The organism is Pseudomonas lini, assembly GCF_030812475.1.
GTDB lineage: Bacteria > Pseudomonadota > Gammaproteobacteria > Pseudomonadales > Pseudomonadaceae > Aquipseudomonas > Aquipseudomonas lini_A.
This window is the reverse complement of sequence record NZ_JAUSSR010000002.1, coordinates 115343-173013: the sequence shown is the minus strand read 5'-3', so window position 1 is coordinate 173013 and position 57671 is coordinate 115343. Positions and strand designations below refer to the sequence as shown.

At 60.0% G+C, this 57671-nt stretch carries 50 protein-coding genes and 2 pseudogenes (2 of these 52 running past the window's edge); 23 read left to right on the top strand and 29 right to left on the bottom strand.

Going from position 1 to position 57671, the window contains the following annotated elements:
- From dmpE to J2W17_RS04585, 11 genes are all read right to left on the bottom strand, one after another.
- On the bottom strand, positions 1-637 hold the 5' portion of the coding sequence (gene dmpE / locus J2W17_RS04635) for a 2-oxopent-4-enoate hydratase (protein WP_307329963.1). It extends 149 nt beyond the left edge of the window; only the first 637 of its 786 coding nucleotides appear in the window; it begins with the start codon at positions 635-637; the stop codon falls past the left edge of the window.
- A 2-nt stretch (positions 638-639) separates the two neighbouring features.
- Positions 640-1500 (bottom strand): alpha/beta fold hydrolase, encoded by an 861-nt coding sequence (locus J2W17_RS04630; protein WP_307329960.1) that lies wholly within the window; start codon positions 1498-1500, stop codon positions 640-642.
- 7 nt (positions 1501-1507) lie between these two features.
- The gene (locus J2W17_RS04625; RefSeq protein ID WP_307329958.1) at positions 1508-2968 is read right to left on the bottom strand and encodes a 2-hydroxymuconic semialdehyde dehydrogenase; all 1461 of its coding nucleotides are present in this window, start codon (positions 2966-2968) and stop codon (positions 1508-1510) included.
- Positions 2969-3002: 34 nt separating this feature from the next.
- Positions 3003-3926: a catechol 2,3-dioxygenase gene (locus tag J2W17_RS04620; RefSeq protein ID WP_307329956.1), complete on the bottom strand. Its 924-nt coding sequence runs from the start codon at positions 3924-3926 to the stop codon at positions 3003-3005.
- Positions 3923-4261 (bottom strand): 2Fe-2S iron-sulfur cluster binding domain-containing protein, encoded by a 339-nt coding sequence (locus J2W17_RS04615; RefSeq protein ID WP_307329951.1) that lies wholly within the window; start codon positions 4259-4261, stop codon positions 3923-3925. Before J2W17_RS04615 ends, J2W17_RS04620 begins: the two co-directional genes overlap by 4 nt.
- Before the next feature lie 8 nt (positions 4262-4269).
- Positions 4270-5331 carry a phenol 2-monooxygenase reductase component DmpP gene (gene dmpP / locus J2W17_RS04610; protein ID WP_307329948.1) on the bottom strand — a complete coding sequence of 354 codons (1062 nt, stop codon included), beginning with the start codon at positions 5329-5331 and terminating at the stop codon, positions 4270-4272.
- A gap of 10 nt (positions 5332-5341) precedes the next feature.
- A complete protein-coding gene (locus J2W17_RS04605; RefSeq protein ID WP_307329945.1) occupies positions 5342-5701 on the bottom strand; it encodes a phenol hydroxylase subunit P4 in 360 nt (119 codons plus the stop codon).
- 70 nt (positions 5702-5771) lie between these two features.
- Positions 5772-7325 carry an aromatic/alkene/methane monooxygenase hydroxylase/oxygenase subunit alpha gene (locus J2W17_RS04600; protein WP_307329942.1) on the bottom strand — a complete coding sequence of 518 codons (1554 nt, stop codon included), beginning with the start codon at positions 7323-7325 and terminating at the stop codon, positions 5772-5774.
- A gap of 10 nt (positions 7326-7335) precedes the next feature.
- Positions 7336-7608 carry an MmoB/DmpM family protein gene (locus J2W17_RS04595; protein WP_307329940.1) on the bottom strand — a complete coding sequence of 91 codons (273 nt, stop codon included), beginning with the start codon at positions 7606-7608 and terminating at the stop codon, positions 7336-7338.
- Positions 7605-8606: an aromatic/alkene monooxygenase hydroxylase subunit beta gene (locus J2W17_RS04590; RefSeq protein ID WP_307329937.1), complete on the bottom strand. Its 1002-nt coding sequence runs from the start codon at positions 8604-8606 to the stop codon at positions 7605-7607. Before J2W17_RS04590 ends, J2W17_RS04595 begins: the two co-directional genes overlap by 4 nt.
- Positions 8607-8652: 46 nt before the next feature.
- Positions 8653-8922, bottom strand: coding sequence for a phenol hydroxylase subunit (locus tag J2W17_RS04585; RefSeq protein WP_307329934.1), 270 nt, complete (start codon positions 8920-8922; stop codon positions 8653-8655).
- A gap of 408 nt (positions 8923-9330) precedes the next feature.
- Between J2W17_RS04585 and J2W17_RS04580 the strand changes: the two genes are divergently transcribed.
- Complete coding sequence (locus J2W17_RS04580; RefSeq protein ID WP_307329931.1) at positions 9331-11022, top strand: sigma-54-dependent Fis family transcriptional regulator; 1692 nt, start codon at positions 9331-9333, stop codon at positions 11020-11022.
- A 107-nt stretch (positions 11023-11129) separates the two neighbouring features.
- Here the strand turns inward: J2W17_RS04580 and J2W17_RS04575 are convergent, their stop codons facing one another.
- Complete coding sequence (locus J2W17_RS04575; protein WP_307329928.1) at positions 11130-12467, bottom strand: MFS transporter; 1338 nt, start codon at positions 12465-12467, stop codon at positions 11130-11132.
- Between the two features lie 363 nt (positions 12468-12830).
- On the opposite strand from J2W17_RS04575, the gene J2W17_RS04570 reads away from it, so the two are divergent.
- The 10 genes and pseudogenes from J2W17_RS04570 to J2W17_RS04525 all read left to right on the top strand — a co-directional run bounded on the left by J2W17_RS04570 (position 12831) and on the right by J2W17_RS04525 (position 22398).
- Positions 12831-13733 (top strand): LysR family transcriptional regulator, encoded by a 903-nt coding sequence (locus tag J2W17_RS04570; protein ID WP_307329925.1) that lies wholly within the window; start codon positions 12831-12833, stop codon positions 13731-13733.
- A 71-nt stretch (positions 13734-13804) separates the two neighbouring features.
- Positions 13805-13927 (top strand): annotated as a pseudogene (locus J2W17_RS04565) (helix-turn-helix domain-containing protein); the annotation flags it as partial.
- A 180-nt stretch (positions 13928-14107) separates the two neighbouring features.
- Entirely contained in the window at positions 14108-15160 is a 1053-nt protein-coding gene (locus tag J2W17_RS04560; RefSeq protein ID WP_307329919.1) for an ABC transporter substrate-binding protein, read from the top strand.
- A gap of 12 nt (positions 15161-15172) precedes the next feature.
- Complete coding sequence (locus tag J2W17_RS04555; protein ID WP_307329915.1) at positions 15173-16111, top strand: ABC transporter permease; 939 nt, start codon at positions 15173-15175, stop codon at positions 16109-16111.
- Complete coding sequence (locus tag J2W17_RS04550; RefSeq protein WP_307329912.1) at positions 16112-16909, top strand: ABC transporter permease; 798 nt, start codon at positions 16112-16114, stop codon at positions 16907-16909. It abuts the gene before it with no gap.
- A gap of 160 nt (positions 16910-17069) precedes the next feature.
- On the top strand, positions 17070-18530 hold the full coding sequence (locus J2W17_RS04545) for an NAD-dependent succinate-semialdehyde dehydrogenase (RefSeq protein ID WP_307329909.1): 1461 nt from the start codon (positions 17070-17072) through the stop codon (positions 18528-18530).
- A 142-nt stretch (positions 18531-18672) separates the two neighbouring features.
- On the top strand, positions 18673-19761 hold the full coding sequence (locus J2W17_RS04540) for an ABC transporter ATP-binding protein (RefSeq protein WP_307329905.1): 1089 nt from the start codon (positions 18673-18675) through the stop codon (positions 19759-19761).
- A gap of 24 nt (positions 19762-19785) precedes the next feature.
- Positions 19786-21078, top strand: a complete 1293-nt coding sequence (gabT, locus tag J2W17_RS04535) for a 4-aminobutyrate--2-oxoglutarate transaminase (RefSeq protein ID WP_307329903.1) — start codon at positions 19786-19788, stop codon at positions 21076-21078.
- A 102-nt stretch (positions 21079-21180) separates the two neighbouring features.
- Entirely contained in the window at positions 21181-21867 is a 687-nt protein-coding gene (locus J2W17_RS04530; RefSeq protein WP_307329902.1) for a hypothetical protein, read from the top strand.
- A gap of 39 nt (positions 21868-21906) precedes the next feature.
- On the top strand, positions 21907-22398 hold the full coding sequence (locus J2W17_RS04525; RefSeq protein WP_307329899.1) for an Lrp/AsnC family transcriptional regulator: 492 nt from the start codon (positions 21907-21909) through the stop codon (positions 22396-22398).
- A 33-nt stretch (positions 22399-22431) separates the two neighbouring features.
- On the opposite strand, the gene J2W17_RS04520 is transcribed toward J2W17_RS04525, so the two are convergent.
- The 4 genes from J2W17_RS04520 to J2W17_RS04505 form a co-directional block, all read right to left on the bottom strand.
- Entirely contained in the window at positions 22432-23142 is a 711-nt protein-coding gene (locus J2W17_RS04520) for a cupin domain-containing protein (RefSeq protein ID WP_307329897.1), read from the bottom strand.
- A 17-nt stretch (positions 23143-23159) separates the two neighbouring features.
- Complete coding sequence (locus J2W17_RS04515) at positions 23160-24443, bottom strand: NAD(P)/FAD-dependent oxidoreductase (RefSeq protein ID WP_307329893.1); 1284 nt, start codon at positions 24441-24443, stop codon at positions 23160-23162.
- A gap of 61 nt (positions 24444-24504) precedes the next feature.
- Entirely contained in the window at positions 24505-25209 is a 705-nt protein-coding gene (locus J2W17_RS04510; protein WP_307329891.1) for an HAD-IA family hydrolase, read from the bottom strand.
- A 143-nt stretch (positions 25210-25352) separates the two neighbouring features.
- Positions 25353-26312 (bottom strand): LysR family transcriptional regulator, encoded by a 960-nt coding sequence (locus J2W17_RS04505; protein WP_307329889.1) that lies wholly within the window; start codon positions 26310-26312, stop codon positions 25353-25355.
- A 162-nt stretch (positions 26313-26474) separates the two neighbouring features.
- Here J2W17_RS04505 and J2W17_RS04500 point away from each other — a divergent pair, with 162 nt between their 5' ends.
- Positions 26475-27902, top strand: coding sequence for an aldehyde dehydrogenase family protein (locus J2W17_RS04500; RefSeq protein WP_307329886.1), 1428 nt, complete (start codon positions 26475-26477; stop codon positions 27900-27902).
- Positions 27903-27938: 36 nt separating this feature from the next.
- Here the strand turns inward: J2W17_RS04500 and J2W17_RS04495 are convergent, their stop codons facing one another.
- The 3 genes from J2W17_RS04495 to J2W17_RS04485 form a co-directional block, all read right to left on the bottom strand.
- Positions 27939-29636, bottom strand: a complete 1698-nt coding sequence (locus J2W17_RS04495) for a GMC family oxidoreductase (protein WP_307329883.1) — start codon at positions 29634-29636, stop codon at positions 27939-27941.
- Between the two features lie 66 nt (positions 29637-29702).
- Positions 29703-30740 carry an ABC transporter substrate-binding protein gene (locus J2W17_RS04490; protein WP_307329879.1) on the bottom strand — a complete coding sequence of 346 codons (1038 nt, stop codon included), beginning with the start codon at positions 30738-30740 and terminating at the stop codon, positions 29703-29705.
- Between the two features lie 196 nt (positions 30741-30936).
- Positions 30937-31848 carry a LysR family transcriptional regulator gene (locus J2W17_RS04485; protein ID WP_307329876.1) on the bottom strand — a complete coding sequence of 304 codons (912 nt, stop codon included), beginning with the start codon at positions 31846-31848 and terminating at the stop codon, positions 30937-30939.
- Positions 31849-31956: 108 nt separating this feature from the next.
- On the opposite strand from J2W17_RS04485, the gene J2W17_RS04480 reads away from it, so the two are divergent.
- Positions 31957-33036, top strand: coding sequence for a tartrate dehydrogenase (locus tag J2W17_RS04480; protein WP_307329871.1), 1080 nt, complete (start codon positions 31957-31959; stop codon positions 33034-33036).
- A gap of 108 nt (positions 33037-33144) precedes the next feature.
- Positions 33145-34071 carry a 2-hydroxyacid dehydrogenase gene (locus J2W17_RS04475; protein ID WP_307329867.1) on the top strand — a complete coding sequence of 309 codons (927 nt, stop codon included), beginning with the start codon at positions 33145-33147 and terminating at the stop codon, positions 34069-34071.
- Positions 34072-34087: 16 nt separating this feature from the next.
- On the opposite strand, the gene cydB is transcribed toward J2W17_RS04475, so the two are convergent.
- From cydB to J2W17_RS04460, 3 genes and pseudogenes are all read right to left on the bottom strand, one after another.
- The gene (gene cydB / locus J2W17_RS04470; protein ID WP_307329864.1) at positions 34088-35089 is read right to left on the bottom strand and encodes a cytochrome d ubiquinol oxidase subunit II; all 1002 of its coding nucleotides are present in this window, start codon (positions 35087-35089) and stop codon (positions 34088-34090) included.
- A gap of 9 nt (positions 35090-35098) precedes the next feature.
- A complete protein-coding gene (locus J2W17_RS04465) occupies positions 35099-36484 on the bottom strand; it encodes a cytochrome ubiquinol oxidase subunit I (RefSeq protein WP_307329863.1) in 1386 nt (461 codons plus the stop codon).
- A gap of 561 nt (positions 36485-37045) precedes the next feature.
- Positions 37046-37207, bottom strand: a pseudogene (locus tag J2W17_RS04460) (general stress protein); the annotation flags it as partial.
- A gap of 324 nt (positions 37208-37531) precedes the next feature.
- On the opposite strand from J2W17_RS04460, the gene J2W17_RS04455 reads away from it, so the two are divergent.
- Positions 37532-38698: an MFS transporter gene (locus tag J2W17_RS04455; RefSeq protein ID WP_307330948.1), complete on the top strand. Its 1167-nt coding sequence runs from the start codon at positions 37532-37534 to the stop codon at positions 38696-38698.
- Here J2W17_RS04455 and ydiJ read toward each other — a convergent pair.
- Complete coding sequence (ydiJ, locus tag J2W17_RS04450; RefSeq protein ID WP_307329860.1) at positions 38673-41762, bottom strand: D-2-hydroxyglutarate dehydrogenase YdiJ; 3090 nt, start codon at positions 41760-41762, stop codon at positions 38673-38675. The genes J2W17_RS04455 and ydiJ overlap by 26 nt on opposite strands.
- Before the next feature lie 158 nt (positions 41763-41920).
- Between ydiJ and J2W17_RS04445 the strand changes: the two genes are divergently transcribed.
- From J2W17_RS04445 to J2W17_RS04435, 3 genes are all read left to right on the top strand, one after another.
- A complete protein-coding gene (locus J2W17_RS04445; protein WP_307329857.1) occupies positions 41921-42820 on the top strand; it encodes a LysR substrate-binding domain-containing protein in 900 nt (299 codons plus the stop codon).
- Positions 42821-43014: 194 nt separating this feature from the next.
- Positions 43015-43641: a hypothetical protein gene (locus J2W17_RS04440; protein ID WP_307329855.1), complete on the top strand. Its 627-nt coding sequence runs from the start codon at positions 43015-43017 to the stop codon at positions 43639-43641.
- 166 nt (positions 43642-43807) lie between these two features.
- Positions 43808-44473 carry an MliC family protein gene (locus J2W17_RS04435; RefSeq protein ID WP_307329853.1) on the top strand — a complete coding sequence of 222 codons (666 nt, stop codon included), beginning with the start codon at positions 43808-43810 and terminating at the stop codon, positions 44471-44473.
- 194 nt (positions 44474-44667) lie between these two features.
- On the opposite strand, the gene arcD (J2W17_RS04430) is transcribed toward J2W17_RS04435, so the two are convergent.
- On the bottom strand, positions 44668-46095 hold the full coding sequence (gene arcD, locus J2W17_RS04430) for an arginine-ornithine antiporter (protein ID WP_307329850.1): 1428 nt from the start codon (positions 46093-46095) through the stop codon (positions 44668-44670).
- Positions 46096-46499: 404 nt separating this feature from the next.
- On the opposite strand from arcD (J2W17_RS04430), the gene arcD (J2W17_RS04425) reads away from it, so the two are divergent.
- The 5 genes from arcD (J2W17_RS04425) to J2W17_RS04405 all read left to right on the top strand — a co-directional run bounded on the left by arcD (J2W17_RS04425) (position 46500) and on the right by J2W17_RS04405 (position 51702).
- The gene (arcD, locus tag J2W17_RS04425) at positions 46500-47927 is read left to right on the top strand and encodes an arginine-ornithine antiporter (protein WP_307329847.1); all 1428 of its coding nucleotides are present in this window, start codon (positions 46500-46502) and stop codon (positions 47925-47927) included.
- A gap of 24 nt (positions 47928-47951) precedes the next feature.
- A complete protein-coding gene (gene arcA / locus J2W17_RS04420) occupies positions 47952-49208 on the top strand; it encodes an arginine deiminase (RefSeq protein ID WP_307329844.1) in 1257 nt (418 codons plus the stop codon).
- 12 nt (positions 49209-49220) lie between these two features.
- Positions 49221-50231 carry an ornithine carbamoyltransferase gene (locus tag J2W17_RS04415; RefSeq protein WP_307329841.1) on the top strand — a complete coding sequence of 337 codons (1011 nt, stop codon included), beginning with the start codon at positions 49221-49223 and terminating at the stop codon, positions 50229-50231.
- A gap of 166 nt (positions 50232-50397) precedes the next feature.
- Positions 50398-51327 (top strand): carbamate kinase, encoded by a 930-nt coding sequence (arcC, locus tag J2W17_RS04410; RefSeq protein WP_307329838.1) that lies wholly within the window; start codon positions 50398-50400, stop codon positions 51325-51327.
- A 12-nt stretch (positions 51328-51339) separates the two neighbouring features.
- The gene (locus J2W17_RS04405; protein ID WP_307329834.1) at positions 51340-51702 is read left to right on the top strand and encodes a DUF5064 family protein; all 363 of its coding nucleotides are present in this window, start codon (positions 51340-51342) and stop codon (positions 51700-51702) included.
- A 55-nt stretch (positions 51703-51757) separates the two neighbouring features.
- Here J2W17_RS04405 and J2W17_RS04400 read toward each other — a convergent pair whose 3' ends face one another.
- The 5 genes from J2W17_RS04400 to J2W17_RS04380 all read right to left on the bottom strand — a co-directional run.
- Positions 51758-53551 carry a SulP family inorganic anion transporter gene (locus J2W17_RS04400; RefSeq protein ID WP_307329831.1) on the bottom strand — a complete coding sequence of 598 codons (1794 nt, stop codon included), beginning with the start codon at positions 53549-53551 and terminating at the stop codon, positions 51758-51760.
- Between the two features lie 48 nt (positions 53552-53599).
- Positions 53600-54421, bottom strand: a complete 822-nt coding sequence (gene ppk2 / locus J2W17_RS04395; RefSeq protein WP_307329828.1) for a polyphosphate kinase 2 — start codon at positions 54419-54421, stop codon at positions 53600-53602.
- A gap of 269 nt (positions 54422-54690) precedes the next feature.
- Positions 54691-55713, bottom strand: coding sequence for a DUF2955 domain-containing protein (locus tag J2W17_RS04390; RefSeq protein WP_307329825.1), 1023 nt, complete (start codon positions 55711-55713; stop codon positions 54691-54693).
- Entirely contained in the window at positions 55703-56848 is a 1146-nt protein-coding gene (locus tag J2W17_RS04385) for an HlyD family secretion protein (RefSeq protein WP_307329822.1), read from the bottom strand. The genes J2W17_RS04390 and J2W17_RS04385 overlap by 11 nt, the downstream gene beginning before the upstream one ends.
- Positions 56845-57671 carry the 3' portion of an efflux transporter outer membrane subunit gene (locus J2W17_RS04380; RefSeq protein WP_307329819.1) on the bottom strand. The gene runs 727 nt beyond the window's last position, so the window shows 827 of its 1554 coding nt (coding positions 728-1554); its start codon lies off the right edge, out of view; its stop codon occupies positions 56845-56847. Before J2W17_RS04380 ends, J2W17_RS04385 begins: the two co-directional genes overlap by 4 nt.

Genomic DNA, 57671 nt, shown 5'->3' with positions numbered 1-57671 from the left:
CTAGCCAGGCCACACAGTTGACCGGTGATCCGAGTGCCGCCGCACCGGCCCCCGTGCTGATCACGTGGCCATTCTTTTCTACCACCATGCCGCAGGTGACCAGGTCGACCTGGCGCGGCGACACGGCTTGGTCACCAAGTACGAACAGGCCGCAGGAGGCGTTGTCCGCTACCGTGTCCTGAATCTTGATTTTCCAGTCGCGAATACGCGAATCGACGATTTCGAAACAAGGCATTACGCATTCGGTGGCAGCCAGCACATCCGCGTTGGTCACGCCGGGGCCAATCAGATCTTTTTTGAGGATGAAGGCGATCTCGCCCTCGGCCTTGGGCTGCATCAGCAACTGGCTGATAGGCACCGCCTCGCCGCTGTTGAACACCATGCGGTTGGTCAGGTAACCAAAGTCCGGCTGGTGAACATTGAGCATGTTCTGCACCGCCTTGCTGGTAACCCCGATCTTCTTGCCAATGATCTGCTCCCCGGCCGCCAGGCGGCGCTCGAGCATACGCAGCGAGATGTGATAGGCGTCGTCGATGCTGATGTCGAAACCGCGCTCGGTCAGCGGGCTGATCGCTTCGCGGTTAACCATCGCCTGGTATAGCTCGTCGCCGAGCTCGTTGATCAATATCTTGTCCATTCTCATCTCTCTGAGGAAAGGCTAGTGGCGTCTGCCTCGGCGAGGAAGTCACCGACCAGGCGCGCAAAGCGGGCGGCATGTTCAATCTGCGTCCAGTGGCCGCACTGGTTAAATACGTGCAATTGCGCGCGGACGATTAAATCGGCCAGGGTCAGCGACGTGGCCAAGGGGATCACCTGATCCTCGCGTCCATGGATCACCAGGGTCTGATGGGGCAAGGCGCGAATATCCGCCTCGCTGCTGGCCAGACCATCGACCCAACGCTGACGCGGTGCCGGGAACATTTGCGCGAACGACTCCTGAAAACCGGGACGTACGCTGGCCTGGTAGCGCAGTTCGGCCAACTCGTCGGTCACCAGGCCACGGTCGTAGGCAAACGTGTCCATCAGTTTGCGCATGTTGTCGAAGGACGGTTCGTAACCCCAGACTTCATCCAGTCCTGGAGTGATCGGGAAGCTCACGCCGACGCTGCCCATCAATACCAGCCGACGTACACGCTCGGGGTGGCGAATCGCCAAGGCCAGGGCCAACCCGCCGCCGAAGGAGTTACCGATCAGGTCGGCCTGTTCGATGCCCAGCGCATCAAGCACGCCAAGTGCATGCTCGACCCAGCGCTGCTGGTGATATTGACCGTCTGCTGCACGCTCGCTGTAGCCGAAGCCGAGCATGTCCGGAGCGATCACCCGGCGGCTCTTGGCCAGTTCCGGTATCACCAGGCGCCAGTTGGCCCAGGCGGTGACTCCAGGGCCGGAGCCGTGGATCATCATCAGCGGGAAACCTTCGCCGCTGTCATGCAGGTTAGTGCGATAGCCGGCGGCGAGGATTTCGCGACCGATTTCAGGGCTGTTTGCGTGTGCGTTCATGACGGCCTCACAACTTTACGCAGATGTTTTTCAGTTCGGTGTAAAACTCCAGCGAGTGCACACCCCCTTCTCGGCCGATCCCGGATTGCTTGCTGCCACCAAAGGCGGTGCGCAGGTCACGCAGGAACCAGCTATTGACCCAGACGATGCCGGCTTCCAGTTGTGCAGCGACCCGGTGAGCACGGCCGACGTTCTCGCTCCAGAGAGTCGCGGACAGGCCGTAGGGCAGTCTGTTCGCCAAGGCAATGGCTTCGGGTTCACTGTCGAATGGACGGATATGGCAGCACGGCCCGAAGATTTCTTCAGTGACTACCGCTGAGTCGTCGGCCAGCCCAGTCCAGATAGTTGGCTGTATCCAGGCACCGCCGGATAACGCATCCGGCATCTGCGGCACGCCCCCGCCAGTGACCACGGTGGCACCGTCGTCGATTGCTTGTTGGTAGTAGGACAGCACCTTCTCGCGGTGCTTGAGACTCACCAATGGACCGAAGTTGCTCGCCGGGTCGTTCGGCGGACCGATCACCAGGTTCTCGGCACCCGCTTTCAACCGCGCGACGAATTCGTCGAAAATCGAGCGTTCGACGTACAAACGCTCAGTACCGAGACAAACCTGGCCGCAGTTGGCGAATGCCGACCGCAGGGTGCCTTCGATGGCCTTGTCCATATCGCAATCGGCAAAGACGATGCCGGCGTTCTTGCCGCCCAGCTCCAGCGAGACCTGACGCACGCCCTTGGCAGCGGCGCGCATGATCAGCTCGCCGGTACCGGTCTCGCCAGTAAAGGTGAACGCATCGACATCCGGGTGCTCGGTGAGAAAGGCACCGGCGGAGTCACCACCGAAACCATGAACAACGTTGTACACGCCGGGCGGTACGCCGGCCGTCTGCATCACCTCACCCAGCAAAGTCGCGGTCAACGGGGTTTCCTCGGAAGGCTTGACCACCACGGTGTTGCCGCACGCCAGGGCAGGCCCGACTTTCCATGTCATCAACAGCAGCGGCAGATTCCACGGACTGATCACACCGATCACTCCCTTGGGGCGCCGGACCGCGTAGTTGATCGCACCGCTGCCGTCTGGTGTACCCATCTCGAAAGCTTCGCCGGGCACGTTCTTCAGCAGGTCGGCGAACACTTTGAAGTTGGCTGCGCCGCGCGGAATATCGATATGGCGGGCGAGCGACCCGGGTTTGCCAGTGTCCAGACATTCAGCGTCCAGAAACTCGTCGAAGCGCGCTGTAATCCCGTCGGCCACGCGGTGCAGGATGGCCGCCCGCTCGTCCACGCTCATCTTGCCCCACGGCCCGTGCAATGCTGCTCGGGCCGCCTGCACCGCGGCGTCGACCTCGGCCCGGCCGGCCTCGTGCACATGGCCGATGAGCTGGCCGTTGACCGGATTGATGTCTTCAAAGGTGCGGCCGTTGACCGAACCTACGAAGGCACCATTAATGAAATGCTTGATCTCTTTCATTTGCGCATTCTCTGCAATAAGGCGAGCCGGGGTTTCAAGTCAGCACCGTCAGGAAACTCTCGGTCAGCACACGATCGTGATAGAAAATCGCCTTACCCAAGTCCTTGGCCAACCACGTCACCGGTCGATGGTCCTGATAGTTGTAATCCCCACCACAGAACACCTCGTTGCGATTGCCCGAAGGGTCGAAGAAGTAAATGGTTTTGCCATGGGTCAGACCGTGGCGGGTTGGGCCGATGTCGATCGACGTGTCGGTCATGGAAATCAAGTCGGCGGCGCGCAATATGTCCTCCCAGGTTTCCAGGAAGAACGAGACGTGATGGAACTTGCCCTTCTCTGCATGATGAATAAAGGCCACGTCATGCGCCTTGGTCGAAAGGCTGAGGAACTGCGCGATACGCGTACCGTCGTCGTCAATCACCTGCTCGGCCAAGTAGAATCCGAGCACCTCGGTGAACAGGTCGTGGGTCGCCTGAAGTTCGTCGCCATACATCAGGCAGTGATCAAAACGCTGTGCCCGCATACCTTCGAGATTGCGTGGCCAGGCTTCCGGGTTGATCTCTTCGACGCCCCATTTTCCGGTGTATTCCTTGTCGGCGTAGAGCTCGAAAAAATGCCCGGAGGGTGCCTGAAAACGAATGCGCCGGCCGCATCCCTTGAGCTCTCCGGCGGGAATACTTTCGATCATGCACCCGTAATTCAACAGGTCTTCGCTGAGCCTGGTCAGGGTTGCGTCATCGAGCACCTTGAAGCCCATGAAATCCATGCCAGGCTCGTCAGCCTCACGCAGCACCACGGAAAATTTGTCGACCTCGGTCCAGGCCTTCAGATAGATGCGCCCCTGGTCGTCGCGGTCCATCTCGATCAGGCCGAGCAGGTCGCGGTAATGGATCAGAGCGCTCTCCAGATTGAGTACGCGAAGCTGGACGTGGCCAGGTCGCATTACGCCTTTTTTCATGACAACACCTCTTGCTGGTTCTTGTTGTTGTAATCGCCTGGGCCTGGGTGGCGTAGGCATTCGATGCTCAGGTCAGTCTCGGGAAACAATTGGCAGGCCAAGGCCAGACCTTGCAGGGCCGCTTCGGGCGAAATATGTCTACAGCTCATCTTTCGACACTGGTAGGTACCGCTCAGAATGCGCACTTTGCACAGCCCGCAGCCCCCTCCCCGGCAGCCTACGGGCACGCAACGCTTACCCTGTTGCTCCATCGCGTGCAGCACCGACAGACCGGGCGTGCAACGGAACGACTGACCGCTGACGATTTCGCGAATTTCAAAACCACTCGTGTTCATGGCGCACCTCAGATGCGTTTGAACAGGGCCGAACGGGAGCTCTCGGCGCTACCGTCAGCAGCGGTGAAGAACCTCTCCATGAAAATGTCGCGCTCGAACAACCGACCATGCATCAAGGTTGTAATGGCGGCGTCGATCATGGGAGGAGGACCGCACAGGTAGGCCTTCTGCCCACTGAAACGACCGTCGAAATGCGCCTTGACGGCGTCGTGTACGAAGCCCTTGAAACCTTGCCATTCAGGGTCGTCATTGGCCTGGTTGAGCGCTGGCACATAGCTGAAGTGTTCGTGCTGCGCCGCCAACCCCTCGAACAACTCGCGGTTATACAGCTCGGCACGGTTGCGAGCGCCCTGGAACAGGGTCATCTGGCGGCCGTCGCCTCGCTCCAGCAGATCGAGGATCATCGACTGCGGACTGGAAAGCCCGGAACCACCGCAGATGAAGATCAACGCGCCGGCCTGGGAGTCGCGGACGAAGAACTGTCCATAGGGCCCGGACAGCTCCACCTGATCGCCTACTTTCAGTTGGTTGTGGATAAAACCGGTGGCTACCCCGCCCTCGACCAGGCGCACATGCAGCTCTATTTCGTCGGCCTTGCTCGGCGGGTTGGCCAGGGAGAAGGCGCGAGTACCGTCTATGCCCGGAAAGGACAGATTGACGTATTGCCCGGCCTGGAACGGCAGAGGCCGGTCCAGGCGGATGTGCACGCCCTTGATGGTTGGCGAGAGATTGACGATGGCACTGATCACCCCGTTGTAATCCGCTACCGGATGGCCGAGGAAGTCCGGATCCGCATCGACGTCGGCCTCAATCACCAGGTCGGAGAGTGGTATGGCGCAGCAGGCTAAAACCTTGCGTTCGTCACGTTCAATGTCCATCAGTGCGAATGGAGAGGCCGCGCCGATATCCACTTCTCCCTCGACCACTTGCACTTTGCAGGTGGCGCAGGTGCCATGCCCGCAGGCGAACGGCAGCCAGACACCCTGGCGCAGCGCCGCCTGAAGTATGGTCTGGCCCTCCTCCACTTCGATGACTTCACCGGTCGGTTCAATAGTGACGTTGTAACTCATGGCACACCTCTCAGCAGCAAGAACCCTGGATACCGGACAGGCCCGGTGTGTTCAGGCGCAGCAGACTCTTGTGATCGACACCGTTGGCCTCCAGGCTCGCGGCGTGGTCTGGAGTCAGACGTTCGCCATTGAGGGTCCAGACGGCTGCGGAGAAATCGACACTGGCGCTGTCCGGATGGGCTTTGATCGCGTCCTTGAGGATCTGGTCGATGAACTCGGAAAAAGTCATTGTAGGGGCGACGAGAAAGGCAAAGGGCGAACAGAAAATCAGATGCTTTTCCCAATAGACGTAGAGCAGCTGCATCCCATTGAAATTGGCTTGCAGGTCGCGCGGAGTGGCGCTGTATTCGCTGATGGCGTTAACAGTCATGAGTTGACCCTCTTGTTCTTGGAATAGGGGTGTCAGGGGTGGCAGCGCCACCCCGAACCGGGGCAATGCATCAGGCAGCGTCGAGCTTGCTGTCCGCTCCAGCGGGCGCTTGCGGGGTGCCGAGTTTCTTCCAGGCCAGCCAGCGCAGATACTCGGGCGAGCCGACGTACTCGAGATTGTCCACACCGGTTTTCAGGTGGTAGTACTTCTCCACCACGGTTTGTACGTCGCTGCCCTCGCAGTTGCCCTGGTAGATCTGATGCACCGGCAACCAGGCCTGGACGTACTTCTCCGGTTCGAACTGGAAGATGTCCAGGCAGCCATCCGAGCAGAAGTGATAGCGCTCGCCTTCATGCATGATCTGCCGGTGGCTGAGCATGGTTGGGTCGTCCGGCTCGGTGAATAGCGGCGGCACCTGACATACCTGACACAACATCGGCAGGGTATGGTTGTAGAAACGCTCGCCCTTGGCATGCTGTTGCTGCCAGTGATCGAAACGCGGGCGGTAGTATTGATCGAAAGTATCCGGGTATTTCTCCGCGAGCCATTGCTGCTCCTGGTCGCTGGGAATCCAGGTGTGAAAGTTGGTAGCCTGGCTGTACTGGTAGAAGGTCGACCAGATCTGGTGGGTGATGTGCTCCTTGCCGATATTCGCCTGTTCCTGGTACTTGGGCGGACGGATACCGTAGCGCTCGAGATCCTTGAACAATGCGCCGCCGCTTTGCTCGTAATAGACTTCCCAGGCTTCGGCCCAGGACATGACTTTGTTCGGCAACATGTAGTCCATCATCATGCCGACCAGACTGAGCAGGCGATAACCGCGCCAGAACCACTTGTCGATCCAGCGCTGGATGATCGGCACGTTGTCTTCGTGCTGTTCGAGCATGAACTTGATCACTTCCAGGCCCAAGGTCATGTGTCGCGCTTCGTCCGACTGCGCGGAAAAGCCGAAGGTGACCGTGGCCATATCGCCGTTGTAGGCGGCACCGGACATAAAAGGTACAAATAGCAGGTTGGTCAGCACGTACTCGAAAGAGAACGAGATGGCAGTAAGGAACTCAAACGGACCGGCCGAGCGCGCGTCGTCAAAGAACGACTTGGGCACCGAGAGGAACCACACCCGGTCATGCATGTGACCGAAGTCATGCAGTCCGTTGAAGTGCTTGTTGTAATGGCTCATCGCGTGAATCTGTGTTTGTACGTGGCGCAGTTCGTCGATCGCCTGCATCTGACAGGCGACTCGCGCACCTGCACCACTGAACTGCCGACCAGCCCTGGAGTAACCCTGGAACGCGCCGTACTCAAGCGGTGAAACGCCAGAGAGGAAGAGTTTCAGGGCATTCACGTAGCGGGCATCGGAGATGTTCTGGTGGCCGTTGTTCTGGGCGAAGGCGTCGAAGATCGCATAGAGCTTCTTTTCCTTCTCCGCCTGGTATTTCCAGTAGGCATCCATGGTCAGGCGAAATGGATCTTCCCACTTGTCCCAGTCGACGATCTTGATGCCTTCGAAGTCTTCATCCGGGAAGATGTCAGCCTTCTTCTGATAGCTTGGCTCCCAAGCCATGTCACGGGTCAGGTACTGATACTTATCTTTCAGGCTGAGTTTTTTCTTCTGCGTTGTCATGGTCTGCCTCCTAGTTCTTCCACTCGAGAACGAAGCTGTCGTCGTCCTCTGCCACGTTGCCGCCGATGCTGACCACGTCGATCAGCATTTCCTGGACATCCCATTCGCGACCGATTTTTGCTTCCACCGTCGCCCGGCGAATCTCCAGGCGCTTCTCGGCCTGAATCCGGATCATCGCCGGCATGTGCTGGACCTCGGCGTGAGGGTTGTCCTCGGTGATGGCGTCCACCAGATAACGGGCGTTGTCATTGTCCTGAAACACGATAAAGGCGAGCTGTTTCATGCCGGCACTCCCTGGCTGCGCAGACCGAGTTTCTGCAGGCGCACGGCCAGTGCGGCGCGTACCTCATCCAGGGCTGCCTGCCCGGTTGCCGCTTCAGCCAACGGTTGCAGGGCGGCATAGACTCGCGGCTCCCAGACATCTACCCAGGCCTGGATCAGCTCGCGGTTATCGGCGCTTTCGGCCAGCACCACCTTGAGCATGGCGTCGACCCAGCGAACGCTTTCGGCGTACCAGTCGCGCATGAATTCAGTGAGCATCGACACGTCCCCGGCCCCCTCTTCGCCCAATTGCTGGTCGAAGCGCTGGAACATCAGCGGATAGCTCATGCCATCCAGCAGCAGGTTCTGCGCCAGGGTGAGTTCAAACCAATCCTTGATCACCAGGCTGTCTTCGACGTAGCGGCGCAGGCCTTGCCAGATGGGGTCATCCATCCAGTAACCCTTGGCTTGATCCAACGCATCAGCGCTGCCCTCACCGACCAACAGGCCGATACGCGACAGGTATTGGCCAATGCCCAGGCGATCCATGGCCTGATAGATATGCATCTGCGTCATGGTGGCCGCGATACAGTCCCCGGCGATGCCGCTGTTGTTCATGTTGGCACCCATCTCTGCATGCCTCAGTGGCACCAGGTAGCGCAGGATCTTGTTCCTCAGCGCCTCGGGCAGACGGCTCAGAAGGCTGCGTTTCTCACAGAAGCCATAGGCATGCTCGGTGGCTTCCTGCATCCGCGCGCGGGTCTGCACATAGGCACCGTAGTAGTACTGACGCGGGTCGGTGACCGCGTGCCAATCGACCATGCGAATCGCTGTGCGGCCAGGATCATTGAGTTGGCGCTGAGGGTCCCACAGCGGCCGATAATGGAAGTTGGTGGTCGCCTCTATGTCGTAGCTGGCTTCCTGATAACGGCTCGCAGGTTTATCACCAAAGCGCCGTTGCAAGTTGGCATAAGTGTGGCGCAGAGGCTGCGCCGTAGTCGTTTTGATTTCTATGTTCATATCAACCGTACCGTCTTGTTGTTGTGTGTCCGGTTATCGCTTGTGTTTAACGTCGTTCGCTCGCTGAGCGTCGTCCGATATCACCAAAGCGCCACTTGGCCATGTCTTCATCCACTGCCCGGCACATCGCTGCGTCCATCTGCACCACACGGTTGTGTTGGCAGAATGTTTTGAAGGCCTCGTGCGGCAGTACCAGTTCAACGAACAGTTCCGGATGACCGATGGCAAAGTCGAATTCGACGAACCGCGCATCAGGCTCGCTACGAACGCGGATAAAGCGGGTCATCTGATCGAAGGGGATAAGAGAGGCATTCATCTCGGCAGAGTCCTTGGCTGGTTGCTGGCATAGGGTCCAACGCAAAGCCTGTGCCACTTGCCTGAATATTCATGCAAGATGCTGTTTTATATGTATTTTTAATAGTCTTGCGGAGTACTGCAAGGTGAGGATGGGCAAGCGCCTGTTCGGGCCTTCAAGCGCTTTTCTCAGCATTTGAGTGAATCGCTTCGAAGCACTTCAGCAAATGCTGAAGACAGAATGCGACTCAGCACAATCTTCCGGCTCGGGTCAGCATTTGATTGACTTTCATCTGCCGAAAAGCAGAAATGGTGAATGACGTTGTGCCTGTTGCGGTCGCAAAAACCAATGGGCGTCCCCGCTGAATCCACTTGTTGCCTGGATACCTCAGGTGCTTCAGCTTTCTAAAAATAAAATTGGGGCATCCGCATGCCGACTCACCCTAAACCCGAAGTTCAATATGCAGACATCAAGGACCTTTCGGGGCTCATCCATTTCCAGAGTTCAGAAGGCAAAGTTTGGCTGGGTGAGCAACGCATGCTGCTCTTGCAGGTGTCGGCGATGGCCAACTTCCGCCGCGAGATGGTCAACACCCTGGGCACTGAAAGGGCAAAGGGCTTTTTTCTACGCTTGGGTTATCAATCCGGTTTGAAGGACGCTGAACTGGCCCGCAAGCTTCGCCCCGATGCCAGCGAATACACTATATTTCTCGCCGGCCCGCAGTTGCACTCACTCAAAGGGTTGGTCAAGGTGCGCCCCATTGAAGTCGTTATCGACAAGGAAAGCGGACGCTTTTACGTTGAGGTGGAGTGGATCGACTCCTTTGAGGTGGAAGTCTCTCAGGCTGGGGTAGAAGAGATGCAGGCCCCTGCGTGCTGGACTCTGGTCGGTTACGCATGCGCTTATTCCTCGGCGTTTATGGGTCGCGAAATCATCTTCAAGGAAGTCAGCTGTCGCAGCTGCGGCGGTGACAAATGCCGCGTCATTGGCAAGCCAGCCGAAGAGTGGGAAGACGCCGAGAGCTTCAAGCAGTACTTCAAGAGCGACCCGATCATCGAGGAACTCTACGAACTGCAATCTCAATTGATGTCTCTGCGAACCAATCTTGACAAGCAGGAGGGCCAGTACTACGGCATTGGCAAGACCCCGGCTTACCAGAACGTGCGCACCATGATGGAAAAAGCCGCCCAAGGCAAAGTCTCGGTGCTGCTGCTTGGTGAGACTGGCGTGGGTAAGGAAGTCATCGCGCGCAGCGTTCATTTACGCAGCAAGCGCGCCAACGAGCCCTTCATCGCGGTGAACTGCGCCGCGATTCCCCCGGACCTGATCGAAGCAGAGCTTTTCGGCGTGGAAAAAGGTGCCTTCACCGGGGCCAACCAGTCGCGAATGGGCCGCTTCGAGCGGGCCAACAAGGGCACCATTTTCCTTGACGAAGTGATTGAGCTAAGCCCTCGCGCACAGGCCAGCCTCCTACGTGTGCTGCAAGAGGGCGAGCTGGAACGGGTTGGCGACAATCACACACGCCAAATTGATGTGCGGGTCATCGCTGCTACCCACGAAGACCTGGCAGAGGCGGTCAAGGCCGGACGTTTCCGCGCCGACTTGTACTACCGGCTCAATGTTTTTCCGGTGTCGATTCCGGCACTGCGTGAACGTCGTGAGGATATCCCTCTATTGACCGAGCACTTCCTTCGGCGTTTTCACCAGGAGTATGCAAAAAAAACCCTGGGCCTTTCCGACAAGGCCCTGGAGGCTTGCCTGAATTACAACTGGCCGGGCAATATCCGCGAACTGGAGAACGTCATCGAGCGCGGCATCATCCTCACCGAACCCAATGAAAGCATCAGCGTATCGGCACTGTTCCCACGGCCGCCTGACGAGTCACAGATGACCAGCGAAAGGATCTCATCGGAGGGCGTTCTGATCGAGCCGGGAAATAGTGAGGGCAGCTGGATAAGCCAGCTGTTGGCCAGCGGTCTGAGCCTCGATCAGATCGAGGACAGCCTGATACAAGAGGCTATGCGCCAGTCCAAGCAGAACGTCTCCGGGGCCGCACGCCTACTGGGTCTAAGCCGCCCGGCTTTAGACTATCGCCTGAAAAAAATCGGGCCCGGGGGCTAGAGGCAGTTGTCATTCCAGTACAAGCCGTCGTTACCTGAATCTCGATAGCTCAGTCGCCATTGGGAGAGCGCTATTGATGAATAGCGTCACTCCAACACCTGACATTATCAGTGCGAATATTGCCGGGACGCCGTGCCCTGACGGCTCGAAGCGTTCTGCATCAGAAAGACCAGAATAGCGATGGCCCCGACCAATCCCGGAATGGCGAAGATGAGGAAGCTCGCCTGTAACGGCAGCGAAGAGGCATGCAAGGCGCCGCCCAGCAGCGGACCAATGATTGCACCGGTGCGACCCACGCCCATCGCCCAACCGAGGCCGGTGGCCCGTATCTGCGGCGGGTAGTATTGGACGGTACAGGCGTTGGCCAGGATTTGCGTGCCAATGGTGCACGCACCGGCGACGGCAATGAGCAAATAGAGCACAGGTAATGGCGCCTTGAGCGCAAGTAGACTCAGGGCCAACGCCCCGCAACAGAAGAAGACGAACAAGACCTTGCCAATGCCGATTCGATCGCCCAGCCATCCACCGGCTACCGCGCCGATGATCGCCCCCAGATTCAGCGCCACCAGGAACGCCAGGCTCGAGTTCAATCCGTACCCGGCGGCGCTCATGAGTTTTGGCAACCAGGAGCTCAGTGCATAGACCATCAGCAGGCAACAGAAAAACGCCAGCCAGAGCATGAAGGTGCTCAGTTTGCGCCCCTCCCGGAACAGCTGTGAAATCGAGACGTTCGAGCCTTTGGCGGCGATGCGGTTCAGCTGGTCGGTTGCGCCTGGCACATGATCCGGTACGGCCTGCGCCAATAGTGACTGGGCCTTGATCGTCTGCCCGGTGCGCAGCAGGAAATCCATCGACTCGGGCAATTGTCGTATCAGAAATGGCAATGCCAACAGCGGAATCAAGGCCACGTAGAACACCGCTTGCCAGCCCCACAGGGGGATCAGCACCATGCCCAGGCCGGCAGACAACATCCCCCCTAACGAGTAACCACTGAACATGAGTGCAACCAGGGTACTGCGCGACCGCTTGGGCGCGTACTCGTTCATCAACGCGACAACGTTCGGCATGACCCCGCCGATACCCAGGCCGGCCACAAACCGGCACAGCGCAAACGCCTCCGGAGTCTGCGCCAGGCCGTTGAGCGCTGTAACCCCGCTAAACAGGGTGACGCAAATCATGATGGTTTTACGTCGGCCTATCCGGTCAGACACTGATCCGAAAAACAGCGCGCCCAACATCATGCCTACCAGCGCACAGCTACCCAAGGCTCCAGCTTGCAGTGAGCTCAGCCCCCATTCGGCCATGAGTGAGGGCAAGACAACGCCGTAGATGACCAGGTCATAGCCGTCGAAGATGATAATCAGCGCGCACCAGAACAGTACGCGCGCGTGGAAGGCATTGAAACGTGCCCCGTCAATCAGGGCTGATACATCGATCGTACGCATGGCATCGCTCTTTTTGTCATTGTTATAGAGCCGCAGGTTCACAGACCTGCGGAGGTTGCGCGCTGCCCAACGCCTGATCGATAGGCGTGTCGTCTTGAGTGACGTATACCGTTCAGAGTTTGGGCATTGCAGCGATCATGGCCAAGGCGGCAAGCGGGATAAATGCAGTGATCCACATACCTGTTATTTCGAGTGTGAATAAAGATCCGGGACGAGCGCATGCCACGCAGGCATTGCGATGGACGCGACGCTATGGCAATTGATAGGCTTGCGGCTCTTGCAGCGGCCATTTCAGAGCGGTGCAGACCCAACGTCGGGCAACGGGTTTATTGCCCTGGCATGAGCCAACCTGCACGAGGCGTTATGGAATTACGGGAGCTGGATCTCAATCTTCTTTTGGTATTCAACCAACTGCTGATCGACCGCAGGGTCTCGACTGCGGCGGATAATCTTGAACTGACCCAGCCAGCGGTGAGCAACGCGCTCAAGCGGTTGCGCACCACCTTGAACGACGAGCTTTTCGTGCGCACCTACCAGGGAATGGAACCCACCCCTTATGCCCGGCAACTGGCCGAGCCGGTTGCGCTAGCCATTCAGACGTTACGCGATGCCCTCAGTCGACAGGACACGTTTGACCCGCTCAATTGCAATCGCAGATTCACCATGGCAATGACGGACATTGGTGAAATCTACTTCATGCCGCGGCTAATGGATGCTCTGGCTGAACGCGCTCCGGGTTGCTCGATCAGTACGCTGCGCAACAACACCGATACCCTGGCGGAAGGTCTGCAGAACGGCGCGATCGATCTTGCCGTCGGCTTGCTTCCTCACCTGCAAGCCGGTTTTTTTCAACAACGTCTGTTTCATCATCGCTACGTCTGCTTATGCCGCAAGGGCCATCCAGCCACCCGCAAACCTTTGACGCTCGAGCGTTTTTGCAGCTATGACCACGTCCGTGTGGTAGCGGCGAATACCGGGCACGGCATCGTCGATACCTTCCTCGCACGGGAAGGCATCGAGCGAAACATACGCCTGGAGGTTCCGCATTTCGTCGCGATCGGCCACATACTCCAAAGTACGGACTTGCTGGCAACAGTGCCCGAACGCTTTGCCAGAAGTTGCGAACAACCGTTTGGCCTCGCCATCCTGGCGCCGCCTATGGAACTGCCAAAAATAGAGATCAATCTATTCTGGCATGGGCGATACAACAAGGACCCGGCCAATCGCTGGTTGCGTCAACTCATGTTTGAGTTGTTCTCTGATTGAATGGATCAACCACACCATAAGACCTCTTCGGCCGTGTGGCGTGAAGTGTCCGCTGTACCCGAGCCCTCCAGCTGCAGCGCGCCATGGAGCGCGCCAATCAGAACGTCTCAGAGGCTGCCCGCCTGCCTGGAATGACGCGACCGGCGCTGGCCTGCCGGTTGAAAAAACTACCGGACGGCTCGGAATCGCGCTGAGGTGCGCAGGAGATGCTGCCCCGCCTCTCTTATTCGAAATAATCGACTTTCCCCCCACTCATTTGTGCGTTCTTCATTCGCGGGCGACCGGTACATTAGAACTCCATGGCCCGGCAGTGCGCCCCCTAATAAAAACAGCCAGCACACCTCGATAATCTGCCCCTATCAGGAGTCATCCACATGACAGCATCCCAGATTCGCGCGCTTCAAATTGCCGGTTTCGCCTTGCTGACGTCTGGCGCAGGTGTCGCGCTGGCAGAGGACATTACCTTTGTCTCCCAAGGCGGGGCCTACCAGGAAGCGCAAAGCAAGGCGATCCTCGAGCCAGCCGCGAAGAAGCTCGGCCTGACCCTGAAGCAGGACAGTTCACCCAAGGCCTACCCCATCATCAAGACCCAGGTTCAAAGCGGCAAGATCACCTGGGACGTGGTCGATTTGCCCACCGGCGATTGCATTCGTGGCGAGCAGGAAGGCCTGTTCGAGAAACTCGACCTGAAACTGATCCCCAATGCCGCCCAGCTGCCTCCCGAGCTCAAAGACGACTACAGCGTCGGCTATATCAGCTACTCCACGGTATTGGCCTATCGTACCGATGCTTTCAAAGGCAAGGATGTGCCTCAAACCTGGGCGGATTTCTGGGACACCAAAAAATTCCCCGGCCAACGTTCGCTGCGCAACCTGCCGCGCCCGACACTGGAAATCGCCCTGATGGCCGATGGTGTCGCGCCGGACAAACTCTATCCGCTGGATGTGGACCGCGCCTTCAAGAAACTCGAAGAGATCAAACCCCATATCTCGACCTGGTGGACGTCCGGCGGGCAGTCGGCACAGCTGATCAGCGACGGTGAAGTCGACATGATCCAAGCCTGGAACGGGCGGATCACTGCCGTACAGGCCGACGGCGCTCCGGTTGCCTTCGACTATAACGAGGGGGTGCTGGAAACCAACTCGCTGTGCGTGCTCAAAGGCACGCCACACAAGGACGCAGCGATGAAGTTCGTCAACGAAGCCATCGACGCCAAACTGCAGGCGGCCCTGCCCTTGCTCATCGATTACGGTCCGCTGAACCCCGAAGCCTTCAAGACCGGGAGCATTCCCGCCGAGCGCGCGGCAAAACTGCCCTCCTCGCCGGAAAACATTGCTCGCCAGGCGTTGCTCTCGTCCAAGTGGTGGGCCTCCGAGGCTGGCGTGAAGGCAGAAGAGCGTTGGTTGTCATTCGTGCAGAAGCAGTGATGGGAGGCCAACATGTCCAATACCTACTTAGCCAAATCGACCAAAACCCTGCCTGACTCCAGCGAAGGTCCGCGCCAGTCCCCGACCTCTACAGCCCAAGCCCTGGCCCGTGAAGAGCGCAAGGAAAACCGCTCGATGCTGTTGCTGCTGACACCGGCCCTGGTGATGGTGGTCGTGCTGTTGATTCTGCCGATGTGCTGGCTGGCGTTCCAGTCGGTTCAGACCGAAGAAGGTTTTTCCCTGGGCAACTATGCGCGGATCTTCCAGGAACGCATCTACTGGGACACCTTCGTGCTGACGTTCAAGATCAGCTTCATGGTGACCATTCTCTCGATCTTCCTGGGCTTTCCCATCGCCTATGCCGCTTCACGGTTGCAGGGCTTCTGGGCCAACCTGATCCTGATCTGCGTGATCATTCCGTTCTGGACCAGCGTCCTGGTGCGGTCCTACGCCTGGCTGGTACTGCTGCAGCGCCGTGGCCTGGTGAACCAGACATTGATCGACCTGGGAATCATCGACCAGCCGTTGAACCTGATGCACAACACCACCGGCACTGTGATCGGCACCTTGCACGTGATGCTGCCGTTCATGGTGCTGCCGTTGTACTCGGTGATGAAGAAGATTCCCCAGGACCTGATGCAAGCGTCCGAAAGCCTCGGTGCCAAGCCCTTCTACACGTTCCGCCGGGTGTTCCTGCCCATGGCGGCGCCAGGGGTAATGGCCGGTTCCATCCTGGTGTTCGTGATCTGCCTGGGCTTCTTCATCACGCCGGAACTGCTAGGTGGTGGACGCACGATTCTGGTGTCGATGCTGGTGCAGCGAAACGTCGAGTTGTATCACGCCTGGGGTGCTGCAAGCGCGGTGGGTCTGGTGCTGCTGTTTGTGGTGTTCCTGCTGTTCTGGGGCATCAACCGATTCATTCCGATCGAACGCATTCTGGGAGCGCGCTAAATGAAAATGCTTGCCAACCTGCGTCATATACGCCTGTCCCAGGTGCTCTTCAGTGTCCTGGTCGCGGCGATCCTGCTGTACCTGATTCTGCCGGTCCTGATCGTCGTGCCGATGTCGTTCTCCGAGGCACGCTTCCTGCAATTCCCGCCCAAGGAATGGTCGTTTCGCTGGTACGAAGCGTTTTTTGGCAGCATCGAGTGGATGGCCGCCTCCAAGGTCAGCCTGATCACCGCCCTGGTCACTACGGTGGTCAGCCTGCCCATCGGCATGGCCGCTGCCTATGCGATCAACAGCTCCAGCCTGCGTATCGTGCGCACCCTGCAAATCGTCCTGCTGTTGCCGATGATGGTGCCGATCATTCTGATCGCTGCCGGGGTGTTCTTCGTCTATGCGCGGGTCGGGCTGATCAGCACCCTGACCGGTCTAATCCTGGCGCACATCATGCTGGCCCTGCCCTACGTGATCATTGCGTTGCTGGCCGGGCTGCGCAACTTCGACATGTCCCAGGAAATGGTTGCGCGCAGTCTGGGCATGAATCGCTTCCGCGCCTTCATGGCCGTTACCCTGCCGCAGATCAAGCCAAGCCTGGTGTCGGCGACGCTGTTCGCCTTCATCACCTCGCTGGATGAGACCGTGGTGGCGCTGTTCATTTCCGGCGGTGACAACCAGACGCTGACCAAACGCATGTTCACCGCGCTGCGCGACGAGATCGATCCAACCATAGCCGCGATCAGTTCGATCCTGATCCTCGCTTCGTTGTTGCTGGTGGTGATTGCGGGACGCAACAAGCCGCAGTGACTGACCGCCGACACCGGGGTCGCCACGGTGTCGGCACAGCCTGCCGCCAGGCGCTGCACTTCAGCATCTTTTACTCGTTCAAGCGGCTATCTCGGCATCGGCCACTGGCCAGTCCTTTTTACAATCGGTCACATCGTTCGGACCTTTAAAGGCACTCAATATGTGGAAAGCTAAACTGCGTGATCCTTCCCTCCTCGTCGAGCGCGCCTACGTCAACGGCCAATGGATCGAAGCCGACGATGGCGCCACGATCGCCGTGACCAATCCGGCCGACGGCAGCGAAATTGCCCGGGTACCGGCCCTGCAAGCGGCTGAAACACAGCGTGCGATCAAGGCTGCGCAAGGTCGTTTCGTTACCTGGCGAGAAGTACCGGCAGCCGAGCGTGCGCGCCTGCTTGAAGCCTGGCACCGCCTGATCCTGGACAACCAGGAAGACCTGGCACTGATCATGACCGCCGAACAGGGCAAGCCGCTCAGCGAGTCCCGCGGCGAAATCGCCTACGGCGCGAGTTTCGTCAAATGGTTTGCCGAAGAAGCCCGTCGCATTTACGGCGACACTATTCCATCGCCGACGGCCGACCGGCGCATTCTGGTGATCAAGCAACCGGTCGGGGTGGTCGCCGCGATCACCCCATGGAACTTCCCCAACGCGATGATCACCCGCAAGTGCGCCCCCGCGCTGGCGGCGGGTTGCACGGTACTGATCAAGCCGTCGGAAATGACTCCGCTGTCGGCACTGGCGCTGGCAGTACTGGCTGAGCGAGCAGGCATTCCGGCTGGTGTGTTCAACGTATTGACCGGCATGCCGGCCGGCATCGGCGGCGAAATGACGGCCAGCCCGGTGGTGCGCAAACTGTCGTTCACCGGCTCGACCCGGATCGGACAACTGCTGATGAGCCAGTGTGCCGGGACCATCAAGCGCCTGAGCCTGGAGTTGGGCGGCAATGCACCTTTCATCGTGTTCGATGATGCCGATCTGGACCTGGCGATTGCCGGGGTGATGTCGAGCAAATTCCGCAACGCCGGCCAGACCTGCGTCTGCGCGAACCGCATCCTGGTGCAGGACGGGATTTATGACCTGTTTGCCGAACGTCTGAGCGCCGCCGTCAACCAACTCAAGGTCGGAGACGGCCTGGCCGAGGGCGTCACCATCGGGCCGCTGATCAACGCCGCCGCCGTGGACAAAGTGGCCTTGCACATCAGTGATGCCCTGGAAAAAGGCGCTTCGATCGCCGTCGGCGGCGCCCCGCAAGCCCAAGGCCTGTTCGTCCAGCCGACCGTCCTGCTCGACGCCACCCCGGACATGCTGCTGGCCAGCGAAGAAACCTTCGGCCCCGTCGCTCCGCTGTTTCGCTTCAAGGATGAAGACCAGGCGCTGGACATCGCCAACAACACGCCGTTTGGCCTGGCCGCGTACTACTTCACCCAAGACATGCGTCGCGCCTGGCGGGTCGGCGAGCGCCTGGAGTTCGGCATGGTCGGGCTCAACACGGGCGTGATTTCCATGGAAGTGGCCCCGTTCGGCGGCATGAAACAATCAGGCACGGGGCGCGAAGGCTCCAAGTACGGCCTGGATGAATTCCTCGAGATCAAGGCCTGGCACATCGGTGGCCTGGACTGAAGAACAGCGGATCGAGATGTCGTCGGGCAGCAGCTCCTGTTTGCCCGGCGAGCAAAAACGGCACGAACCGGGCAACGGCCCGAGTTCAGATGACACGCAGACATCCCGGGAATCCCCCGTACTCTGCAAATGGAGGCGCTTGATGAATTTCACTGAAGGTTTCGAGTCGGTCAGCGTCAATCAGGTCTGCAAGCATTACGGCAACCTCAAGGCGCTTGATAACGTCAGCCTCAAGGTCGAAGCGGGAGAATTCATGTCTGTGCTTGGTCCGTCCGGTTCAGGCAAGACCACCTTGCTGAGCATTCTGGGCGGTTTTATCCGGGTCAGCTCCGGCAACATTTTGTTCGGCGAGCGCGATGTCACCCTCATGCCGCCGCACAAGCGGGAAATCGGCGTGGTGTTCCAGAACTATGCGTTGTTCCCGCATATGACAGTCGGCGAAAACGTCGCCTTTCCGCTGCGGGCTCGCGGTGAAAGCGCCACCAAAAGCCGTGACCGGGTCAAGCAGGCGTTGGCCACTGTCGAGCTGGGCGGTTATGAAGATCGCTCGATCGCCGCACTCTCCGGCGGCCAGCGGCAACGGGTTGCACTGGCCCGGGCGATCGTCTTCGAACCCAAGTTGATCCTGATGGATGAGCCCCTGTCGGCCCTCGACAAACAACTGCGCGAAACCATGCAGATTGAGCTGCGGGCACTGCACAAGCGCCTGGGCGCCACCATGATTTACGTCACCCACGACCAGCGTGAAGCACTGACCATGAGCGATCGCGTGGCGATCATGCGCGGCGGGCAACTGGTTCAGGTCGATACCCCGCGGCGCCTGCACGATCACCCGTCCGACGACTTCGTCGCCAGCTTCATCGGCGAAAGTACCCTGATTCCCCTGCAGCGCAGCAGCAACAACGGACTGACCCTGGGCACTACCCCACTGCGTACCACCCGCGAGATTCCACCTTCGGGGGATCTGTTCCTGGCCCTGCAATCGGAAAAACTGTTGCTCGACAATGACTCCGCCGGCCCTGAATGGAACCGCCTGCGCGGGCGTGTGGCGGACATCGTATTCCAGGGCGAAAGCCTCAAGGTCTTCGTCGATCTGGACGGCGGCCCAACCGTCAGCCTGCGTCAGCCCAGCCACCACGAGGGCAACCTGAACCTGCCACCGATCGGTTCGCCCATGCTGATGCGCCTGCACCCCGAAGACACCATCGTGGTACCGCGGGCCATCGCCTGATCACCTCATCCCATGGAGCACAAGATGAATTCTGCACTGACTGAAAACCAACGCCTTCTCGCCTTGCGTGACCAGCACATTCCCCGGGGCATTGCCACCGCTCACCCGGTGGTGGCCGCCCGCGCCGACGGCGCTGAACTGTGGGACGTGGACGGCAAGCGCTACCTGGACTTCGTCGGAGGCATCGGCGTACTCAACGTCGGCCACAGTCATCCGCGCGTGGTCGAAGCCGTGCGTCGTCAAGTCGGTGAAATTTCACACGCCAGCTTTCAGGTGGTCGCTTACGAGGCCTACATCCAGGTCGCTGCGCGCCTGAACAAAATGATTGGCGGCGACGAGCACTACAAAAGCGTGCTGTTCACTTCCGGTGCCGAGGCCGTGGAAAATGCGATCAAGATTGCTCGCAGCCACACTAATCGTCCGGCAGTCATCTCGTTCCGTGGTGGTTTTCACGGGCGTACGTTGCTCGGCGTCACCCTGACCGGCATGAGCCAGCCTTACAAACAGAACTTCGGTCCCTTCCCTGCCGAGATCTATCACGCGACTTACCCCAACGCCTATCGCGGCATCAGCAGTGAAGATGCCCTGGCTGAGCTGGATGCGCTGTTTGCCACCGACGTTGCGCCCGATCGCGTGGCGGCCATCATCATCGAACCGGTCCAGGGTGATGGCGGTTTCCTCGCGGCCCCCAAAGCGTTTTTGCAGGCGCTGCGCCAGCGTTGCACCGAGCACGGCATCGTGTTGATCCTCGACGAGATCCAGGCAGGTTTCGGTCGCACCGGGACGATGTTCGGCTTCCAGCACGCCGATATCAAACCCGACCTGGTCACCGTGGCCAAGAGCCTGGCCGGCGGCATGCCGTTGTCGGCCGTGGTCGGGCGTGCCGAGATCATGGATGCACCGACGCCGGGCGGACTGGGCGGTACCTATGGCGGCAACGCCGTGGCCTGTGCCGCGGCACTGGCGGTCATGGACCTGTTCGAGGAGCAGGATCTGCTGGCCCAGGGCGAGCAGCTGGCAGCGCAATTGCGTGAAGGACTGCTGACCCTGCAAAAGCGCCATGCCTGCATCGGCGACGTGCGCGGCCTTGGGTTCATGCAAGCCATTGAAATCGTCGCAGCCGACCCCCAGCAAAGCCCGGATGCCGCCCTCGCGCAGAAGATCATCGACGAGGCCCGCATGGCCGGCTTGCTGGTGATCAAGTGTGGCGTCTACCGCAACGTCGTGCGCTTTCTCGCGCCATTGATCACGACCCAGGCGCAAGTGGCAGAAGCCTTGCAGATGCTGGACAAGGCTTTGGCCGCCGTCAGCGCCTGATCGATTGCGCCCTCCAGGGTCATCACCAGTCCCGGCCAGCTGATGCTGTGTCGGGCTGATGGCCTGTCCCGGAGACTGACTAGCGTTACCAAGGAGTCGATCATGAAAGTCACCCAGTACAAAGCGTTGGGGTTCTCCTTCGGCACGCTGGTGGATCGGGAACGGGGCATTCTGGAGGGGCTGCGACCGTTGTCGGTGCAAGCCACGGCACTGGCCAGTGACGAGCAGGTCTTGAGTGCGTATCGGCGTACTGCGCGCGAGTTGGCGGCTACGGGCGCCGGCGACAGCCCTGCGGCGTTCCATGGCCAGCTCTACCAGCGCCTGGCTCATCAATTGCATATTGTTCCCGGTTGGGATGACAGTGTTGCCTTTAGTACCGCCTCCAGTCAGTGGCCGATTTTCGAAGATGCGCCAGGCGCGCTACAGTATTTGAGCAAGTTCTATCGACTGATACTGATCGCACCGCCCTATGGTATGGATATCGGATCGTTGACCAGTCGCTTGCCGGTGGAGTTCGATGCAATCATCGAACCCAAGGCCAATGACTGGCACGCGAGCCTTGAAAGAGAACTGCACCGTTTGGGGCTTGAGCGGTCTGAACTGTTACCTGTGCGCAGTACCGAAACAGACGACCCCTGGAACGAGCGCGTGGATTTTCCCGTTTGCACGTTGCGCCGCGACCACCACCAGCCTTGGAATCATTCGGACCAGGCGCTCGATGGCAAACGATGCGAATATGCAAGCCTGGCCGATCTGGTTCACGCGCATCAAAAGGCACTGCATGCCTGACGACAGCCACCGAGTATTAGACTTTGCGAGGACAGAACATTGGACGCTGCAACGAAGCTCGATCGTATCGACATCAATATCCTGGTCCAGCTGCAAAAAGACGGACGCATGACCAACGTCAGTCTTGCCGAAGCCGTCGGGCTCTCGCCCAGTCCGTGCCTGCAACGCGTCAAGCGCCTGGAGTCGGCCGGTTACATCAGCGGCTATGAAGCCCATGTCAACCTGGCCAAGTTCGCCAACTCCGTGACCGTCTTCACCGAAGTCACGCTCTCGGATCACAAGCGTTCGGACTTCGTGAAGTTCGAGTCAAGCATTCGCAATATCGATGAAGTGCTGGAGTGTCACCTGATCAGCGGCGGTTACGACTATCTGGTGCGTTTCCATACCAGCAGCATCCAGCACTATCAGGAACTGATGGAATCGATCCTGGACAAGAACATCGGCATTGATAAATATTTCAGCTACATCGTGATCAAGTCGCCGGTGATCAAGAGCACCGTGCCGTTGCGCAGCCTGCTTCGATCGGTGTGATACAGGGGCCGGGCGGCCCTGTATATCCGGGGCTCAGGACAGTATGCAGAACACTTTCCGGACTTTTTTTCCGCTGATCCAGGCGTTGCTGGCTCCGGCGGGTACCACGACCGTCTCGCCGGCGCGGACAGTACAGGGCGCACCCTGCTCGGGCGTCAGCGTCACCATCCCTTCGATGATATGCATCAACTCGCAATAGGCGGGTTCGACCCGTTTGCGCTCATAGGCTTCGCACTCCCACAGGCCGATGCGCAGATTGGCGCTGGAGAACAGCGTCTGGCTCCAGGCCTTCGGTGTCGGGGTGAGCAGTACTTGGGCCGCAGGTGGATCACACGGTTGCAACGGCAGGTTCAGGTCGATCTTCAGCGGTCGCGCTGGCATGTCGGCACTGCCAGACAAGCCGGGAAAGGCCATGAACAGCCGGCGTAGTTCGCCCTGATGACGCCAGCGCAGGGCAATCCCCCGCGGCACTACGAAGCAGTCCCCCGCCTCCAGTGTCAGACTGAAGTCCTGCCCCTCCAACGTCAGCACACCGGCCTCGACAATACCGAGTTCGACCCAGGGGAAATCCTCGATCAGCAGATTGGCGCCGGTGCTCTGGCTTTCGCCCACGGCGTAGCCCTGAACGGCATCCTGCACATGCACGCGCCTGCCGGCCGCCAAAGGATCATCGGGCAAGGCAAAAGCCGCAAGCGGCAGGTGTCGATCAGCCAGTGGTTGTGAGTAATGCAGCATGAGAGGCATGGATTCAGACTCACGGCTCATCGGCCAATAATATCCAGAAACTGCTGCCAGCCCGCCGCCAGACGCACGCCTGGCGCACGGAAGGCGTGCAATGGAATGGGGTTGAAATGCTCGGCGCTCAACAGGCCGAGTTCGACGTGCTTGCCGGCAGTCATCGCCGCCAGTTGCGCGCCCATGTAAGTCGACATCGCCACACCTCCTCCGTTATAGCCGATGGCATAGAAGCGCTGGTCATCGAGTTGTCCGGCGTGGGGCAGGTAATCGAGGGTCATGGCCACCAGACCCGACCAGCGAAAGGCGATCGGCTGGTCGCGCAGGACCGGGAACACTACGCCCATGCTGCGCTGCAGCGCGCGAAAAGCCGCCTCCGAGTCATCCTTGCCGAAGGCCCCGCGGCCGCCGAAAATCAGCCGGTCTCCCACCACCCGGAACCAGCGCAGCATGCGCTTGGTGTCGCCGCAGACCTGCCCACCGGGCAGCAGTCCCGCAAGGATGGCTGCCGGTAACGGTTCGGTGGCAATGATGGCGCTGCGAAACGGGATCAGGCGCCGATGCAGGGTATCGGTAGCCTGGGTCAGGTCGGAATAGCCGTTGGTGGCGTAGATCACCTGTTTGGCACTGACCTTACCCTGGGGCGTCTGCACGACGACCCGCTCGCCTTCCCGGCTCACCCGCTCGGCCGGGCTGTTGATGAACATTTTAACCCCGCGATCATTAAGGCTGCGGGCGATGCCCCGGGCATAATTGAGCGGATGGATCCCCCCCGCCTTGGGCGTCAGCAGGCCACCGGCGAAGATCTTGGAACCGGTCAACTCGGCCACTTCGGCAGCGCTGATCATCACCGAAGAACGGCCGCCGGTTTCCCGCTCGATCCAGTTCGCCGTGGCTTGCAGCCCGAGCAGTGCGTGCGGATTATGCGCCGCTGCGATGTGCCCGCCCATGTGCAGGCGGGCTTCGGTCAGACCGAGGGTCTCGATCATTTCCACCAGGCTGTCGACTGCCTGATAACCGGTGCGATACATCTGCAGGGCGGTGTCACGACCAAACCGCGCCATGAGCGTCGGGAAGCCGACTCGAAACTTGGGCGACACCACCCCGCCGTTGCGCCCGCTGGCGCCCCAGGCCAGGGTGTTGGCCTCCAGGATCAACGGCTCGCGCCCGCTCAACGCAATATGATGCGCGGCCGAAAGGCCGGTATAGCCGCCACCGATAATCGCCACATCGCACTGCCGATCGCCTGTCAGCGATTGCAAAGCCGGTGCAGGTTCGGCCGTTGCCGCCCACAAGGTCTGAGGAGTCATTGCCAGCATCCCGACGGAATAATGAAGTGGCGCTGGCGGCCCGGCCGCAGCGCCATGGTACTCAGCCCAATTCTTTCTCTACGGCGTCGGCCAGTTGCGCCAGCGAGGTGAAGTGGTAATGCGGTTCGGTGCGTTCGGATTCCAGTGTGCCGCCGCTGCCTTTCTGGGCATGACGACGTTCGATCCAGCACACCTGATACCCCAGGCGCACCGCGACACCGATGTCGTGATACTGGCTTTGCGCAACATGCAGGATGTCTTCGAACAGGATGCCTTGAGTAGCCAGCACCCCACGGGTGTAAGCAAAGAACTGCGGGTCGGGTTTTTCGAAGCGCACATCGTCGACGCTGACCTTCACGTCGAACGGCTCGTCCAGGGTCTTGGCCATGTGGTCCAGGGCCCATATGCGCGAATTGGTGGTCGCGACCAGTTTGAAGTGTTTGCGCAGGCGCTTGAGGGCTTCCACCGAATCGGGGAACGCCGGAAAGTTCTTCACGGCCAGGCTAAGGCCCTTGGCATATTCTTCGTTGTCCGGCAGCCCGAGCTTGGCGGCGATGAGGTGATAGCAACGCTCCAGATCGTCCGGCCACCAGCCGGAGTCGGAAGCCGAGCGCGCTTCCCGATAGGCCTTGAGGATATCGTCATCGCTGCAGGCTGTTGCGGCGTCGCCCGCGACTTCGCGAACGTGGGCAAGAATGCCCGCTTCAAAATCGATCAGGGTACCGACCACATCGAAAGTCAGGGCTTTGAGTTGCTTGAAAGACATAGGGCGCTCCGCAAATCAGGTCATGAGGATGAAGCAATCTGAGACGATTGATTATCTTCCGCAGCCTCTCGCGAAATGTTCCGTTTTTGCCTTCCGCCGGCGCATAACCTACCGTTTTTTCCAGCAGGCCAATGCACCTGTGCTCAATCCAGGCCACCGACGATTGCAGCCAACCCGAGCTGGGGACAGGCCGTGTCGATCTGCGCGATGTCAGCGCGCATTTCTTCGATGATCCAGTCGCGCACATTTTCCACCACAGGCCGCATGGGACGGTTGTTGGCAAAGATCAGGCAACAGCGACGGGAAGTGACTCGAAGCTGATCGACAGCGGCCAGCAATTGGCCTTTTGCCAGGCAGTGCGAGACCACATTCATCCAGCCCAGCGCCATGCCCTGACCGAGCAATGCAGCCTGGACCACCACGGCGTAGTCGGAGAACACCAGCGCATTGTCGGCGCGTCCAAGGTGCTGCCCGAGGGCGTCGAAATGCGCTGTCCAGTTTCGCTCCTGATTGTCCATGCTGATAAGCGTCTGCACCTGGGCCGGATCTGCACTGTGCAGCACATCCGTGAAGTACTGCCGGTTGCACACGGGAATCAGGATCTCGGGGATCACCAGCCTGTCGTCGCCCCTGATGCTGTTTTCATCGAGGTAACGCATGCCCAGGTCAACATCCACCAGCGGCCCGCCAATTTTCCCGGACATCAGCTGATAGCGCATGTCGACATTCGGAAAGCGCAGGTTGAACCGGCTCATGCGCGGCATCAGCCAATGCGTGGTGAACGCGGTAGACACCGACAGGGTAACGGTTTCCATGCCGGTGGCGCGCGACTCGATCTCGCTGATCGCCGACTCGATGGTGCTGAAGCCTTCCTGAACCCGGCGATACAGGTAGCTGCCACTTTCGGTCAGCCTGGCCCCACCTCGTACCCGCTCGAACAGCTGCACACCCAGGTGTTCCTCCATGCGCGCCAACATCCGGCTGACTGCCGGTTGACTGACACACAGCTCGTCCGCCGCACGGGTGAAACTGCCGCATCGCGCCGCCGCTTCGAAGACGAACAATGAACTGGAACTGGGGAGTTTTCGGCGCAGGTTTGACATGACTTGATATTATGCCTGGCACAACTATTAGTAAATTGTCGAATACTCCAGGCGTTGTTTATTCTTGCGAGCGACAATCAATATCCGATCCGAGGGCCAGTGTTCTTCTGCACGTTCCGTACGGATCACCCTCCCTCACCCAGCCAAGAGACTCTTCCTTATATGGAACATGCCCTGAAGTTCTACATCGATGGCCGCTGGGTGGAACCCTGCGGCACGACACGCCTGCCGGTGGTGAACCCGGCGACCGAGCAGCCTTTCAGCCAGATCGCCATGGGCAACCAGGCGGACGTCGACTCGGCGGTGCTCGCAGCCAAAAAGGCCTTCCCGGCCTTTTCGAACACCTCAACCGCCGAGCGCAAGGAACTGTTGCGCGCGGTGCTCGAAAATTATCTGCAGCGCTACGACGACATTGCCGACATGATCATCCAAGAGGTCGGCGCGCCCCGCGAGCTCTCCCATCAATGGCAGGCGGGCATCGGCAAACGGCATTTGCAACAGCTGATCAGCACCCTGGACACCTTCGCCTTTCAGAAGGCTCGCGGCAAAACCCTGATCAACCTGGAGCCGGTGGGCATCGTTGCACTCATTACTCCATGGAACTGGCCCATCAACCAGATCGTCTGCAAAGTGGCCCCCGCCTTGGCGGCCGGCTGCACCATGGTGCTCAAACCCAGTGAAATCGCGCCGTTGAATGCGATTATTTTTGCCGAGGTCCTGCACAGCGCCGGCGTACCTCCCGGGGTATTCAACCTGATCAATGGCGACGGGCCTACCGTCGGCGCGGCCCTGGCGAGCCATCCCGATGTCGATATGGTTTCGTTCACCGGTTCCACTCGTGCCGGCATAGAGGTTGCGCGCCTGGCGGCGCCGACGGTCAAACGTGTTCACCAGGAGCTCGGCGGAAAATCGGCGAACATCCTGCTCGACGATGTCGATCTGGAAGCCGCGGTAACCTCGGGGGTAAACGCTTGCTTCAACAACAGCGGGCAGTCGTGCAATGCACCCACCCGGATGCTGGTGCCCGCCGCGCTGCATGAAAAAGCCGTCGAAATCGCCGGCCGCGCCGCCCAGGCCCAGCGTGTCGGCCCGCCTTCGGAGCCGCAGTCGTCCCTCGGTCCGGTCATCAGCCAGCGGCAGTTTGACGGCATACAACGCATGATCGGCATTGGCATCCAGGAAGGGGCGCAACTGGTGTGCGGGGGCCTGGGCCGGCCTGAACATCTGGCGTGTGGCTATTACGTAAAACCCACCATATTTGCCGGCGTCACGGGCCAGATGACCATCGCCCGCGAGGAAATCTTCGGACCGGTGCTGGTCATTCAGCCCTACACCAGCGAAGAGCATGCCGTCGCGATGGCCAATGACAGCGTGTTTGGGCTGGCCGCGTACGTGCAATCGGCGGACCTGCACCGTGCCCGGCAAATTGCTTTTCAACTGCGGGCCGGCAGTGTCTACATCAACTATCCGGACTGGGATGCCGGCGCGCCGTTCGGCGGCTATAAACAGTCCGGCAACGGCCGTGAGTATGCGGATTGGGGGCTGGAAGCATTCCTCGAAACCAAAGGTATCGTGGGTTATGAACGCTGATTTTGTTCACGGGTGATCGATGCAAAGACCGCCGGTTCAGGCGGTCTTTTTTTGTGCCCCGGCTTTGATCAGGTCAGCGATACGCTCGGCGATCATGATGGTCGGAACGTTGGTGTTGGCGCAGGGAATCGACGGCATCAACGACGCATCGCACACCCGAAGATTGTCGACGCCGATAACCCGGCCATCCGCGAGAGTGACCGCTTGCCGGTCATCCACCAAGCCCATGCGACAGGTACCCGAAGGGTGCCAGGTGCCACCGACATTGCTGCGCACAAAACGGGTCAGCGCCGCGTCGTCCGCCAGCAACTTTTCCAGGGTCACGCCTTGGGTAACGAGCCGGTGAATCAGCCAGCCACGCAACGGCCCGGCGATATCGAGCAACAGGCTCAACACGCCGCGGAGCATCCCGTTGACCACTCCCGGCATCGCGATCCTGGCCACTCGCGGCGAATAGCTGGAGGGGAACACCACACTGCATTGGGTGACCAGCCCCGGCGCGGACAAAATGCCCGCGCCAAAGCGCAGTGCCTGCTTCAAACGCTCCAGATCCCGTGGATCGGAGAGCATGTTGAAATTGACTTCAGGTTCCTGCGTCGGATCGACAGACCGCAGATGCAACCGGCCCCGCGAGCAGGATTGGTTGACCCAGAAGAAAATAGTGCCCAGGCGATAACCCATGGAGTGCCACCCCGATCGCGAAAGAATGGCGCCGTGCATGTCGCTCTCCACCGTACCGGGTTGCCCCGAAGAAAAACGCACGATGGCCTGCTCGTGATGCTCGTCGGCAAAGGGCGTGCGCCCGCCTTTGGTCAAAAACGCGGACACCGCGATAGACGGATGCTCCATCAGGTTGCCCCCGACACCGGGACGGTCGGCGACCACTGCAATCCCCAGGGCGGCCAATTCTTGCGCAGGCCCGATGCCGCTGCGCATGAGGACCGCCGGGCTGTGAATCGCGCCGGCGCAAATGATCACTTCGCCTGCGTACAGCTCTTCGGCAATGCCGTCCTGCCCGAGGATCCGCGCACCGACTGCCCGACCTGCGGCGAACAGCACACGGTCTACCGTGCAGTGGGTGCGCAGGGTCAGGTTGCTGCGGCGGCGAACCTCATCGGTCAGGTAACAGACGGAGGTGGGGATGCGCTCTCCTTGTTCGCTGACGCCGATCGCGCCGACATACACCCCATTTTCCCAGGCGCCATTTTGATCTGGCTTGCGTGCAAACCCTCGCTCGCCCAACGTGGACATCACCGCCTTGACGAAGGGTGAAAGGAAGGTCTCCGGGGTTCTGCGAATCCTCACCGGGCCCTGGTGGCCGTGAAGCGGCCCCGAGAAATCACTGTCGGTTTCGAGCTTGAGAAAGTACGGGAGGCACGCCTGCCAGTTCCAGCCTTCGGCGCCAAGCCGCTGCCATTCATCGTAATCGGCGGGCGCGCCGCGATTGGTCATCAAGGCATTGATCGCCGAGCCACCGCCGAGAATGCGCGCCTGTTCGTAGCGCCGCTCGGCAGCGGAGTGACTGCTCATCAGGGCGGTCAGACGCTGCCAGATATTGCCGACATCGAGGTAGGCTCGCCCCGGGTAGCGGCTACGAATCTCGGGCGGCATGGTCTTCAGGGAAATATCGCGGCCGGCCTCAACCAGGCACACCTGTTTGTCCGGGTCTTCCGAGAGCCGCGCAGCCAGGACACAGCCGGCTGACCCGCCGCCGAGTATGAGATAGTCGATCATGCCGTTGGTTTGAACCTGTCAGCGCCGAAAAAATGTCTGGCCGGCGTTCGGCCAGACGATCTCACCTTATTGAACAAACTGGAGCCATCTATCCTTGGCCGCGATACCGGCCGGCGATGACCACCACTCCTCCGATAACAACGCCTGTTTCGCGGCATTCTCCGGCGAGCTTGGCAGTTTTCTGGCGTGCTCCGCGGTCAGCTTGCCGGTGTCGAACGCGGCCGGGTTGCCTGGGCCGTAATCAATGTACAACGGCAAGTTGGCCTGCAAATCGGGTGACACCGCTTCATTGATGAACTTGACCGCGGTCGCGTAGTTCGGCGCGTTTTTCAGGATGCACAACTGGGTGTTCTGCAGCAGACCGTCGTTGTAGGTGAAGTCCATTTCCGGCTTCTCCTTGTGCACGGCGCCGACGCGACCGTTCCACATCATCAGCATGTCCACTTCGCCGTCGCTGAGCAGCTGCGCCGACTGCCCGCCGGAGCTCCACCACACGGCGATGTCCGGCTTGATCTGCTTGAGTCGCTTATACGCCCGGTCGACGTCCAGCGGATACAGCTTGTCCCGTGGCACTCCATCGGAGAGCAACGCCGCTTCGAGTGTGCCCATGGGGTCGTTACGCAAGGCTCGCGTGCCCGGGAAGTCCTTGACGTTCCAGAAGTCGGCCCAGCTTTGCGGGACTTTCTTCAGGGCTTTGGTGTTGTAGGCCAACACCGACGAGTAGAACTCGTAGGCCACCGAGTAAGGGGTTCGATACGCCGCCGGCATTTTCTCCGCGTTGGGAATCTTGCTCAGGTCCAGGGGCTCTATCAGCCCTTCACGGCCGCCCCGCAGGCAATTCGATGTAGGGGTGTCGATGACGTCCCAGATGGGTTTTCCGGTTTCACCCTGGGCTTTGACCATGGGCCATGCGTCAGGAACGCTGTCTTGCTTGATGGTGATATTCAACCGCTTGGCGGCAGGGTCCAGGATCGCTTTGGTTTGTGCTTCCTGATAAGCACCGCCTTGGGAAACGAAGGTGATTTGATCCGCCACCGCCGGTGCCACGCAGGCCACCGAAAGACACAACGCAGATAAGACTGAACCAGCAAACAAGGTTTTCATGGCCATCATCCTGGAGGTAGATTTAATTCGGCAGATTCAAAAACCTCGACAGAACACCTTGTAACCGCTGAATTGCTCTGGTCTGTTTTTGTTTTTTTTCTGAGCGAATGGTTGGACGTTACAAGACGTCCGACACCTTCGACAATGCACGATTAGTTGGGTCATGCATGACTTCAGGTTATGCACCCAGGCGCCATTAATGACAGACCGCGAAAGGCAGGCGCCTGGCCAACTCCTGGACCAGGTAATGGCTGAACACGGATATGCGCTGAGGTATGTGTCGCCGATGTTGATACACCGCATAAATATCGCCCGGGGGCGCCTGGTAGTCCTGCAATACTGCCAACAAGCGACCGCTCTCCAGGTGTTCCTGGACATCCCAGCGTGACCGCAAAATCAAGCCATGACCGTCAAGTGCCAGGCTCATTGCCACTTCACCGTCGTTGCTCGACAGGGTGCCGCTGACCTTGTGCGAGAAGTCTTCGCCGTCCTTGTGGAAGCGCCAGATGGCGTAGTCGCTGCCGAACTGGCGCAGCACGATACAGTTATGCCGCGCCAGGTCAGTTACCTGCTGCAGCGGCGCAGCGTGTTCGAGGTACTTGGGCGATGCGCAAAGAATTCGCGGATTCTCCAGCAAACGGATGCCGATCAAGCGCGAGTCGGGTGGTGCGCCCATGCATACGCCGATGTCGAACTGATCGTCCAGCAAGCTCAACGGTAGGCTGGTCAGTTCAAGGGATATTTCCAGTGCCGGATGCAGGCGCGCGAAACTCGATACGACGGGCGCCAGGTGGCGCCTGCCGAACCCCAGGGTGCCATTGATTCGCAGCCGCCCCTGCAGTGTCGGTTGTTGACGGGTCAGTGCACTCTCCAGTTCTTCGAGCTGGCGCAGGATCGGCCGTCCTCCCTCCAGGTAAAGTGTCCCTTCAGGAGTGAGCGACAAGCGCCGTGTGGTGCGCTGCAGTAACTGAACCCCCAGACGCTTCTCAAGCTGACTGAGGCGCTTGCTCACCGCGGGGAGTGACAAGCCCAGCTGGCGTGCTACCTCGGTCAGGCTCCCGCGCGTGGCCACCTGTTGAAAGAAGCTCAAATCGTCGATCACGCTCACGCACTCTTTCCTCAAATCTAATAATGGCTTTCCTGCAAGGCTAATTATTAATCCATCAGCACTGCATACACTCTGTGGCGTTATCCATCAATCCCCTGGAGCCAGACCATGAGCAAGCGCAGCCACAAGATCGCGGTGATACCCGGTGACGGCATCGGCAAGGAAGTCATGCCCGAAGGCGTGCGCGTCATGGACGCCATCGCCAAAACCCACAACCTGGAACTGCACTGGGACTGGTTCGATTTTGCCAGCGCCGACTATTACATCGAGCACGGCAAGATGATGCCCGACGATTGGTTCGACATCCTCAAGGGCTACGATGCCATCTACTTCGGCGCGGTGGGCTGGCCAGACGTGGTGCCGGATCACATCTCGCTGTGGGATTCGCTTTTGCAGTTCCGACGTGAGTTCGACCAATACGTCAACTTGCGCCCCTGCCGCTTGATGCCCGGGGTGAAATCGCCGTTGGCCAATCGCAATCCTGGAGACATTGACTTCTATGTCGTCAGGGAAAACACCGAAGGTGAGTACTCGAGCGTCGGCGGCAAGATGTTCCCGGGCACCGAGCGTGAGATCGTGCTGCAGGAGACCGTGATGACCCGCATCGGCGTCGACCGCATCCTCAAATTCGCCTACGAACTGGCGCAAAACCGGCCGAGAAAACACCTGACCTCCGCGACCAAATCCAACGGCATCGCAATCACCATGCCGTACTGGGACGAACGCGTCGTCGAAATGGGCAAGCGTTTCCCTGACGTCAAGGTCGACAAGTTCCACATCGACATCCTCACCGCCAACTTCGTCCTGCACCCGGACTGGTTCGACGTAGTGGTGGCGAGCAACCTGTTCGGCGACATACTGTCCGACCTCGGCCCCGCCTGCACCGGCACTATTGGCATTGCACCGTCGGCCAACATCAACCCGGAGCGCAACTTTCCGAGTCTGTTCGAACCGGTTCACGGTTCGGCCCCCGACATCGCCGGCAAAGGCATCGCCAACCCCATCGGGCAGATCTGGTGCGGCGCCATGATGCTTGAACACCTTGGCCATGTCGAAGCGGGCGCAGCCGTTCTCACCGCGATCGAAACCGTGTTGGCCATGGGCCCCGAGGCCGCGCCACTGACCGCCGACATCGGCGGCACCGGCAATACCGAAGCCCTGGGCAAGGCCATCGCAGCCATCTGCTGACGCCCTGCATTGCCGCGCATTCTCCCGTTTCGGCCAACGCATACGGGAGATTATTGCGCGGCTACAGGTCATGCTCGGACTGACCGATCCCGTTGCTTGCGAGGCCTTATGACCCTGCTGTTCAAAGTCGATAACGATCGCGGCCAGGCCTGGAAAAGCCTGTTCCAGTGCCATGCTCCGGACATTGACGTGCGGCTTTGGCCGGACATCGGCAATCCCGAAGAAATCCGCTACCTGGCGACGTGGCAGCCGCCACCCGACGTCCACCTGCTGTTGCCCAATCTGCAAGCGATATTTGCCACTTCTGCGGGTGTCGATCAGTTCGATCTGAGCTGCCTGCCGCCTCGCGTCGAGGTGGTGCGCATGCTCGACCCCGGCATCGCCCAGGCGATTGTCGAGTACGCCTGCTTCGCGGTCCTTGCCCTGCATCGAAAAATGCCCGGGTACCTGGCTCAACAACGTCAACAACAGTGGAATGTCCAGCCCTGGGTCGCGGCGCACCAGCAGCGGGTGGGCGTCATGGGCCTGGGCAATCTGGGGATGGCAGTCCTGGATCGTTTGCGCACCTTCGGTTTCAGCCTCAAGGGCTGGGCCCGCTCGGCAAAGCAGATCGATGCGGTCGAGTGCTTCGCCGGCACTGAACAGTTGCCGCAGTTCCTCGGTCAATGCGACATCCTGCTCTGCCTGTTGCCACTGACCCGGGACACCCGTGGAATTCTCAACGCTTCGACCCTCGCCGCCCTGCCCCGAGGCGCAAAGCTGATCAATCTTGGCCGAGGTGCCCACCTGGTCGAAGCCGACTTGCTCCAGGCGCTGGACAGCGGCCATCTGGAGCATGCCGTGCTCGACGTCTTGAACGACGAACCGCCTGCTGCCGACCATCGCTTCTGGCTACACCCGGGCATCTGGTTGACACCTCACATCGGCGCCATGACCCAGCCCGAAACCGCCTTCGAGGTCTTGCTGGCCAATATCCGTCGCCACCAGCAGGGCGAAACGATGATCGGCCGCATCGAGCGCACCATGGGCTACTGATCGGTCCATCAGACAGTCAATCGCCAGTGGCGTGGACCTTGCCGCTGAAAACCCTGAAACCGTAAGTGTTGTACAGGAGCGTCACCGGTATCAGCACGGCGAAACCGATCAGCATGAACAGCTGGCTGGTGGGACTGGAAGCGGCAGCCTGCAATGTCAGGTTCGGTGGAACGATCAGCGGATACAGGGCAGCGATCATCAAGGCGAACGCCAACACGAAGATGCCCAGGGCCGCGAACAGTGGCAGAGAGTGTCGGTGGCTGCGAAAGCCGAGGATGAAGCAGATTAGCAGTGCCACCAGAACAACGGCGGCAGGCAGCCAGACGAGAGGGTCTGACAGGCGATGCAGGTATCGAGTGTCCAATGTCGCTGTCCAGGCCACCAGAACCGTCAACAGCACTGCGGTGATGCTGGCCAGCACCTTCGCCTGCCTGGCCGATCGTTGCTGCAGTTGTTCTTCAGTACGCCAGTAAAGCCAGCAGGCGCCCAGCCACGTGTAGCCCACCACGAGTACAGCGCCACAGTAGAGCGGGAACATGGCCAACCACTCCCAGCCGTCGCCACTGTACTGGCCGTCCTGGTTGGGTACGCCCTGAACCAGCGTACCCAACACCATCCCCTGCGTCCCCCCAGTGAGCAGTGAACCGACCGAGTGCAAGCCATCGACACCACGCTTGAGCCTGTTGCTGCCCGCGTAGTCACGAAACTCCAACGCTACCGCGCGAAGAATCAACGCCAGGAACATCAGGATAAACGGCAGGTAAAGCGCCGGCAGCAGGATGGCGTAGGCCAGCGGAAACAGTGCCAACAGGCCGCCGCCACCCAGTACGAGCCAGGTTTCATTGGCATCCCAGATCGGCAAGATGGTCACCGCCATGGCGCGTCTCTGCTGGCCACAACGGGTAAGGCCCAGCAGGACGCCAACGCCAAGATCGGTGCCGTCCAGCAAGACGTAGTTCAATACCGAGAACCCGAGGGCCGCGGCGCAAAGCAGGGTCAAGATGTCATTATCCAACATGGCGTGCCCTCAGGAATCACCGGTCTCGTCAGCCAACGTCGGCTGGGGCCCAGGCTCGTCTTTGTGCGGAGGATCACGCAGTATTCGCAGGAGCACCCACAGGCCGACGCCGAATATCACCAGGTAAAACCCCAGGATCACCCAAGTCGACCCGACCACCTGCTGCCGGGACACCGACGACAGGCTGTCAGCCGTGCGCAGCAAGCCATAGACGGTGAAGGGCTGGCGGCCCACCTCGGTCACCATCCAGCCGCTGAGCATCGCCAGCAATCCGGCCGGGGCCATCAGCACACTCCATCGAAGCAGCCAGCGCGCGGCGGTCAAGCGTTGTCGCCAGCGCACGACCAGACCGGCGATGCCCTGCCCCAGCATCAACAAGCCCAGGCCGACCATGACGCGAAACGCAAAAAACACCACTGGCACCGGTGGGATGTCCTGTGGCGGGAATTCATCCAGCGCGGCGATGGTGCCACTCAAGTCATGGCGCAGGTACAGCGAACCCAGGCGTGGAATCGCCACCTCCCAATGGTTGCGCCGCTCAACCATGTCCGGGATGGCGAACAAGCGCAGTGGTTCTCCCTCCCCCTCGGCCGGACGCGTCCAGGACGCCTCGACGGCGGCGATTTTCTGTGGCTGAACCTCGAGGCTGTGCCGGCCATGCAGGTGACCCGCCACTATTTGCAAGGGTGCGAGCACGACCAGCGCCCACAGTGCCATGGAGTATTGCAGCCGTGCCCGAGGGTTGCGGGGTTCCTTTAACAATTGCCAGGCACTGACCCCGGCCACCAGCGTGGCGGTGCCAAGGAACGTGGCCAACGTCATGTGCACCAGCCGGTAAGGGAACGATGGATTAAAAATAATCGCCCACCAGTCTTCGGCCAGAAAGCGTCCATCGATGCCAATGGTGTAGCCGGCAGGCGTCTGCATCCAGGAATTGGCCGACAGGATCCAGAACGCACTGATCAGCGATCCGGCGGCCACCGCGCAGGTGGCGAAGAAATGAATCCGGGGGCCGACCTTCTTCAATCCGAAGAGCATGATGCCAAGAAAGCCCGCTTCCAGAAAAAACGCGGCCAGCACTTCGTAAAACATCAAGGGGCCAAGGATGTCACCCGCCTGGGTCGACAGTCGCGACCAGTTGAGTCCGAACTGATACTCCAGGATCAGGCCCGACGCGGTGCCCACCGCCACGGTAAGGGCAAATACTTTCAGCCAGTAACGATAAACGTCCAGGAAGATCTGCCGCCCTCGCCACAGCCAAAGCGCTTCGAGCGCCATCAGAAAGTTGGCCAGCCCGATGGTAAGTGCGGCCAGTACGATGTGAAAGCTGATGGTGATCGCGAACTGAGCACGCGCCGCCATCAGTGCCGAGTCAACGGCGTCCAAACTGCCCACTGACCAGTGGCCAACGCATGCGCAAATAAAAGTCTGGCAGTGGCCGGAAAGGTTTAGACGCGTAGCTGGAGAAGATGGCGAGCATAGGCATGACACCTGTCCGGTGCGGTAGTTGTCGGTGGACTCTGCTCAGTGCCAATGATTCCCAAAGAAACAGTCGACCTGTTCGCCTTTTGCCGGACAACGTTCAGGCATTCCCGAATGGGTCGCCCGTCCTGATCATCACAGGTTGGGATCGCCGAAAGCATCAAGCCCCGAAAACAGTCGGGGCTTGATGTGGCTTACACGGCATCAGGACTTGCGTCCGCCGCCAGGGCCTTGGTCACCTCCTTTACGGTCAGCCCCCGAGGTTTTTTCCATGTCGTCGGCAAAGTTACCGCCGCGACCACTGCCTTGCCCACCGCCGGTCGACTGATCAGCGTCGCGGGACTGGCGTCCGCCCGAACCCTGGCCACCTTTCTGGCCTGCTCCAGGGGTTTTTTCCTGGTCTTCGGTCATATTGCCTGTGCGCCCCGTTCCTTGTCCGCCACCCATCGAACGATTCGCATCGCTCGACTGCTGGCCACCCGACGCCTGGCCACCTTGGCGACCTGCTTCTGAAGCGCGTTGTGGGTCGTTGGCAAAATTGCCGCCTGAGGCTTCTCCGCCTTTCTTGCCGGCTTGCGAGGCCTTGTCCCGGTCATTGGCAAAATTCCCGGGGTTGTCTTTTCCGGTACTAGCCATTTCTATTCACCTCTACTATCAGTTACGAGCCCGGTGGCTCGTTCAATTCGGAGGTTTGCAAAAGTCGAAAGTTTGAAAAGATATTCACCTCTCACGACAAGCGGATTGCGGATGATAGTTCCACGAAAATTCAGCCCGATCGACTGGCGGCAGTGCCAGCCAACGCGATCGTACCGAGCCGGGCTTTAAAACACCTGCGCGTGACGCTGTATGCTGATGCCGGACAGGTTCACGAGGCTCATGATGAAAACTACCGACCCGTCGGGTGATACGCCGGTTACCGCGCCGGTCGAGGAGACGTCAACCCGCAACGGCTGGCGCAGCATGCCTGGTGGAATCTGGGCGCTGGGCTTCGTCTCTATGTTGATGGACATCTCATCGGAGATGATCCACGCCCTGTTGCCGCTCTATATGGTGACGGTGCTGGGGACTTCCGTGCTGGCCGTGGGACTGATCGAGGGCATAGCCGAGGCTACGGCCTCGATCACGAAAGTATTCTCCGGGGCACTCAGCGATCGCTTGGGCAAGCGCAAACTGCTCGCGGCGCTGGGTTATGGGCTGGGGGCGCTGTCCAAACCGATCTTTCCTTTGGCGGCATCGCTGGATTGGTTGACCGGTGCCCGCTTTATCGACCGTATTGGCAAAGGAATCCGCGGCGCGCCACGGGACGCGCTGATTGCCGACATCACGCCGCCGGCCATACGGGGGGCGGCTTTCGGCCTGCGTCAGACACTGGATACCGTGGGTGCATTCCTGGGCCCCTTGCTGGCAATCGGATTGATGTGGCTGACCGCGAACCACTACCAGACCGTATTCTGGGTGGCGGTCATCCCGGCGTTCCTTGCCGTCGTAGTGCTGCTGGTATTCGTGCATGAACCCGGGCAACCGCAAGGTACGCGCCGGGTGCGTGCGCCTTTGAGCCGGCGGGAATTGGCCCGACTGGGTGCGGGCTACTGGTGGGTGGTGAGTGTCGCTTCGGTGTTCACCCTGGCGCGCTTCAGCGAAGCCTTTCTGATCTTGCGCGGTCAAGCCGTCGGGCTTGAGCCGATGTGGGCGCCAGCGGTGCTGGTGCTGATGGGGGTGGCCTATTCACTGTCAGCCTATCCCGCTGGGGTCTTGTCCGACCGTGTCAGCCGCGTGGTCGTGCTCCGCGCCGGCCTGTTGCTGCTGGTCGCTGCCGATCTGACGCTGGCCTTCGCGCCGGGGATCGGCGGCCTGGTCGTCGGCGTCGTGCTATGGGGGCTGCACATGGGGTTTACCCAGGGGATATTCGCCGCCTTGATCGCCGACCGCGCCCCGCCTGAACTGCGCGGGACGGCATTCGGCATGTTCAATCTGTTGACCGGATTGACCTTGCTGCTGGCCAGTGTGATCGCCGGGGCGCTGTGGGACACGGTGGGCTTCCAGGGCACCTTCCTGATGGGCGCAGGCTTTTCTGTCCTGGCGTTACTGGGGTTGTGGGTGATCAAGGCGAGAGTTCCGGTTCGATAGCAAAGCGCGACGCCACTGATCCCTCTTTCACCCGCGCCAACAACACCTGCAGCGGATGGAGCACCATCACACCTTCCTGGCGCTTGACCTGGCTGCGGCAGGAATAACCATCGGCGACGACTCGTCCCGACTGGTTGAACGTGTGGATGAGCCGCTTCCAGGATTGCCCGTAGATCGTGTCCGACGTCCCGGCGTTTCGCGTCTCATGCCCGTAGGTTCCCGACATCCCGCAGCAGCCGCTGGCTTGCACCTGGAGCGTCAGGCCCGCCCGTTGGAAAATGTTCTGCCATAGGCCGATGCTGCCAGGCTCATTGGTTTTTTCCGTACAGTGCGGCAGGAAGTGGTAAGGCTCCTCCTCCTTCACGGTTTCATATTCCGGCAGGGCATCGATCAGCCACTCCTGCGCAAGCATCACCAGGGGCGCCTTGCCGGCTTGCAGCGTCTTGGCGTATTCCTGGCGATAGACCAGGGTCATCGCAGGGTCGAGCCCCACCAAGGGAATCCGGTATTGCTGAAGGCTGAGCAACGACTGTCCATTGAAGCTGGCAGCCTTCTCGAATGCCTTGAGAAAGCCCTGCACCTGCAGCGGTTTGCCATTAGGCGCATAGGGCGCCAGGTAGACCTTGTAACCCAGCCTGGAGATCAGCTCCACCCAGTCAACGAGCAAAGGGGTTTCAAAAAAGCGGGTAAAGGCGTCCTGAACCAGAATGACGCTTTTCCCACGCTGCTCATCCGCAAGCGCGGCCAGACGCTCCGGCGTCGCCACCTCAACGTTCCAGCGCCGACAAACAGCCGCAAAATCCACCAGGCTGAGCAACGGGCTGTCGACCATCCCGGCGGCTCGCTCGAGCATCCAGCGCACCGGTCGAGCGCTCATCACCACGTTGTAGAGCCGCGGCATCCTGGCGATGTAGGGCACCGTGTATTCCAGCGAGCCGATCAGGTAGTCCTTGAGCGGGCGCAGATACCGGCTGTGATAAAGCTCGAGAAAGCGCGATCGGAACTCAGGCACATTGACTTTGACCGGGCATTGGCCGGCGCAGGATTTGCAGGCCAGGCAACCTGTCATCGCGTCGTAGACTTCATGGGAAAAATCTTGCTGCCCCATCTTTTGTGCGAGGCTGTTGACGGCTCGGCGCGCAACGTTTTGCGACCCGGTAGACAATCGGACACGGTCGCTGGCCTCCAGCACATCGACGCCCTGCTCCCCCTGCATCCGCAGCCACTCCCGTATCAACGACGCGCGACCTTTGGGAGAGTGGATACGATTGCGCGTGGCTTTCCAGGAGGGGCACATGGCGTCATCGGGATCGAAGTTGTAGCAAGCGCCATTGCCATTGCAGTGAACGGCAGTGTCGTAACTTTGCCAGACGCGCTCATCGATGGTCCGGTCCGAATCGCCGCGCAACTGCACTTCGTCGACGCGTGTCAGGCGCGCGCCAGGGACCGTATCGGGCGTGGCGATCTTGCCTGGGTTGAGTTGGTTGAACGGATCGAAGGCCGCCTTGAGCGTTTGCAGGGCCGGGTACAAGTCACCGAAGTAATCCGGCACGTACTGCGATCTCAAGCCCTTGCCATGCTCGCCCCACAGCAAGCCGCCATGTTTTTGCGTCAAGGCTGCGACGGCATCGGATATCGGCCGGATCAGGGCTGCCTGGACAGGATTTTTCATGTCGAGGATCGGGCGCACATGCAGCACTCCGGCGTCAACGTGGCCAAACATTCCGTATTGCAAGTCGTGACTATCCAGCAGCGCCCGAAACGCCTGGATGAAGTCAGCCAGGTTTTCCGGCGGAACCGCGGTGTCTTCGACAAATGGCTGCGGCCGGGCCTCGCCCTTGACGTTGCCCAACAACCCGACTGCGCGCTTGCGCATCGCGTAGACGCGCTTGAGCGCATCCGCGCCGATCGCCAGCGTATGGCCCAACCGCACGACAGACGTATCGCGCTGCAGGTGCAGCACGAACTCATGAACCTGCTGCTGAACCGCCTCTTCGTCGTCGCCACTGAACTCGATCAGGTTGATCCCGAGCGTCGGCCTGTCAGGGTCTTCAGGGAAATACTCGGCCACGCCGTGCCAGACGATGTCCTGCATCGCCAGCATCAGCACTTTGGAGTCGACGGTCTCGATCGACAGCGGCTTCATTGCCATCAAGGCCTTCGCATCACGCAGTGCATCCATGAATCCGGCATAACGCACGTTCACCAGGATGGAGTACCCGGGGATAGGCAGGACGTTCAGTTTCGCTTCGACGATGAAGCCAAGCGAGCCTTCAGAACCGCACAGCACGCTGTTGAGGTTGAAGCGTCCATCCGCTTCACGCAGATGGGCCAGGTCATACCCGGTCAGGCAGCGATTGAGTTTGGGAAAGGTGGCCTCGATCAACTCGGCGTGGGTGTCGGCGATCTCCACTGCGCACCGGTAGACGTTACCCACCCGATCCCTGCGGCTTGTCAGCGTGGCTAAATGCTCGGTGCCGACAGACGAACTGGTGAGACGATCACCGCCCAGCAATACCGTCGATAGCTCGAGCACATGATCGCGCGTCTTGCCATACGTACAACTGCCCTGACCACTGGCATCGGTGTTGATCATGCCGCCAATGGTGGCGCGATTCGACGTCGAGAGTTCGGGCGCAAAGAACAGACCGTAGGGTTTCAGCGCCGCGTTCAGCTGGTCCTTGACCACGCCGCTCTGCACCCGGACCCAACGCTCCTGCACATTGATTTCCAGGATGCTGTTCAGGTGTCGGGACAGGTCGACGACCAGACCATCGGTGAGCGATTGCCCATTGGTACCCGTGCCTCCACCCCGTGGCGTGAGCACTACCGCAGTGTGCGCGGGCTCTGCGGCCAGTCGTGACAAGATCGCCACATCCTGTTCATCACGGGGAAACACCGCTGCCTGGGGCAGACGCTGGTAAATCGAATTGTCGGTGGCCAATACCGTGCGGTCGCCATGGTTGCGGGCTATCTCTCCTTGAAATCCCGCCACCTGGAGCGCGTCGAGAAAAGCGTCATAGGCGGTCTTGTGGGTATCGGGAGGTAACAGCCGGGCAATCATGATGGAATTCCTACAGGCTAAAAAGCTAATCTATGCATTCACGTTACGTATGCTCGGTACACGGCGCACCGAGCAGCTGCATTGGGTTTTGTTGATTCTTGCGCCTGTGCACTTTTGGAACAAACGTAATTCCTGCTGGTTTTGCATGAGTTTTATGAATGAACCCTAGAAGACTGACCCCCTCGATGTCGCTGCTGGTGGCCTTTGAGGCGGCCGCGCGCCATTGCAGCTTCACCAAGGCCGCGGAAGAACTGGCATTGACCCAGAGTGCCGTCAGCCGCCAGGTACAAACCCTGGAAGCCCAGCTTGAAATCGAACTCTTCAGGCGTGAGGGGCGAAAAATCGAATTGACGGCGGCCGGGGCGGTGTATCAGCACGAATTGGCGGCGGCTTTGGGGCGCATTCGCAGTGCCACCTTGCAGACCATCTCGTACAAGAATGACGGCGGTCCATTGAACCTGGCGGTATTGCCGACCCTGGGCTCGAAATGGCTGCTGCCGCGGATGCATGAGTTTTATGCCAAACACCCGCAAATACTGGTTCACATACATTCGAGGATCATCCGGGAGGACGTTCAATCGTCCACTCACGACATGAATGCAATCATCTGCGCGGGCTCAGGAGCGTGGCCGGGCTATATATCACATGAGTTGCTCAGCGAAAGGCTGGTGGTAGTCGCCAGCCCTGCAGCACTGCCCGAGTACTCTTGCCTGTCACCGGCGGACGTCGTCGAGCATGCCTTGCTGAACGTCGTTTCAAGGCCGAGCGCCTGGTCCGACTGGTTTGACAAACACAACGTCGACCACGCCAACCTGCGGGCCGGTCCGAGCTTCGAGCTCACGGCCCACCTGATTCAAGCGGTGACTGCGGGGATCGGGCTTGGGCTGATTCCGGAAATTCTTGTCCAGGACGAACTGAAGAATGGTGACCTCGTCGCCTTGTTCGAACCGATGGAAAGCGGCCGCAGTTACTATCTTCTCTACGCCAATCGCTACCAGAACATGCCGTCATTGAAGGCCTTCAGTGCCTGGCTGCTCTCGCTACCCTTTCCAGACTGAAAAGAACTGAGAAGTACTTCGTTTGCGCCGAATCTGAACTAATGTGAAGCGCCACTACCGAACGCTGTTTTAACGACTAACATCCCCTCGTACGCGAAATGCCAGCACGGTTCCGGTGACACGCGTTGACCACCAGGGATCGGCCGGCGATGCAAAGGTCGTTTCAAATCCAATGGATCTGTAGGAGCTGTCATATGAACAAGCTGGGAGCGATTTTTCTGTTACTCGTAGCAGGCACTGCCCATGGCGCAGAACGCCTGACAACCGTTCAGGTGTCGGGACTCTCTGTTCCCGGTACCCAGGCGCTGGGGAAAGCGCAGGGATTCACGGAGTGCGTCGATTACTATAATTACCTGTCGTGCACGCACAACAAGCCAATGGAAATTTATGGCGCAACGGCCAGTAGCGCGGAAATAACGCTGGATGTCACCGACAACTTTTCCAGCGTGGCGGATCCCATGGGAGGCGCCAATATCTCGAGCGTCCCAAGGGACAAACTGACTTACCGATCCATTCGCCTGGAATTTCAACCGCAAGAGCGCGAGGCACTGGAAAAGGCATTGCGCGCTGATGGATGGTTCGCAGTCGGCAGCGCAAAACGCCTCGAATTCTACAAGCAGGGCGTACCTGCGACGTTCCGGGTCAACAACGCCTATATCACGTTGAGCCCTGTCGATATCGACGAGGTCAGCAAACGGGTGTCCAGACTGGATGCCTCCAACCATCCAGGTGCCAGCTCGGATCAACCCGATCCGGCGCGCGCCATGCTGCGTGACTCAGAGCCTCGTGGCCCCGGTTCAATTCGCCCGCCCCGATTTTAACCAGCGGCCTTATAGGTAAATGCATCGTCAACAAACGCGTCATAAAGAAAAGCATCGGCAAGAAAGGGTGCGCTTATAAAAAACTCGACTTACACTGCAAAACACCTGAGGGATCGATGGGTCCACGGCAATCCGGGCATCACGTCATGATCTGGGTAAAGCCTCTATGAAAACGGTCACGGCCCTTTTCACCTGTTTGCTCGCTGCCGGCGGATGCGCGGCGGCGAGCAGCTGTGCACAGGCCGCGCCCCCTTCACCCACGCTCAAGACCAGCTTCGACTGCACCCAGGCCAGGGCCGCCGCCGAAAAACTCGTCTGTCGCGATCCGCAGCTGGCGCAGATGGATGTCGAACTGATGCGCCTGTATCGCCTGGCCCTCACCGATCAACGCTCGGTACCGCCTCCGGACACCGTCATCATCGACCAGCAATTCTGGGTCGAGACCCGCAATCAGTGTGCCGCCGGACCAGAGCTCAAGGCCTGCACGATCCGCAGTTATGCCGAGCGCGCGCACCAATTGCGCCAAGGCTCGGCCATCGTCAGAACCCGGGATCCGGACAGACTCACCGAAGGCCCCCTGGCGTTTCGATGCCCCGGGTTGAACGCGCCGATTGCCGCCACCTTCTTTACCACCCAGCCGGGTGTGGTGTACCTGAAATGGGCAAACGCCTCGATCACCCTGAGCCAGGTGCCGAACGATCCGGGAAACAGATACACGGGCAAGGATTCCCTGGGGAACTACAGCTTCTGGCAAGACGGCGATGCGGTCCTGTTCCAGAAGCCAGGATCAGGGGAAATGAGTTGTTCGGTCGAGCCAGAAAGATTGCCGTGATCTCCGTCCCCCCTGTCCGAACTCGATGCCGCCCTGCCCGGTCTGGTACGCAAGATCCGTGTGCTGGATGCCCTGGCCTGGCCGGACGGGTCGAAGAGGTATTTCTCCCGGATCAAGCTGCTCGATCTGGAGGTGCTCATGGCGTTTGCAGATGAGCATGAAGCCGACCCCAGTGCCCCATCCCTGACGCGTTCTCATAACGACAGCAACCCACTGTACAAGCCATAAGCCGCAAGCCCCGCCCCGGCCACCACGCAGGTAAAAATGCCCTTCTCGACGTGCGTGAACAACGGCTCGCCCTGCTCATGTTTGGCCTTGGCAAACAGAATCACCCCGGGCGCATATAACAATGCCGACAATAGCAAATACTTGACCCCTGCGGCATACACCAGCCACACCGCGTAACACAGCGCAATGCCGCCGATCATCAGGTCCTTGGTGCGCTCGGCCGAGGCGTGTTCGTAGGTTTCGCCACGCCCGCTCAACAGCACTGCGTAGGCCGCCGACCATAGGTACGGTACCAGAATCATCGAGGACGCGAGGTAAATCAGGCTGGTGTAGGTACCGGCGGAAAATAAGGTGATCAGCAGGAAAATCTGGATCATCCCGTTGGTCAACCACAGCGCATTGACCGGTACATGGTTGGCATTTTCCTTTTTCAGGAACGCGGGCATGGTCTTGTCCCTGGCCGTGGCAAAGAGAATTTCGGCGCACAGCAGCGCCCACGACAGCAACGCACCCAACAGCGAAATCGCCAGGCCGATGCTGATCAACAACGCGCCCCAATGGCCGACGATGTGCTCCATGACCGTGGCCAGCGACGGGTTCTGCAACCTGGCCAGTTCCGGCTGGCTCATGATGCCCAGGGACAGCACATTGACCAGCACCAGCAGTGCCAGCACCCCGAGAAAACCGATGACCGTCGCGCGGCCCACGTCCGAACGTTTCTGCGCCCGGGCGGAATACACGCTGGCGCCTTCGATGCCGATGAAGACGAAGACCGTCACCAGCATCATGTTGCGCACCTGATCCATCACTCCGCCAAAATCCGGGTTGCTGCGACCCCAGATGTCTCGGGTGAAGATATCCGCCTTGAAGGCCACGGCAGCGATAAAGATAAACATGATCAAGGGCACGATCTTGGCCACGGTAGTCAGCTGGTTAATGAACGCCGCCTCCTTGATACCGCGCATCACCAGGAAGTGCACCGCCCATAACAGCACTGAGGCGCAACCAATGGCGACGGGCGTATTGCCCTGGCCAAAGACCGGAAAGAAGTAACCGAGAGTGCTGAACAGCAACACGAAGTAACCGACGTTGCCCAGCCAGGCACTGATCCAGTATCCCCAGGCAGAAGAAAAACCCATGTAGTCGCCAAAACCGGCCCTGGCATAAGCGTACACCCCCGAATCCAGCTCGGGCTTGCGATTGGCCAGGGTCTGGAACACGAACGCCAGGGTCAACATGCCGACGGCGGTAATGCCCCAGCCGATCAATATGGCACCGGCATCGGCTTTCTCCGCCATGTTCTGCGGCAGGGAAAAGATCCCGCCGCCAATCATGGACCCTACGACCAGGGCAATGAGCGCATTTAAGCGCAGCTTCTGCGTCGGCTGTGACATTTGGCGCCTCACGGGTGGCGAGAACTTTTGAGTGGGTATTAACCAACGATAAAGATTAATAGGGGTCGCCAATTAACGCCAATCGATACTCCCTTATAACCGCCAGCAATGAAAACAATTAGTAAAACAGCTAAATGACATCGATTTCCCCACACTTGATTCATTGATTTACATCAATCGTTTAAGGATTAAAATTTGCCAAAATACTGAAACCAGCTAGTGTCAACTCGGCAACTTTTGAGTGTTGGTTAAATAAATTCTCTGCGACAATACGATTTGTTTCGAAAAACCATACGCCCCCTGGTTTAAAGGCGAATGAAATCTGCACAGGCATTGATTCAAGGAAATATTGCATAGCTAACGAAAATAAACGTCGTTTCTTTACCCTGCAATGGAGTCGTGCAATGTCTGAATCCCCTGGAAAACTGAAACTTGGCGCTCTTGTAGCTTTAGTCGTCGGCTCAATGATTGGTGGCGGCATCTTCTCCTTGCCACAAAACATGGCCGCCAGTGCCGATGTCGGCGCCGTATTGATCGGTTGGGCCATCACCGCCGTCGGCATGCTGACCCTGGCTTTCGTGTTCCAGACCCTGGCCAACCGCAAGCCGAATCTGGATGGCGGTGTCTACGCCTACGCCAAAGCCGGTTTTGGCGACTACATGGGTTTCTCATCCGCCTGGGGTTACTGGATCAGCGCCTGGCTGGGTAACGTCGGTTACTTCGTACTGCTGTTCAGCACCCTCGGTTACTTTTTCCCGATCTTCGGCGAAGGCAATACGGTGGCGGCGATCATCGGTGCATCGGTGTTGCTCTGGGGCGTGCACTTCCTGGTGCTGCGGGGGATCAAGGAAGCGGCCTTCATCAACCTGGTGACCACGGTCGCCAAGGTCGTGCCGTTGCTGCTGTTTGTGTTGATCGCGATTTTCGCCTTCAAGCTGGACATCTTCACCGCCGACATCTGGGGCCTGAAAAACCCGGACCTGGGCAGCGTCATGAACCAGGTGCGCAACATGATGCTGGTCACCGTCTGGGTGTTCATCGGCATCGAAGGCGCCAGCATCTTTTCAGCCCGGGCGGAAAAACGCAGTGACGTGGGTAAAGCCACGGTGATCGGTTTCATCACCGTGCTGCTGTTCCTGGTGCTGGTGAACGTGCTGTCCCTGGGCATCATGACCCAACCGGAACTGGCCAAGCTGCAGAACCCATCGATGGCCGCGGTGCTCGAACACGTGGTCGGCCACTGGGGGGCGGTGCTGATCAGCGTCGGCCTGATCATCTCGCTACTGGGAGCATTGCTGTCGTGGGTGCTGCTGTGTGCGGAGATCATGTTCGCCGCCGCCAAGGACCACACTATGCCGGCCTTCCTGCGCAAAGAAAATGCCAACCATGTGCCGGTCAATGCGTTGTGGCTGACAAACGGCATGGTGCAGCTGTTCCTGATCATCACGCTGTTCTCGGCCAGTACTTACCTGTCGCTGATCTACCTCGCCACCTCGATGATCCTGGTGCCGTACCTGTGGTCGGCGGCCTATGCCCTGCTGCTGGCGGTACGCGGCGAAAGCTACGAAAACGCCCTGGCCGAGCGCAGGAAAGACCTGTTCATCGGTGCCGTGGCGGTGATCTACGCGATCTGGCTGATCTACGCCGGCGGCGTCAAATACCTGCTGCTCTCCGCCCTGCTCTACGCCCCCGGCGTGATTCTGTTTGCCAAGGCTAAACTTGAAATCGACAAACCGGTTTTCACCAACATCGAGAAGCTGATTTTCGCTGCCGTTGTCGTGGGCGCGGTTGTGGCGGCCTACGGGCTGTACGACGGCTTCCTGACCCTGTAACACCTCATCTGGAGGATTACTGTAATGACCACCGAGAAAGTTAAGTACGGCGTCCATTCCGAAGCCGGAAAACTGCGTAAAGTCATGGTTTGTTCCCCAGGCCTGGCCCACCAGCGGCTGACCCCGAATAATTGCGACGAACTCCTTTTCGATGATGTGTTGTGGGTGGCCCAGGCCAAGCGCGACCACTTCGACTTCGTCACCAAAATGCGCGAACGCAATGTCGATGTACTGGAGATGCATAACCTGCTGACCGACATCGTCGCCATCCCCGAAGCACTGGACTGGATTCTGGAACGCAAGATCACCGCCAACTCGGTCGGGCTGGGCCTGATCAACGAAACCGGTTCCTGGCTGCGCAGCCTGGAGCCGCGCAAGATCGCCGAGTTCCTGATTGGCGGGGTGTCCGCCGATGACCTGCCGGACAGCTTCGGCGGCAAGACCATCGAGATGTTCCGTGATTTCCTCGGTCACTCCAGCTTTATCCTGCCGCCGCTGCCCAACACCCAGTTCACCCGCGACACCACCTGCTGGATTTACGGCGGAGTGACGCTCAACCCCATGTACTGGCCGGCACGGCGTCAGGAAACCCTGCTGGCCACCGCCATCTACAAGTTCCACCCGCAATTCACCAACGCGGACTTCGAGATCTGGTACGGCGATCCGGATCAGGAGCACGGCAGCTCCACCCTGGAAGGCGGTGACGTGATGCCGATCGGCAACGGAGTGGTCCTGATCGGCATGGGCGAACGCTCATCGCGCCAGGCCATCGGCCAATTGGCGGTCAGTCTGTTCAAGCACAAGGCGGTCGACAAAGTGATTGTCGCCGGCTTGCCCAAATCCCGCGCGGCGATGCACCTGGACACCGTATTCAGTTTCTGCGACCGGGATGTGGTGACCATCTTCCCGGAAGTGGTGAAGCAGATCGTGGCCTTCACCCTGCGCCCGGACGAAAGCAAGCCGGGCGGCATCGACATTCGCCGCGAAGAAACCAGCTTCCTCGACACCGTGGCCCAGGCTCTCAACCTCAAGGCGTTGCGCGTGGTGGAAACGGGTGGCAACAGCTTTGCCGCCGAACGCGAGCAATGGGACGACGGCAACAACGTGGTGGCCGTGGAGCCGGGAGTGGTGATCGGCTATGACCGCAACACCTACACCAACACCCTGCTGCGCAAGGCCGGTGTGGAAGTCATCACCATCAGCGCCGGCGAACTCGGTCGCGGCCGTGGCGGCGGCCACTGCATGACCTGCCCGATCATTCGCGACCCTATCGACTATTAAGGAGATCCCGTCATGGCTTTCAATATGCGCAACCGCAGCTTGCTGTCGCTGATGCACCACACCACGCGCGAGCTGAACTATTTGCTGGACCTGTCCCGAGACCTCAAGCGCGCCAAGTACACCGGCACCGAGCGTCCGCACCTGCAGGGCAAGAACATCGCGCTGATCTTCGAAAAAACCTCGACCCGCACCCGTTGCGCCTTCGAAGTCGCGGCCCATGACCAGGGCGCCCACGTCACCTACATCGACCCGGTGTCGTCGCAGATCGGTCACAAGGAAAGCATGAAAGACACCGCCCGCGTGCTGGGGCGGATGTTCGATGCCATCGAATACCGCGGCTTCGAGCAGGAGATCGTCGAAGAGCTGGCCCAGTTCGCCGGGGTCCCGGTGTTCAACGGCCTGACCGCCGAATTCCACCCCACGCAAATGATCGCCGACACCCTGACCATGCGCGAACACAGCGACAAGCCGCTGCATGAGATCAGCTACGCCTACCTCGGCGACGCCCGCTACAACATGGGCAACTCGCTGCTGATGATCGGCGCCAAACTGGGCATGGACGTGCGCATTGCCGCACCCAAGGCGCTGTGGCCGCATCAGGATTTCATCGATCAGTGCAAGGCGTTTGCCGAAGACAGCGGCGCACGCATCACCATTACTGAAGATCCGAAAGCCGCGGTCAAGGGCGTCGACTTCATCCATACCGACATCTGGGTGTCGATGGGTGAGCCCGTGGAAGCCTGGGACGAGCGCATCGAGCAACTGCTGCCGTACCAGGTCAATGCGCAGATGATGAAAGCCTCGGGCAACCCGCGAGTGAAATTCATGCATTGTCTGCCAGCCTTCCACAACAGCGAAACCAAGGTCGGCAAGGACATCGCCGCGCGCTATCCACACCTGGCCAATGGCGTCGAAGTGACCGAAGAAGTCTTCGAATCGCCGGCCAACATCGCCTTCGAGCAAGCGGAGAACCGCATGCACACGATCAAGGCGATCCTGGTGGCGGCGTTGGCGGATATCTGAAGACCTCCCCCGGTTCCTGCGGTCCCCCCTGTAGGAGCCGGCTTGCTGGCGATGGCCGCACCTCGGTCTGTCAGATACGCCGAGCAGATGCGTTCGCCAGCAAGCCGGCTCCTGCAGGGGGCCACTGCGGGACATCCGTAACTTCTCTGTTTAGAAGGACTGCACCATGCGTATCGTCGTTGCTCTGGGCGGTAACGCCCTGCTCCGCCGGGGTGAACCCATGACCTCGGACAATCAGCGCGCCAACATCCGGATCGCCACCGAACAGATCGCCAAGATCCACGCGGGCAATCAACTGGTGATCGCCCACGGCAACGGTCCCCAGGTTGGCCTGTTGTCGTTGCAAGCGGCCGCCTACACCTCGGTTTCGCCTTATCCGCTGGACGTGCTCGGTGCCGAAACCGAAGGCATGATCGGCTACATCATTGAACAGGAACTGGGCAACCTGCTGGACTTCGAAGTGCCCTTCGCCACCCTGCTCACCCAGGTCGAAGTCGATGCCAATGACCCGGCGTTCCAGAACCCGACCAAGCCGATCGGTCCGGTCTACACCCAGGCCGAAGCGGAAAAACTCGCTGCCGAGAAAGGCTGGGCGATTGCGCCGGATGGCGACAAGTTTCGCCGCGTCGTCGCCAGCCCCCGACCAAAACACATTTTCGAAATCCGTCCGATCAAGTGGCTGCTGGAAAAAGACTGCATCGTAATTTGCGCGGGGGGTGGTGGCATCCCGACCCTGTACGGTGCCAGCGGCAAACTGCAGGGCGTGGAAGCGGTGATCGACAAGGACCTGTGCTCGGCGCTGCTGGCCGAACAGCTGGACAGCGATCTGCTGGTGATCGCCACCGACGTCAATGCAGCCTACATCGACTTCGGCAAACCCACCCAGAAAGCCATCGCCCAGGCCCATCCCGACGACATCGACAAACTCGGCTTCGCGGCAGGGTCCATGGGACCCAAGGTCCAGGCCGCCTGCGAATTCGCCCGTCACACTGGCAAAGTCGCGGTGATCGGTTCACTCTCGGACATCGAGGCTATCGTTCAGGGCAAGGCCGGTACCCGTATCAGCACCGAGAAAGCCGGCATTACTTATTTGTGAGGAGAGACGGCAATGGCAACGTTCGAACCCGGACATCTGCATATCGAGCGCCATGCGCTGAACAAGGACGACGTCAGCTACGACCTGTGTTTCGACTATGAAGTCGCTCAGGATCCCAAGGAAGGCAAAGGCATGCAGTTCAAGTTGCATGGTTCGATTCAGGGCAAGGACATGAGCGAAACGTTCTTCCTGCCCAAGGATCAGGCCTACAACTTTGCCAGCAATTTCACGAAAATTCTTGAGAAGTACGGTATCCCCAAGGTGCATAGCCAAATCGGTTCAACTCACAAATTCTACGACAAGATATTCGAAGACATGAGGGAGAAACTGGATATGAAATCGGGGGATCCGGTCAAGCCGGAACATCTGGAGTAATCCTGTTTTCCCGTGAGAGCGCAGCCCTCGGGAGCAGGCTCGCTTTCACGGGAGATCAACGTTGATGAAGGTCCAGGGAAGCAGGCGGATCCTGCGGATGGATCACCAGATAGCTGCCGACTGCATCATCTATCGTTGGAAAAAATGCCGCCTCACCCAACCGCGCGAACAGCCCGAATCGCTTCAACTTGTCCTTGACCGGATCCTTCATCTCGGCAATACACAATTTGATGCCTGCCCCGTGCAAGGTTTCGTCCAACTCAGCCAGCATGTCCGCCGAGGTAACGTCCACGCTGGTCACCGGTTCCGCCGCAACGACCAGCCAGCGCACCGGCGTGGGCGACGTCGCCACGGCGTCCAGGACCCGGTCATGGAACAGTTCGGCATTGGCAAAAAACAGCGGCGCATCCCAACGAAACAGCACCAGCCCGGGGATGAGGCGCGCCTCGGGATAGCGCTTGATGTCGTGATATCCCTTGACCGTATCGGTGCTACCCAGCACCGCGGAATAAGGCCGCCAGCCATCCCATAGAAACTCGATGACGGCGATGACGATGGCCAGGCCGATGCCTTCAATCGCGCCAAACACCGCCACGCCAATGGTACAGACGATCGACAGCCAGAACTCCCAGCGCTGGATGCGATAGATTCGCTTCAGGTCGTTGACCTCGATCAGGCCGATGGCGGAGGCGATCACCACTGCGGCCAGTGCGCTATTGGGTAAGTCCTGCAACAGGTTCGGCGCCACCACCAGCAGCAAGGCCACGGCAAGCGCGCCGACCACGCCGGTCATCTGGGTTTTCGCGCCTGCGGCCTCGGCCACGGGGGTGCGGGATGAACTGCTGCTGATCGCAAATCCCTGGAAAAAACCGGCAGCCAGGTTGGCGACGCCCAGTCCCACCATCTCCTGGTTAGGATCGACGTAGGTACGGGTCCGCGCCGCATAGACACGCGAGAGTACGCTGGTGTCGGCGAATGACACCAGGGCGACGGCGCAACCGCCGATCAGGACGGGGACGATATCGGCGGTGGTAATCCAGGGAATGGCGAAGGCCGGCAGCCCCTGGGGCAGCGAGCCCAGCACCGACACCCCGCCCCGCGCTGCAAGATCCATTACAGCCACGGCAACCGTTGCGGCGACCACGGCGATCAGAATGCCCGGCACGCGTTTGTAGCCCTTGAGCGACAGAATTATCGCCAGGGTGGCGGCGCCAACCATGAACGTGGTCCAGTTGGTTTTCCCATCCATCACCGCCGTAACGATTGCCCAGATATTTCTCAACGGGCCGTCGGACTCGATCGAAAAACCAAAAAACTTGGGCAATTGACTGATCAATACCGTCAGCGCGATCCCGTTCATGTAGCCGTAGCGGATCGGCTTGGACAGCAGCTCGGTGACGAAACCCAGGCGCGCAACACCCGCCAGAATGCACACCGCCCCCGACACGATCGCCATCATGCCGGCCAGGGCAATGGCCCGTTGCGGATCGCCGCCGGACAGTGGCAGGACGACGGCGAGGATCACGGCCGCCAGCGAAGAGTCCGGCCCCAGCACCAGAATCCGGCTGGGCCCGAACAACGCATAGGCCAGCAACGGGATGATGGTCGCGTAAAGACCATAGATGCCGGGTACGCCCGATGCCACCGCATAGGCGATACCGACAGGCACCAGCATCGTGGTCAGCACCAGTCCGGCCACGAGGTCGTGCCGCAACCAGGCGACTTTGTATCCGCGCAGGGTTTGCAGTCCCGGCAGCCAGCGGCGCCAGCCGGTCTGGTCGGCGCTCGAACCGCGGCGCGCAATCCGCCCCGGTTCCGGGGCTTGGGGCGAACTTTCCGACTGGCTCATGGCAGCGCGGCCCTTTGGTGTGCAACGCAGACAGACTTCAATGACCCGTCAGAATTTTTCGGGAATCCGTCGCAGCGGATAATCCGGTTCGCGATAGCCTCCGGGCTTCTGCCGCTTGGGCAATATCACCTTCTCGCGCGCAACTTCCTTGTACGGAATTCGGTTGAGCAAATCGCTGATGATGTTGAGGCGGGCCCGGCGTTTGTCGTTCGAGTTAGCCACCAGCCATGGCGCATGTTCGGTATCAGTGGTCATGAACATGTCGTCACGTGCACGTGAATAGTCGTACCAGCGGCTGTATGACTTGAGATCCATCCCGGTCAGCTTCCAGAGTTTGCGTCCGTCGGTGATGCGTGCCTCGAGCCGACGGGTCTGTTCTTCAGGGCTGACTTCCAGCCAGTACTTGAGCAAAATCACGCCCGAGTCGACGATGGCACGCTCCACAAGCGGAATGGCCTTCAGGAATCCGTCAACCTGCTCTTGGGTGCAGAACCCCATCACCCGCTCGACGCCCGCCCGGTTGTACCAGCTGCGATCGAAGATCACCACTTCGCCCGCCGCAGGCAGGTATGGCAGATACCGCTGCACATACATCTGGCTTTTCTCGCGATCGGTCGGTGCCGGGAGCGCCACCACCCGAAACACCCTCGGGCTCACCCGTTCGGTCAGCGCCTTGATCGTCCCGCCCTTGCCGGCACCGTCGCGCCCCTCGAACACGATGCAGATCTTGATGCCCTTGGCCTTGACCCATTCCTGCAACTTGACCAGCTCGACGTGCAGGCCGCGCAACTGTTCAAGATAAACCTTGTTCTTCAATTTCGGGCCTTCAGCGGGCTTGATCCTGGGGGCTTTCTTTTTGTCCTTTGCCATCGAAAAGACCTCACAAATGCCAGTAGATGACGACCGATAGATAGATCCAGCAGCTGCAGCCATCGGTTTGCAGATCGCCGCGCCCTTGTAGGAGCGAGCTTGCTCGCGATGGACTCCAGAACACCGCGTGTTATCCAACAAGCACGCGTTATCGTTGACGACCATCGCGAGCAAGCTCGCTCCTACACGTGGGCGGCCCTTCTGATCTCCATGACCAACCGGCTGAGTTTAGTCGATGATTCCACCCTCAACATCGAGTTGACGGGGTGCTACCGGGCGATCAATTCGCCGCGGCGTTGACCGAGAAGATTGACCATCAGACAGGCATAAAGCGTCACCACGATGAACAACCCCATGCGCACGGCGAAGGCGGTATAGACGTCCTTGCCCGCCGCGCTGTCCTGCACCGACTGTCCCAACAGAATAATCATTGTGATCAGGCTGTTGAGCCAGAACCCGGGACTTAGCCGGGTCGGGCTCAGGGCATACAACTTGCGCGCCAGCACCAGGGCGAACAGCAGCATCCACAGAAAGAACATCCACAAATGCACGAACAGGCTGAGGGCGCACCAGAACAGGATGGCCAGCAGGCCGCCGAACAAGGTCGAGCCGACCAGTTCGCGGCCGGCGTTGCGGGCGGTCGCGGTCGAACTCTGCTGTCCCAGGCTGACGGCCTTGAGAATGATCGGCAGGTAACTGGCCGGATCGATCAGCGCCAACAGGAAGGTCGGCAGCACGATCAGGGTGGTGCGCAGCGCCACCCGATCCACTTCGTCGGCGGGCAAGAACGGTGGGGCCGGGGGTGGCGGAGCGTTGGCCGGCTCGGGAAACAGCCAGTGACTCAACGCCAGCACCCCCACCGCGAGCACCAACCCCTTGACCAGCGCACCGATGACCAGGGCTCCCAGCTCGAATTCGGCGACACCGGCCGACGAGATCATGGTCAGGCCAATCACCAGAAAGGTCATGATCAGGTTGTTACCGCCACGCAGGCCATAGCCGAAGGCCAGAAACAGACACAGGGCAATCAACAGTACGCCACTGACCGGGTAATAGCGCAGGATCGGGATCAACAGCAGGCCGATGGCGGTGGTCAACAGCGCGGCCAGGGCCAGCACCAGCCCCGCCTTGAACGGCAACGGCCGATTGAGTGTGGCCAGCAGCAGCACGGCCAGCACCGGGGCAAAAAAGGGAATCGGCAACCCCAGTCCGAAGCTGGCGGCGAGGCTCAGCGCCGTGCCCGTGGCCAGGCGCAGTGCACGCTGCGCCCGGGGCGCGCGCTCAGTAGACATACGACAGCCAACTCATCAGACCAACGAATAAACGGCCAAGGAAATTTAACGGATTGCCTTGGGTGGGGAACGCCATGACTTCCGCCTGCCCACCGGCACGGATGGCACCGCTGTCGCGCAACCGGGTCCTCGATTCCTGGGAAAACTCGATGATCACCGGAAAGCGCTGGGCCGGGCGCAGCCAGTCACGGCTGTTCTGCACGCTGGGCAGCGTGCCGGGCGGCGGTGTCTGGCCGACGCTGACGCCATAGCCGACACTGCGCACGCGCCCCTCGAAAATCTCCCCCGGCAACGCGTCCAGCACAATCGCCACCGGCGTCTCGAGCCTGACCAGGCCGAGGTTGTTCTCGGTCATGTCCGCGCTGATCCAGACATCATGGATGGCGATCAGGGTCATCAACGGGCTGCCGGCCCCGGCAAACTGCCCGACATCGGTGCGCAGATCGGTGACCAGGCCGGAGGAGCGGGCGCGGATCTGCGTATTGGCCAAGTCCAGTTCGGCTTTTTCCAGCGCCGTGGCGGCGCTGCGCAAGATGGCGTTGTCTTCGTCGCTGCCGCCCTCCTGTTCACGCGCGCGCTGCACTTCGGCGCGGGCGGCGGCGACCTGGCTGACCGCCTGTTCGCGGGTGGAACGCGACACTTCCAGCAGGCGAACTGAAATGGTACCCGGGTCTTCGCGGTACAAGCCTTCCAGCCGCTGATTGTCCTGGCGCGCCTTGAGCTCATTGGCCTGGGCCGCGCGCAGATTGGCTTGCGCCGCCGCAATCCCGGCGGTGCTGGCGCCGATCTGCCGACGGGTCGATTCCAGATCCGCCCGCGCACGGTCGACGGCGATCCGGTAAGGCTGCGGGTCGACTTCGAACAGCAATTCGCCGGCCTTGACGTCCTGGTTATTGCGCACGTTGACCCGGGTCACCCGCCCCGCCACCTCCGAGGCCACCGGAATCACAAAGGCCCCCACCCGGGCCTGTTGCGTATAAGGCGTGTACCGGTCGGCCAACAGGTACCAGGCCAGGCTCAGGAGGATCACCAGCAGCACCCACTTGATGCCTTTTTTCGTCGGGTCGGCGGCCGGTGCGGGCGCCGGTGCCGGGCTGACAGGTGTCTCGGACGCGGGCCGGGGAGCTTCACTCATGGTTCTTGTTCCTGGTAAGACATCGGAAAGGCTGGCGCCGGGATGGCAGACTCCTCCAGCACATCGCCCCAGTCGGTGCGTTGTTCCATTTGTTGGCGAGTGGCCGGATCCACCAGGGGCCGCGCGCTGTACCAGCCGCCGCCCAGGGCTTTGTACAAGGCAATCGCATTGCTCACCGCGTTGCTGCGGGCCACCAGGTAATTGTCCTGTTGCTCAAGCAAGGCCCGCTGTGCATCCAGCACCCGCTGAAAGTCCGAGTAGCCTTCACGATACTGCGCACTGGCCAGCACCAGCGAACGCTTGGCGGCCGTTTCGGCTTCACCGAGGATGCGTTCGCGCTCCAGGGATTTGATCAGGCCATAGGCGGCATCGTCCGCCTCCCGTGCGGCCTGACGGACCTTGTCGCGGTACACCTCGATCAACTGCTGCAACCGCGCATCCTGCACCCGCACGTTGTTGCTGATCCGGCCATGGTCGAACAGGTTCCAGCGCAGGCTGGGGCCGCCGATCAAATCCAGGTTGCGCGAGGTGCCACTCAGGGTATCGGCCGACCAGACGATGCTGCCGAGCAATGTCAGCGATGGATAGAAGTCGGTAACGGCCACGCCCACCAGCGCCGACTGGGCGGCGACATTCAGTTCGGCGGCGCGCACATCGGGTCGGCGCAGCAACAGGTTGGCCGGCACGTCCTGTAGCACCGCGCGATCGACCAGCGGAATCAGTCCTTGATACTCCATCAGCTGCGGCAGTGCGCCCGGCGGTTGCCCGATCAGCACCGCCAAGGCGTTACGGGTGCGCTGCAGCTGGTCTTCGAAACCGGGAA

Coding starts and splice junctions, on each gene's coding strand:
- ydiJ (WP_307329860.1), bottom strand. CDS start 41,762: ATGATTGCCCGGCTGTTACCTCCCGATACCCACAAGACCGCCTATGAC.
- J2W17_RS04585 (WP_307329934.1), bottom strand. CDS start 8,922: ATGAATGCCTCTCTTATCCCCTTCGATCAGATGACCCGCTTTATCCGC.
- J2W17_RS04555 (WP_307329915.1), top strand. CDS start 15,173: ATGTCCAATACCTACTTAGCCAAATCGACCAAAACCCTGCCTGACTCC.
- dmpP (WP_307329948.1), bottom strand. CDS start 5,331: ATGAGTTACAACGTCACTATTGAACCGACCGGTGAAGTCATCGAAGTG.
- J2W17_RS04475 (WP_307329867.1), top strand. CDS start 33,145: ATGACCCTGCTGTTCAAAGTCGATAACGATCGCGGCCAGGCCTGGAAA.
- J2W17_RS04390 (WP_307329825.1), bottom strand. CDS start 55,713: ATGTCTACTGAGCGCGCGCCCCGGGCGCAGCGTGCACTGCGCCTGGCC.
- J2W17_RS04550 (WP_307329912.1), top strand. CDS start 16,112: ATGAAAATGCTTGCCAACCTGCGTCATATACGCCTGTCCCAGGTGCTC.
- J2W17_RS04510 (WP_307329891.1), bottom strand. CDS start 25,209: ATGTCTTTCAAGCAACTCAAAGCCCTGACTTTCGATGTGGTCGGTACC.
- J2W17_RS04385 (WP_307329822.1), bottom strand. CDS start 56,848: ATGAGTGAAGCTCCCCGGCCCGCGTCCGAGACACCTGTCAGCCCGGCA.
- J2W17_RS04445 (WP_307329857.1), top strand. CDS start 41,921: ATGAACCCTAGAAGACTGACCCCCTCGATGTCGCTGCTGGTGGCCTTT.
- J2W17_RS04500 (WP_307329886.1), top strand. CDS start 26,475: ATGGAACATGCCCTGAAGTTCTACATCGATGGCCGCTGGGTGGAACCC.
- ppk2 (WP_307329828.1), bottom strand. CDS start 54,421: ATGGCAAAGGACAAAAAGAAAGCCCCCAGGATCAAGCCCGCTGAAGGC.
- J2W17_RS04575 (WP_307329928.1), bottom strand. CDS start 12,467: ATGCGTACGATCGATGTATCAGCCCTGATTGACGGGGCACGTTTCAAT.
- J2W17_RS04605 (WP_307329945.1), bottom strand. CDS start 5,701: ATGACTGTTAACGCCATCAGCGAATACAGCGCCACTCCGCGCGACCTG.
- J2W17_RS04560 (WP_307329919.1), top strand. CDS start 14,108: ATGACAGCATCCCAGATTCGCGCGCTTCAAATTGCCGGTTTCGCCTTG.
- J2W17_RS04580 (WP_307329931.1), top strand. CDS start 9,331: ATGCCGACTCACCCTAAACCCGAAGTTCAATATGCAGACATCAAGGAC.
- J2W17_RS04490 (WP_307329879.1), bottom strand. CDS start 30,740: ATGAAAACCTTGTTTGCTGGTTCAGTCTTATCTGCGTTGTGTCTTTCG.
- J2W17_RS04545 (WP_307329909.1), top strand. CDS start 17,070: ATGTGGAAAGCTAAACTGCGTGATCCTTCCCTCCTCGTCGAGCGCGCC.
- J2W17_RS04440 (WP_307329855.1), top strand. CDS start 43,015: ATGAACAAGCTGGGAGCGATTTTTCTGTTACTCGTAGCAGGCACTGCC.
- J2W17_RS04415 (WP_307329841.1), top strand. CDS start 49,221: ATGGCTTTCAATATGCGCAACCGCAGCTTGCTGTCGCTGATGCACCAC.
- J2W17_RS04630 (WP_307329960.1), bottom strand. CDS start 1,500: ATGAACGCACACGCAAACAGCCCTGAAATCGGTCGCGAAATCCTCGCC.
- J2W17_RS04590 (WP_307329937.1), bottom strand. CDS start 8,606: ATGAACATAGAAATCAAAACGACTACGGCGCAGCCTCTGCGCCACACT.
- J2W17_RS04480 (WP_307329871.1), top strand. CDS start 31,957: ATGAGCAAGCGCAGCCACAAGATCGCGGTGATACCCGGTGACGGCATC.
- J2W17_RS04595 (WP_307329940.1), bottom strand. CDS start 7,608: ATGAAACAGCTCGCCTTTATCGTGTTTCAGGACAATGACAACGCCCGT.
- gabT (WP_307329903.1), top strand. CDS start 19,786: ATGAATTCTGCACTGACTGAAAACCAACGCCTTCTCGCCTTGCGTGAC.
- J2W17_RS04620 (WP_307329956.1), bottom strand. CDS start 3,926: ATGAAAAAAGGCGTAATGCGACCTGGCCACGTCCAGCTTCGCGTACTC.
- J2W17_RS04515 (WP_307329893.1), bottom strand. CDS start 24,443: ATGACTCCTCAGACCTTGTGGGCGGCAACGGCCGAACCTGCACCGGCT.
- J2W17_RS04530 (WP_307329902.1), top strand. CDS start 21,181: ATGAAAGTCACCCAGTACAAAGCGTTGGGGTTCTCCTTCGGCACGCTG.
- J2W17_RS04625 (WP_307329958.1), bottom strand. CDS start 2,968: ATGAAAGAGATCAAGCATTTCATTAATGGTGCCTTCGTAGGTTCGGTC.
- J2W17_RS04455 (WP_307330948.1), top strand. CDS start 37,532: ATGCCTGGTGGAATCTGGGCGCTGGGCTTCGTCTCTATGTTGATGGAC.
- J2W17_RS04570 (WP_307329925.1), top strand. CDS start 12,831: ATGGAATTACGGGAGCTGGATCTCAATCTTCTTTTGGTATTCAACCAA.
- J2W17_RS04520 (WP_307329897.1), bottom strand. CDS start 23,142: ATGCCTCTCATGCTGCATTACTCACAACCACTGGCTGATCGACACCTG.
- J2W17_RS04435 (WP_307329853.1), top strand. CDS start 43,808: ATGAAAACGGTCACGGCCCTTTTCACCTGTTTGCTCGCTGCCGGCGGA.
- J2W17_RS04505 (WP_307329889.1), bottom strand. CDS start 26,312: ATGTCAAACCTGCGCCGAAAACTCCCCAGTTCCAGTTCATTGTTCGTC.
- J2W17_RS04405 (WP_307329834.1), top strand. CDS start 51,340: ATGGCAACGTTCGAACCCGGACATCTGCATATCGAGCGCCATGCGCTG.
- J2W17_RS04540 (WP_307329905.1), top strand. CDS start 18,673: ATGAATTTCACTGAAGGTTTCGAGTCGGTCAGCGTCAATCAGGTCTGC.
- J2W17_RS04615 (WP_307329951.1), bottom strand. CDS start 4,261: ATGAACACGAGTGGTTTTGAAATTCGCGAAATCGTCAGCGGTCAGTCG.
- cydB (WP_307329864.1), bottom strand. CDS start 35,089: ATGTTGGATAATGACATCTTGACCCTGCTTTGCGCCGCGGCCCTCGGG.
- arcA (WP_307329844.1), top strand. CDS start 47,952: ATGACCACCGAGAAAGTTAAGTACGGCGTCCATTCCGAAGCCGGAAAA.
- arcD (WP_307329850.1), bottom strand. CDS start 46,095: ATGTCACAGCCGACGCAGAAGCTGCGCTTAAATGCGCTCATTGCCCTG.
- arcC (WP_307329838.1), top strand. CDS start 50,398: ATGCGTATCGTCGTTGCTCTGGGCGGTAACGCCCTGCTCCGCCGGGGT.
- J2W17_RS04400 (WP_307329831.1), bottom strand. CDS start 53,551: ATGAGCCAGTCGGAAAGTTCGCCCCAAGCCCCGGAACCGGGGCGGATT.
- J2W17_RS04495 (WP_307329883.1), bottom strand. CDS start 29,636: ATGATCGACTATCTCATACTCGGCGGCGGGTCAGCCGGCTGTGTCCTG.
- J2W17_RS04600 (WP_307329942.1), bottom strand. CDS start 7,325: ATGACAACGCAGAAGAAAAAACTCAGCCTGAAAGATAAGTATCAGTAC.
- arcD (WP_307329847.1), top strand. CDS start 46,500: ATGTCTGAATCCCCTGGAAAACTGAAACTTGGCGCTCTTGTAGCTTTA.